We start from the raw sequence: 42,547 nt of genomic DNA on the forward strand, positions 1-42,547 counted from the left end.
AGACGCTCGACTGGGAAACCCCAGCCGAGCGTCTCGCTATGCTGCTCGCAGCCGCTAATTGATCATGCGTGTTGCGACGACCCCTAAAATTCACCTTCCGGCACGGGGCTTTTCCCTGCCACTTGCCGACCACTGAACATGTGTTTAGTCTACTGAACATGTGTTCAGACCTGACCGCTCAGGCCAAGATCCGCAACGCGGCCATCGCGCACTTCGCCCGTGACGGCTTCGACAGGACCAACCTGCGCGCCGTGGCGGCCACCGCCGGAGTGAGCCCCGCCCTGGTCATCCACCACTTCGGCAGCAAGGAGAAGCTCCGGAGCGCCTGCGACGAGCACGTCCTGGGCATCCTGGTCCGGCGGGCCGGCCGCGCCCGCCCGGGCGGCATGCAGGACCTCTTCCGCGAATACCTGTCCAACCCGGAGGAATACCGCCTCCAGGTGCGGTACATGCTGCGCGCGATCGAGGAGGACACACCCGCCGCGGCCACGTTCGTCGACACGCTGGTGGCGGAGTCCGAACAGGTCCTGCGGGCCGGGATCGCCGACGGCTCGATGCGGCCGTCCTGCGACGTACGGGCGCTGGCGGTGCTGACCGTGCTCAACAGCGTGGCCACGCTGACCATGCCGCCGTCCCTGGCGCGCGCGCTGGGCCACGAGCGGTTCGGCCCCGACGCGCTGCGCCGCCTCGCGCTGCCCACGCTGGAGCTCTACACCCATGGGCTGTTCACCGACGACGCCGCCCTCAAGGCGGCCCGGACCGCCCTGGACGACTCATCACGAGAAGAGGACTGACACGATGGCCATCCCCCTCCCCGACCTCACCCCGCTGGAGAACACGCTCTGGCTCACCCTGGCCGGCAAGGCGCTCGACTACCGGGCCGAGCACCCGATCCTGCGCGACCGGACGACCCACGACCTGGTCAGGAAGCTCGACTACGACACCGCGCAGTTCAAGCTCTCCGCCAGCCCCGTCGTGGGCATCGCCCACCGCTCCCTGGTCATGGACGACATCGTGCGCCGGTTCCTCGCCGCGAATCCCGACGCGGTCGGGCTCGACCTCGGCGCCGGGCTCGACACCCGCGTCCACCGCGTCGACCCGCCGGCCACCGTCGACTGGTACGACGTCGACCTGCCCGGCGTGGCCGAGGCCAGGCGCCTGCTGCTCCCGCAGCGCCCCCACGCCCACATCATCGGCCGCGACCTCAACGACCCCCGCTGGCTGGACGAGGTGCCCGGCGACCGTCCGGCCGTGATCGTCGCCGACGGCCTCATCGGGTTCCTGTCGAAGGAGGAGCTGGCCACCCTCCTCGACCGCCTCATCCGGCACTTCCCCGCGGGCGAGATCTGCTTCAACGGCTACACGAGGTTCCACGTGTGGGCGGCCAGGAAGTACGCCGGCACCCGGTCCGTCGCCCCCTTCCTGAAGTCGCCCGGATTCGACACGCCGCAGGACATCGAGCGCCTGGAGCCCCGGCTGAAGCTGGTGCGCGAGATCTTCCTGACCCGCGAGCCCGAGGTCGCCGGCTACCCGTGGACGACCCGGCTGGCGAGCCGCCTGACCTCCTGGAGCACCTCACTGTCCCGCAAGGGCACCGCCGTCCAGCACTACCGCTTCTGAGGGGCGGGCTCGGCCCGGCGGATCAGCCGTCTGCCCAGCCGCTGCGCCGGCGCCTCCACCCACCGCCACGTCAGCGCGCACAGACCGAGCAGCGCCGCGCACACCGCGACCAGGACCGTCAGACGTGCCGCCGGCGGCACGCCCGACGGCTCCGGCAGGAAGAACTCGACGCTCTCCAGCAGCAGCGGGTGCAGCAGGTAGATCGAGTACGACACCAGCCCCAGCCAGGTCAGACACGACGGCATCGCGCGGCGGCGCAGCGCCATCGCGGCGGCGAAGGTCAGCCAGGCCGCCACGGTCGCCACCTGCGTCCCGAGCTCGGCGCGCGCCGGCCACAACCCCGCCAGCGGGATCAGCGCCACCCAGACGAGGTGCCGGTGACCGAGCAGGCCGGCCTCGACGCGGTAGAGCACGGTGCCGGCGAACATGGTCGCCAGGATGAACAGCCCCTGCCACGGCCCGGGGTAGCTCTGGTTGACCGCCAGCAGCAGCAGGATCGTGCCCGCGACGGCCACGGCGCCCGCCTGCCGGACGCGCCGGCCGCCGCGCAACATCGCGGCCAGCCCGGCGGCCAGCACGGCGGTCACCACGACCACGACCGTGAGCATCCGGGCCGCGCCGCCCGCCGACAGCAGCGTCACGGGCAGCAGCCCGGCGCCGAGCACGGCGGCCGCCGCGAACCCGAGAGCGGCGGCCGTGCTGCGCCGGTGCACGCCGAGGGTGAACATCGCGGTCAGCAGGAGGTAGAAGGCCATCTCGTAGGACAGCGTCCACAGCACGTTGGCCACGTTCGGCGCGTACAGCAGGTTCTGCAGCATGCCGGCGTGTGCCAGGGTCATGGCCAAGGGCCGGGTGTCCCACCAGATGTGCAGGTCGTCCCAGCCGAGCGCCGCGAGCAGCAGCATGCCGGCCACGCACACGGTGAACAGCGGCCACAACCGGAAGAACCGCGAGATCCAGAAGGCCCGCACGCTGCCCCGGCGTTCCAGCGACGCGGGCACGATGTAGCCGCTGACCAGGAAGAACACCAGCACGCCGTACCAGCCGGGATCGAAGACGGCCTTGATCGGCGGCCGCGCCTCCGGCCAGAGCGGTTCGAGCGCGTGCTCGAGGACCACCACCATCGCGGCGAGCCCGCGCAGCGCGTCGAGCCAGGCGAGCCGCCCGGCGTGCGGCGAGGCCGTGCCTTCGACTGCGAGGGGAGCACGAAGCATCCGGACATCGTAGTGAGAAATACCTTTTACAGCTTTAAGATCGTCCAGGCCGCGGCGCGCGCCTGGCCGCGCCCGCCGGGGGTCACAACCCCGACATGGACGCGGCCAGGTATTGCCCGAGCTGCGGGATCCGCGCGTCGGACAGGCGGCTGGACGGGCCGGAGATGCCGGCCGCGCCGATCAGGGATCCGCGGATCCGCACCGGCACCGCGACGCACCGGACGCCGTCGAAGGTCTCGTCCCTGTCGACCGCGTAGCGAGCCTCGCGCGACTCCTCCACCCGGCGCCGCAACTCGATGGGTCCCCTGGCGGCGTTCTCCGTGCCGCCCGCGTAGGACAGGCGGGCCAGGTGGGTGTCGAGGGCCTCGGGATCGAGGGCCGACAGGTAGGCCTTCCCCAGCGCCGAGCAGTGCATCGGCCGGATCGTCCCTAACTGTTCGGAGACGGCCACCACGTGCCGGGTGGGGAAGAACGCGAGGTAGACCATCGTGTCCTTGGCCGGCACCGCCAGGATCGTCGCGTCGCCGCACTCGTCGCGGATCGAGGCCAGCACCGGGTCGATGATCTGGCTCCAGTCGGTCTCCGGCGCCTGGATGAGCCCGTAGAACTTGGCCGGGACGATCGTGTAGCGCTTGGTCGCCTCGTTGCGGGCCACGTACCCCGTGGCGACCAGCTCGGCGAGCAGCCGCAGGGCGGTGCTGCGGTTGACGTCGAGCTCGCGGGCGAGCTCGGCGGCGGTGAGCGGATCTGCGGAGAGGAGCTCCAGCGCCCGCAGCGCGCGCTGTATGGGAGAGGCGGTACGGCCGTCGGAGAGGTCGTTCGTACCGGGGCTCTGGTTCGTCGTCATGACAAGGATTGTCCGCCGTTCAGGCCGAAGAGGTGATCAACTGCTTCGCGGTTGGCCCTGAAGGATCTCTCGGCCTGGTCCTCCCAGCCGAAGACCTGCACGGTGAGGATGCCGTCGAACTCGACCGACTCCAGCGCCCCGCGCACCTCGGCCCAGTCGATCTCGCCGCGGCCGAGGTCGAAGTGCTGGTGGATCCGGCACGGGACGCCCGGCGGGTTGACGATGGTGCGGCCGGGCCGGAAGGTGTCGGCGACGTGGACGTGGTCGAACCAGCCGCGGGCGTACTCCACCTGCTCGGTGGTGCTGCCCTGGAGATGGTAGGCGTGCGGCACGCAGTGCAGGTAGCGCAGCCGCGGGCTGCCGATCTCCTTGAGCAGGTCCACGGCGCCGGCGGTGGTCTCGATGAAGTCCCACGGGTGCGGCTCGACGACGAGCTCGACGTCCTCGCGGTCGAGCACGGGAAGCAGGTCCTCGATCGAGCGCAGGAACGCCTTGCGGCAGGCGTCGGGCTGGTCCGGGTGGCCGGACAGCTCGGTGTTGATCCGCCGGCAGCCGAGCTCCACGGCGGCCGCGACGCCGTCCCGCCACCACGCGACGGCCTGCTTGCGGACGTCCTCGTCGGGGCTGGACCACGCCTGGATCACGGCGACCGAGACGATCTCGACGCCGGAGGCGTCCGCCGCGTCGCGGAAGCCGCGCAACTCCGCCGCCGAGGCGTGCATGGGGCCGAACGCCGGGATGAAGTCGTCACGGTTGCCCATCTCCAGATGGCGGTAACCGGCCTCGGCCGCCGCGCGGGCGGCGAGCTCGACCGGTCTGCCCTGGAGCATCGCCGGGTCAAGAGCGATCTTCATGCCACTTCTTCCTTCCAGACACTGTCAGGGACGATGACCGCCTTGCCGGGGACCTGCCGGGCGCGAAGCGCGTCGAGCGCGTCGTTCACCCCGGACAGCGGCCACCGGGCGGTCGGTGAGAGCCGGATCTTCCCGGCCGCGGCCAGCGCGACGATCGACTCCAGGTCCTCGCGGCGGCCCGACCGGATGCCCCGGATGTGGGCCTCCTTGCGCGCGACGACGGCGAAGTCCACGTCCGGGACGCGAGCGTACCCGGCCAGCAGGTACGTGCCGTGCGGGTTGAGTGCGTCCAGGCCCGGCGCCATGACGGCGGGCACGCCCGTGCAGTCGATGACGGCGTCGACGGGCACGCCGGCCTCCTCGACCGAGGCGACGACGTCGTGGCCGACGGCCTGGAGCGCCCGGCGGCGCAACGAGCCGGGCTCGACCACCTGGACGGGCACGCCGCGCACGCGCAGCAGCTCGGCGCACAGGTGACCGATGGGCCCCGCGCCGAGGACGAGCACCCGGCCCGGATCGCGCTCCAGCGCCACCCGGACGCTGTTGGCGGCGGTCGCCCCGCCGTCGACCAGCGAGGCGGCGTCCTCCCACGACAACCGCGACGGCACCTCGACGAGCTGGGCCGCCCGTACGCGCAGGTGGTCGGCGTAGCCGCCCCAGGCGCCGAGCACGCCGGTGATCGACACCAGCTCCGGGCACAGCCGCTCGTCGCCGGCCCGGCACGCCGCGCACGAGCCCTCGCCGGTGAACAGGGTGATGGTGGCCCGGCGGCCGAGCCACTCCTGGGCTCCGGCGCCGGCCGCCACGACGACCCCGACCGGCTCGTGGCCGAGCACGAAGGGCGTCTCGGGCCGGTAGGAGTGCCCGGCCAGGACGTGCAGGTCGGTGCCGCAGATGCCGCAGGCGTGCACACGCAGGACGACCTCGTCGTCGGTCCCGGGCACCGGACACGGCACGCGCGTGACCTCAAGCCGTTCGCTCGGGATCGAGGTGACCACGGCGGCCTGCATGGTCGCCGTGGCTGACGTTGCTCCCACTGGTCGCCTTCTTCCGGGGGGCAGGTTCGGTGTGCACAACAGCATCCACAAGTGTTGCGAGACATGCAACCCCTTGACGTCTCACGCAACACATTGTTCGCATCCACTGAGCAGTGAATTGCCAGGAAACATGCGGGTCACGGGGGTTGACATGCCTTGAATGTCCGCCATAGCGTCGGGCACCACTAACGTCCCTTGGTGCAACACAGTTCGTCTGACGCAACACCCCGCTACTGATCACAGCGAGAGGTCGAGCCCCCAACGGCCGCCCGCAGGTGCTCTTCGTCGCCGACCTTGTGGATCGAGACTTCAGGACGCGAGGAGTCACCGCCATCGAAATCCCTCCGAGAACCCCCGACCGGAGGCTTCATGGCTCATTTCAAGGAGGACAGGATGCTCCGACACCATCGCTCCGCACGAGCTCTGACCGCTGTCGCCACCGCCGCCGCCATCGGCGCCACAGGCTGCGCCGGCTCCACGATCACCACGAAGCCGGCCGCCGCGCCGACGGACGTGGGCACGTCGTGCGCCAAGTACGGCACCGTCAAGCTCACCGTCGGCATGTCGGAGGCCGGCGAGGCCATCGCCAACGGCTTCAAGGAGCAGGTGAAGTCCTTCCAGGCGGCCAACAAGAACGTGACGGTCGACCTGCAGATCAAGGACTGGGCCTCCTCCGCCAGCACCATCAAGCTGGTGATGTCCGGCAACAACCCGCCCGACGTCATGCAGGGCAACTCCGGCTGGGCCATCAACGGCGCCCTGTGGAAGGCGGGCCTGCTGCTGAACCTGGACCCGTACGCCAAGGCGTTCGGGTGGGCCGAGAAGTTCCCCGAATCGGCGCTGACGGTCAACAGGTTCACCGCCGACGGCAAGGCTTTGGGCGAGGGCAACCTCGTCGCCGTCCCGCCCGCCATCCAGTACGTCGGCGTGTTCTACAACAAGGCCGTCCTGGGCAAGCTCGGCATCGACCCGGCCACCCTCGACGACAAGGCGGCCTTCCTCCAGGCGCTGGACAAGGCCAAGGCGGCCGGCGTCACCCCCGTCCTGCTCGGCGACTCGGAGAAGTGGCCGGCGCTGCACAACCTGTCGCTGTTCAACGGCTGGTACGTCGCGCCCGACACGATCAACAACTGGGTCTACAACAAGCCCGGCAGCACCTACGACGACGACGGCCACCTGAAGGGCTCGACCGACTTCCGCACCTGGATGGAGAAGGGCTACTTCAACTCCGACGCGCTGGCGACCAGCTTCACCGACGCCACCAACCGCTTCGGCAAGGGACAGTCCGCCTTCTTCGTCACCGGCTCCTGGGCCCTCGGCGACGTCGGCAAGGCCCTGGGCGACGACGCCGGCTTCATGCTCTTCCCCGCCGGTGACAGCGGCAAGCACGCGGCCGTCGGCGGCTACAGCCTGCCCTTCAGCATCTCGGCCAAGACCAAGTACCCCGACTGCGCGGCGGCGTTCATCGACTACGTGACCGCCGGCGAGGAGGCCGTCGCGGCCCAGATCGCGGCCGGCCGTCCCTCGGCGACCAAGGCGGGCGTCAACGCCAGGATCGACGACCCGCTGCTCAAGCAGATGGTCGACGCCTACGAGCGGCTGTCCTCCGAGAACGGCCTGTTCACCTGGGAGGACTGGCCCACCCCGACGATGCTGACCTTCCAGGGCGCCGAGGCCCAGCGGCTGCTGTCGGGCGAGGTCACGCCCAAGCAGTACAACGAGTCGGTCCAGAAGAACTGGGCCGACTACATGAAGACCCGTTCCTGACCTGGCGGGCGGCGCACGAGACGCCCCCCGTCCCCCCTGTGAGAAAGGCCATTCGTGGACAAGGTAGTCATCACCGTAACCGTCGACTGTTCCATGTCGTATCCCGGCTTCAAGGGCATGCCGAGGATCGACGACGTGCCCGCCGTCGCCGGTGAGTACGTACGGGCGATCGACTCCGGCGCGTCGCTCGTCCACCACCACGGCGTGCACTACCTGGAGGACTCGATCCAGGAGGACGGCCGCCAGCTCTCCCGCACCGACTACGACGGCTGGGCCGACCTGACCGACCGCATCCGCGCCGAGCGCGACTCGATCATCCAGTTCGGCATCGCCAGCGCCCGGCTGGAGGAGAAGGTCGCGCTCATGAAGCTGCGCCCGGACATGATGTCCTACGCCTTCAACGTGCACGACGAGTACTTCCGGCCCGACCCGGCCTACCCCGCCAACGAGCAGTACGCCATCCACACCCGCCCCGAGCTGGAGGCGTTCTGCAAGGCGGCCAAGGAGCACGGCGTCAAGCCCGAGGTCGAGTCCTTCTACACCGGCGCGTTCTGGAACCTGGAGTTCATCCGCGACCAGGGCCTGCTCGACGACCCGGTCTGGACGACCCTGTTCCTGGGCTGGCCCGGCGGCGCGTGGACGCCCCCCACCGAGGACTCGCTGCTGTACCTGGTCAGGCACCTGCCGCCGCGGGTCAACTGGAACGTCAGCGTGATGAACCCGAAGATGCAGTGGCGCCTGCTGGCCATGGCCATGAGCCTGGGCGGCCACGTACGGGTCGGCTGGGAGGACAACCCGTACCTGCCGGACGGATCGCCGTCGCGCTCCAACGCCGAGCTCGTCGACGAGATCGTCAAGATCGCGCACCTCATGGGCCGCGAGGTGGCGACCCCCGACGAGGCCCGCGAGATCATCGGCCTGCCCGCGCGGCAGGGCGGTGCCCAGCCTGCGCCCGCGGCCGCGGCCGCGGGCCAGAGCGCCTAGGAATCCGTCAGGACACGCCGGCGCCCCGGTGCGGTGCGGGAGACCGCGCCGCACCGGGCGCGCCACGTAGGGAAGTGGATCGCACCATGGCCGTCACGGTCACCACAGACGCCGGCCCGGCGACGCCCGCCGGCAGGCGACCTCGCCGGGGAGTCCGGCGGGGCGAGGTCCGCGGGATGCCGTACCTGCTCATCCTGCCCGGATTCATCTTCTACGCGCTGTTCGTCCTCGTGCCCATCGCCGACACGGTCCGCCTGTCGTTCCTCGAATGGGACGGGCTCTCCCCGCAGACGTGGGTCGGGTTCGACAACTACCTCCAGGTGCTGACCGATCCGAACACCTGGACCTCGTTGCGGGTCTCGCTCGTCTTCGTCGTCTTCGGCTGCGTGCTGCCGGTGACGCTCGCCCTGCTGCTCGTCGGCATCATCGCGCGGACCAGGATCCACGGGCTGAGCTTCTTCCGGTTCGTGTTCTTCCTGCCGTACACGATCGCCCTGGCGGTCGTCGCGATCGCCTGGCGCTGGCTCTACTCGCTGGACGGCTCGCTCAACGCGATCATCGAGGCCGTCTTCGGTCCCGACCTGGTGCGGCCGTTCCTCGGCGACGCCGGCCTGGCGCTGCCCGCCCTGGGCATCGTCGCGTTGTGGGCGACGTTCGGCTTCGTCGTGGTCATGCTGCTGTCCGGCACGCAGCACATCCCGAAGGAGCTGTACGAGGCCGCGCGCATCGACGGCGCGGGGCCGGTGCGCGAGTTCTTCACCGTGACCCTGCCCGGGATCCGCCACGAGCTGCGCGTGTCGCTGGTGATGACCCTCACCCTGTCGCTGCGCATCTTCGACCTGCCCCTGATGGCGACGCAGGGCGGCCCCGGCTACGCCACCACCACGCCGTCGCTGATGATGTACCGCGACGTCTTCGTCAACGGGCAGATCGGTCCGGGAGCGGCCATCGCCGTGCTCCTCACCCTGGTCATCTTCATCGGCGTCGGCCTGGTCAACCGGCTCGTCAGATCGGAATAACACGATGGTCTCCCGCCGCAGCAACACCATGTCCTACGTGGTCCTGCTCCTGTTCGCGGCCTTCGCGATCTACCCCTTCATCTCCACGACGCTCGTCGCCTTCAACCCGCCGGACGCGTCCGTGAGCGGGCTGGCCTGGCCGAGCCGGTGGTCTCTGGACAGCTTCGTCAGCGCCTGGGACAACCCGGACGCCGGCATCGGGCGCTCGCTGCTCAACAGCGTCCTGCTGTCCGGGGTGGTGGTGAGCGTGTCGGTCTTCTTCTCGATCCTGACCGGCTACGCGTTCGGGACGATGCGGTTCCGCGGCTCGTCGCTGCTGTTCCCGCTGTTCGTCCTCGGGCTGATCGTGCCGTACGAGGCGACCGTCATCCCGCTCTACTACCAGTTCAGGGCCTTCGACCTCATCGACACCTACTGGTCGATGATGCTGCCGTGCATCGGCGGCTCGATGGCCTTCGGCACGTACTGGATGACGTCGTTCTTCAAGTCCTTCCCCCGCGAGCTGCTGGAGGCGGCGCGGACGGACGGGTCGAACCGGTGGCAGACGCTGTGGCGGGTGGTCGTGCCCACGGCCAGCTCGCCGATCTTCGCCCTGGCCACCATCCTGTTCATCTGGACCTGGAACAACCTGCTGCTCGCGGTCGTGATGATCTCCCAGCCCGAGCTGCGCATGGTGCCCGCCGCGCTCAACTTCTTCGTCGGCCTGCAGTACGGCAGCAACTACCAGATCACCTGCGCCGCCGCGATCATGGTCGCGCTGCCGGTGATGATCGTCTACTACCTCCTCCAGCGCCGGTACGGCGCCGACGTGCTCGCCGGCTCGCTCAAGGGCTGAGGCCCGCGGCGCCGGCCGCCACCAATCATTCATTCGCCACATCCTGTACAGGAGAATCACATGTCAGTGTCGAAGCCGGGTGTCGGCATCGCAGGTCTCGGGCTGATCTCGAAGACGCACGCGGCGGCCTACCAGCGCATGTCCGACGTGGTCGACCTGGTGGCCGGCTGCGACGTCGACCCCAGGGCGGCGTCGGCCTTCACCGCCGAGTTCGGCGCCAAGACCTACACCGACCTCCAGGACCTGATCGACGACCCGCGGGTCGACGTGGTGGACCTGATCCTCCCCCACCACCTGCACCACGACGCCGCGATGGCGGTGCTGGACGCCGGCAAGCACCTGATCCTGGAGAAGCCCGTCGCGCCGACGTACGAGCAGTCGGTGGCCATCCAGCGCCGGGCGGCCGAGGCCGGCGTGCACTTCATGGTCGCGGAGAACAGCCGTTACATCGCGGCCTACCAGGCCGTGCACCGGCTCCTGAGCGAGGGCGCCATCGGCGAGGTCATCCACGCCAGGACGTACCTGCGCTCCAACGAGAAGGCCCACCTGTCGATGCCCGGCTACTGGCGGACCCAGTACAAGCTCGGCGGCGGCCTGGTCATGGACACCGGCGCCCACTCGTTCTACCTGCTCAAGTGGCTGCTCGGCGAGTTCGAGGAGCTGACCGGCGTCTCCAGGAAGGTGTTCCCGCTCGACAACGAGATCGAGGACACCGCCGAGGTGTACGGCCGCATGCGCAGCGGCGCCCACTTCTCCTGCGGCTTCACCTCCGTGTCGGAGGTCCCCCACAGCGAGCGCCTGGAGCTCTACGGCACCGAAGGGGGCATCCTGGTGGACCAGATGTCCGACCCGGTGGTCAAGATCTTCCGCGGGCAGCACGACTACCAGGGCGAGGCGGTCACCGGCGTGCCCTTCGGCCCCGACGCCTGGCACCCCGGCGGCTGGCACTACGAGTCGGTGATCACCGAGGTCACCGACTACGTGCGCGCCCTGGTGGAGGGACGCCCGCCGCTGATCGACTCCGGCGACACCGTGTACGCCATGCGCGTCGTCGAGGCCGCCTACGAATCCATCCAGTCCGGGAAGACCGTCACCGTCCCGGCCGGCGCGCAGCTCTGATCCGCCCCGACAGCAGAATCTGGACCTCCCCATGAGACTCATGCGCATCGGCGCCGCCGGCGCCGAACGTCCGGTCGTCGCGATCGACGACGAGACCTACATCGACGTGTCCGACGTGGTCACCGACTTCGACGGAGCCTTCTTCGCCGCCGGACCGGACACGCTCGCCGCGACCGTCGCCGACCGGGTGGCCGCGGGCGCGGCCCGCCGCTTCGCCGGTGAACGCGTCGGCGCGCCGATCGCCCGTCCGCACCAGATCCTGTGCGTCGGCCTCAACTACGCCGACCACGCCGCCGAGTCGGGCCAGGAACCGCCGGCCGAGCCGATCGTGTTCACCAAGGCGCCGAACACGCTGGTCGGGCCCGACGACGACGTGCACATCCCGCGCGGCTCCTCGGCCACCGACTGGGAGGTGGAGCTCGGCGTCGTCATCGGCACCCGGGCCCACTACCTGCAGAGCGACGACGAGGCACGCGCCGCGATCGCCGGATACGTGCTCGTCAACGACGTCAGCGAGCGCGACTTCCAGCTGCGCCACGGCGGGCAGTGGGTCAAGGGCAAGTCGGCCCCGACGTTCAACCCGTGCGGTCCCTGGCTGGTCACGCCGGACGAGCTGGGCGAGGTGAACGACCTGGGCATGTGGCTCGACGTCAACGGGCAGCGCCGCCAGACCGGCTCGACGGCCCACATGTTGTTCGACCCCGTCTTCGTCGTGCGCTACCTGAGCCGGTTCATGGCGCTCGAACCCGGCGACCTGATCAACACCGGCACGCCCGCGGGCGTCGGCATGGGCTTCGACCCGCCGGTCTACCTGCGGCCGGGCGACCGGATGGAGCTCGGCATCGACGGCCTGGGCCGCCAGAGGCAGTCGGTCGTGGCCGCCCCCTGACCGGCCGGCGCGGCCCGCCCCCGCACCATCCGGGCGGGCCGCCCCGCACGGCGCGGGGCGGGGCGGGGCGGGGCGGCGCCTAGGAACGCCAGCCGGGCAACCGGTCGGTCTCGCAGCCGGCGTCCTCGATCGCCGCCACGATGAAACTCTCCTCGACCGGCCCCTCGGTGAGCACGCTCACCCGGCCGGCCGCCAGGTTCACGTCCACGCCCACCACCCCCGGGATCAGGGCCAGCTCCCGCTTCACCGCCTCCACGCACGTGGCACAGCTCCCGGTGTTCAGGTCGGGGATGCCATAGGTGACGAGGCTGTGGACAAGGGTGATCATAAAGTCCTCCGAAGTGCCGTACAGGGGTTGGGTATGGGGTCCGTTTCACCACGCCGTACCCTTTTCTGAGCTTGCCGCACGACGAGCGGCGACGACAGGGATGACGACTTCCCCTTCCCGCCATGGCGGGAAGCGGACAGGAGAGGTACGTGAGCGACGAGGCCACCGCCAGGCGGGTGTACACACGCATGCGCCGGCACCGGGAGTCGTTCGGCGCGGCCGCCGCCGGGCTGGGGCTGCGCGGCGCCGAGGTCGAGCGGACACGCGACCGGCTGACCAGGCTCGGCCTGCTCAACCCCGGTGCCGAGATCGCCGTCGACGCGATGGCGGCGCTGAGCCGCATGCTGCTCGGCGGCGAGGAGCTGCTCGGGATGCTCGCCGAGCAGCGGGCGGCTTCCAGGGAGCTCACCGAGCACTACCTGCGACTGGACGGCGACCCCCAGGACGCCCACGTCGAGTTCTTCCCCCGGTCCAACGTGGAGGCCCTGCGCGTGAAGCTGCGGGCGGCGACGGAACGGGCCCGCGAGGAGGTCATGGGCATGCACATGCCGCACGCCTGGGAGCCGGAACGGCTGCGGGACTCCCGCGCCGAGGACGTGCGCGCGGTGGCCCGCGGCGTGCGGGTGCGCATCATGCACGCCCAGAGCCAGCTGGCCCAGCCGGCGATGCGCGAGCACGTCCAGGGCATGCTGGAGGGCGGGGTCGAGGTGCGCACCATGCCGTTCGTCCCGGTACGGCTGATCATGCTGGACCGCGAGCTGGCCGTGGTCGAGGTGATGCCCGGCGACCTCATGGCGGGCGCGATGCTCATCGAGGGCCGCGGGCTGGTCGCCTCCTACGCCGCCCTGTTCGACTACTGCTGGATGACCGCCTCCGAACCGGGCGACGTCCCCAGGGCGGCCGACGGCGAAGAGCTCAACGAGCAGCAGCGCGCGGTGCTGCGCCTGCTGGCCACGGGCGCCAAGGACGACGCCATCGCCCGCGCCCTGGGCGTCTCGAACCGCACGGTGACCAGGGTCGTGGCCGAGCTGACCGCCCAGCTCGGCGCCGACAGCCGCTTCCAGGCAGGCGTCCGCGCCGCCAAGCTCGGCTGGATCTGAGCCGGGGAAGCCCCCGCCCGATCCGGGGACGACGGGTCCGGCACGCCGGTGACATTGGTCAATGTGATCACGCTGATCCCATTGATCACTTGGCCACCGGCGTGCCGGGGCACGGCCTGTACACTGCCGCTGTTCCTGGTTTTCGTGGCGCCCGGCACGGCCGGGCGACACCGTTCTCCTGGGGGGCGCACCTGCGCCGCCTGCGTGTACACCCGATTCACGGATGGCATGGGGCAGGTGGGATGACGACGGTCGGAGAACCGGATCGGGTCGTGCCCGAGCAGGGGCGGCCGTGGCCGCACGGCGCGGCGCGGCACTACCGTCGTGATCCGCTGGGGTTCGTGGAGCGGGCGGCGCGCGAGCGCGGGCCGGTGTTCCGCCTGCCCGACGACGCGTCGCTGTGCGTGGCCGACCCCGACCAGGCCCTGCGGATCCTGCACGACGAGGCGGGCGACTACGACGACGTGTCCGGTTTCTTCCACGTCGGCGGCGGGCTGCTCGGGCCGCGGGCGACGCAGGTGGCGATCGGCCGGGCGGCCCGCACGACGCTGCGCGCCCACGTGGCCGCCCGTCGCGAGCGGCTGCCCGCCGTCGTGGCGGAGCTGGGCGAGGTCAGCGAGTGGCCGTCGGCCGGGCGGGCCGCCGTGCACCGGTTCCTGGCCGACGCCCTGCTGCGGCCGGACAGCCCGCCCGCCCTGCGGGAGCTGATGGCGCACGTCGTGCGGCGCGAGGTGCTGATCCGTCCGGCCGGCCGGCTCGCACGGTTGTCGCGGCGCGCCCTGTGGGCCCGCGTGGTACGGACGATCGCCGCCGAGGCGCGCGCCCGGCGGGACGAGCCGGCGGACGAGGCGCGGCCCGGCGACCTGCTGGACGCCGTGCTGAGCGCAACCTCGCCCGAGACGCCCGCGGACCACGTGGCGCAGGTGTACCTGCTGCTCTTCCGCACCTCGGTCGCGCCGGTGGGCCATGCGGTGGCCTGGGCGCTGCTGTCGGCGGCGGCCCACGGCGTCGACCTGGCCGCCGTGCCGCCCGAGTCGGCCGTACGCGAGTCGCTGCGGCTGTGGCCGGTGGCCTGGCTGCTCGGCCGCCCGGTACGCCAGGCCCACGAGGTCGGCGGCGTGCCGCTGGAGCCGGGCGACAGCGTGTCCGTCTGCCCCTACCTGCTCCACCGCGACGAGCGGCACTGGCCGGGGGCCACCACGTTCCGGCCCGGCCGCTGGGACGGCCCCGAGCCGCGCGGGCCCTACCTGCCCTTCGGCGGCGGCCCGTTCACCTGCGCGGGAGCGGGCGTCGCCCAGGCGCTGGCCACCGACCTGCTCGCCGCCCTGACCGACGCCGCCCGCCTGGAGGTGCGCGGCGGCACCGGGCGGCCCCACGTCGAGGGCATCATCACGCCTCCGACCTTCCAGCTGCGCCGTACGGCGCGCCAGACCTGACCACCAGCGGTTCGTCGAGGAAGGAGGTGATCCCCCATGAGGAAGCTGCTGCGCCGCGTCACCGGCCGCCGGGTCAACCGGCAGGCCTGGTACATCTGGTAATCGAGTTCGAGCGACCGCGCCGGGCCGAGGGCCCGGCGCGGTCACCCGGCCCGCCGGCCGTTCAGGAGGCACGCATGTCGCATGTCGAGGAGACCCTGGCGGCCTACGAAGGCGTCGCCGCCCGCTACGACGAGCTGAACGCGCAGATGGACACCGAGGCGCTGGTGGACCGCTTCACCGAGGCGGTGGAGCGGCACGGCGACGGGGGGCGGCGGCTGCTGGACGCCGGTTGCGGCACCGGCCGCAGCAGCACGGCCTTCAAGAAACGCGGTTTCGACGTGACCGGCTACGACCTGTCCCCGGCGATGGTGGCGACCGCGCGGCGGCGGCCGGGTGCCGATGACATCCCTTTCCTGGTCGGATCACTCCTGCGGCCGCCGCCGGAGCTGTCCGGCTTCGACGTGGTCGCCTGCGTGGACGTGCCCCTGACGTACCTGACGAGCGCCGGCCAGTTGCGGCAGGCGCTGGCGGCGGCGCGCGACCGGCTGGCCGCGGGCGGGCTGGTGGTCTTCGACCTGAACACCATCGGCTACTACCGGCGCACGTTCGGCGTACCGGTGGTCGCCGACCGCGGTGACCGGTACGTGGCCTGGTTCGCGCACTCGCCGCGGATCGAGGCCGACGAGGTGGTGATCACCCAGTTCGACCTGTTCGAACGGGCCGGCGCGGGCTGGGAGCGGCTGTCGATGCGGCACGTGCAGCGCCACCACTCCGACCGCACGGTACGCCGGGCCGCGGAGCTGGCCGGGTTGCGCGTGGTGGCCGCCCACGGGCTGGTGGGCACCTCGGTGCGCGATCCGGCCGACGAGGAGGCCCACGACCGGATCCTGTACGTCGCCCGTTCCGCCTGAGGTTCGCTATATTCAGAATATGGTGAATCTACCGTCCGTCCTTTCCCTGCGGGGTTGCGACCTGCGTTACGCCGACAGCGGGGGTGGCGGCGTGCCGGTGGTGTTCTCGCACGGCGCCGGGGCCGACCACGTGATGTTCGACGCCCAGGCCCGGCACCTGCGGGCCCGGGGGTACCGCGTGGTCACCTGGGACCTGCGCGGCCACGGCCTCTCCCGCCCGGCCGGCGTGCGCTTCACCGCCGAGCAGGCGATCGCCGACCTGTGCGCGCTGGTCGAGCACCTGGCGCTGGACCGGCCGGTGCTCGTGGGGCAGTCCCTCGGCGGCAACCTCAGCCAGGCCGTCGTACGGCGGCATCCCGGCCTCGCCCGCGCCCTGGTCGTCATCGACGCCACGCCGAACACGGCGCCGTTGTCCTGGCGGGACCGCCTGCTGCTGCGGGCGGCCGCGCCGATGCTGACGATGATCCCCGCCGGCAGGCTGCCGCGGCTGATGGCCGACGCCTCCGCGACCACCCCGGCCGCCAGGGACGACGCCCGGCGGGCCTTCGGCCGGCTGCCGAAGAAGGAGTTCGTGCAGGTGTGGCGGGCCACCGTCGAGTTCCTCTCGCCCGACCCCGGCTACCGCACGCCGGTGCCCCTGTGCCTGATCCGCGGCGAGCGGGACACCACCGGCAACATCGCCTCGGCCATGCCCGGCTGGGCCCGCGCCGAAGGCGTCGAGGAGGTCGTCGTCCCCGGCGCGGGCCACATCGCCAACCAGGACGACCCGCAGGCGGTCAACGAGGCGATCGACGCGTTCCTGTGCACGCTCCCGGCGCCGGGGCAGGCGCGGCGATGAGCGCGCGGCACACGTTCGTCACCTCGGTGGGCGACCTGCTGGCCTCGTGGAACCTGCCGCACGCGACCGGGCGCGTCTACGGGCTGCTGCTCCTCACCGAGGAGCCGATCTCGCTCGACACCATCGCCGCCGAGCTGGAGCTGAGCAAGGGGGCGGTGAGCACCGCGGTACGGCAGCTCGACTCCTGGGGGCTGGCCAGGGTGATCCCGCAGCCCGGCAGCCGGCGGCTCCTGGTGGAGGCCACCGGGGGGATCGAGTCGCTGCTGGAGGCCAGCCAGGCGCGGGCCAGGACCCTGATCGCCGCCCTGCGCGAGGGCGAGGCCCTGGTGCACCCCGGGCCCGCGCAGGAGCGACTGCAGGACGTGATCGGGTTGTTCGCCGGTTATGTCGACGTCGGCGGCCAGATGCTGGCCCGACACCGGGAGCGACGCCCCGGCCCCGACACCGCCGGGTAGCGTCTGCCCCGCGTAGTCGATCAGGGGCTCGGCGGTGGGACTGCCGGACCGGGTTCGCACATGTCCGCCGCCCGGCAAATGTGATGTCCACCGCGAACCTGTTCGGGCCGCCCCCGTTCTGCCAGTAGGGGACCGCCGCCAGCGCCATTCCGAGCCAGAGGATCGAACGCGCTCTGAGCGCGAGGCGCTGACGGTTGGGGCCGAGGTCGCTGGTGACGACCCGGCCGCCGGTGTCATACCGTCACATCATGGACGAGCACCGCCAGAGCATCCCCGACGTTCTCCGCCCCGTACGGGAGGCCGCCGCGGCCCTGGGCGAAGACCTCACCGACCTGGGCGACGCGCTGCGGGCGTTGCGGCGGGTCGAGGTGGAGGTGGAACTGGCGACCGACCTGCTGATGCGGCAGTCCAACGCGAAGGCGAACCAGGCCCGTCAAGAGACATCCTGACCGGCCCGGCAGCGGCCATCGGCGCGTTCTCCCCACGCCTCCTGCCGGAACACCGGCGACGGCGCCGCTGCCTTCGCCCATCGACCTGCACTCCGTCGAGAGCGGCGCCGCGACTCTGAGTCGCAGGGAAAGATGATCCGCGACCCGGTGCGCACGTCCGGCGACGATGGCGGTGGAGCAGCACGTCAGGGCCGCCGCGGTCGCCCGGAGCTACCTGAACCTGCCCGCCCGCGCCGAGCGCGACATGGACGTCGAGTTCGTCACGCGAGACGAGATGGCGACCCGGCCGGCCCGGCGCATCATGGAACTGAGCGAACAGGCCGGGCACGAGATCCTCAGCATGCATCCGGTCACCGACTGGACGCCCGCGTCGCTGACCGAGGGCCTGGAGAGATCCGAGCGCGCGCTCGCCAGAGGGGTGCGGGTACGCGCCCCGCACGCAAGGACTCGGCGACCGCCCGCGCGCTGGGAGTCTCCATCCGGACGGTCACGCGGGTGGCGGGCGAAGTGAGCACACTGCTCGGCGCCACCAGCCGTTTTCAGGCAAGTGTCCGCGCGACCCGGCTGGGCCGGCTCGACTTGCGCAGCCGGGTCAGCCGGCCGAGGACACTGGCGCCGCGCGCGACCTGTCCAATACGTGTTGAACTGCGACTTCGCGTGGAGCTGTTCAGGTCTTCCCGCCGGCGAGAATGCCCCAAGGCGGGCAGTCGGAGCGTCCATCCGCGCCAGTTCACCCCACCTGGTCCCACGGAATGGCCTCGATGCGCTTGATGTGCTCCTCGCCCCACTCCCCGAGCGACGCCATCGCGGTGTTCAGTGAATGGCCGAACTCGGTGAGCGAGTACTCCACCTTCGGCGGGACCTGGTGATAGACCTCACGATGCAGCAGCCCGGTGGTCGCCATCTCCCGCAACTGCAGGATCAGCACCCGCTCGCTGATGCCGGGCACCGCGCGCCGCAACTCCCCGAAGCGTAGGGGACCATCCTGGAGCGCGAACAGGATCAGTCCCTTCCACTTGCCCCCCATGACGGCGATGGCAGCGTCGAGACCGCAGGTGAACGCGCGCTTCTTCGTCTCCTTCACCGGCCCATACTCACACTTAGGTCAGTACCCGGCAAAAATGTCGGTACTTGAGAGAGTGTACGTGCTCCGGCCAGCATGAACCAGGCGCGCACCAGACCACATCGGTCCCCAGGACAGCGCGCCTTCTCCTCATCTCTGTGGCTGGAGCATGCATATGACTGCCAAGAACATGACACCCGTGACCGTCATCGGACTGGGCTCGATGGGCACGGCACGGCACTGGCCGAGGCCTTCGTCAGGGCCGGACACCCGACCACCGTCTGGAACAGGACCGCCGCCAAGGCCGCGCCCCTCATCGCCATGGGAGCCGGACATGCAAAGGCCATCGAGGACGCGGTGACGGCAAGCCCCCTGGTCATCACCTGCCTGACCACCTTCGAGGACACCCGGCTGGCACTGCGCCCCGCCGCCGCCTCGCTGCATGGACGGGCCCTGGTCACCCTCAACAGCGGTTCCCCGGCCGGCGCCCGCGAGACGGCCGCCTGGGCCATCGGCCACGACGCCCGGTTCCTGGCCGGCGCGGTCAAGAACGTGCCCTCGGCCGTGGGAGCCCCGGACACCCTGCTGTACTACAGCGGCGACAAGGCGACCTTCGAGGAGTTCGAGACGACCCTGAAGGTGCTGGGCGGCGACACCGTCCGCCTCGGCGACGAGGCCGACCTGGCCGCCCTGTACGAGATGGCGGTGGGCGCCATGCTGCTGCCGGCTCTCGCCGGCTTCTTCCAGGGCGCCGCCGCGGTCCAGGCGCGCGGGCTGGAAGTGAACACGATCGTGCGCTTCGCCGGCAAGTGGTTGGACATGATCAAGTCCCTGCTGCCGATCTACGCCAGGGAGATCGACAGCGGCGACTACACCGACGCCGCCTCCTCCGTGAACCTGTTCCTCGCGGGAGCAGCCCACGACGAGGACCTGGCCAAGGAGACGAACGTCGACACGGCCTGGCTCGCCCCGCTGCATGCCCTGGTCAGGCGGGCGGCTGAGGCGGGTTACGGCGATCAGAGCATCTCGGCCCTGACCGAGGTGCTCAGAAAGCCGGCGCGACAGCCGTGAGCGGGCTCGACTCATCGGTAGGAGTCGACAAGCCGTGCCAGATGCCTGCCGGCGATCTCCAGCGGTGCCTCGCTCTGGGACACCTGCGGCGACAGCTCCGCGCCTTCCAGCATTTGATCACGCTGTGGGCGAGGTCGTCCGCCATGTCGCCGGCGATGCCGGAGCGGCTGAGCTTGTCGCGGACCAGCCGTGCGCCAATTCTCGTAGACGTCCTCCGCGGCCTGCTGGATCTCGGGCACCCGGCCCGCGCTCTCCAGCGCCGTGGTGGTGACGGGGCAACCGTCCAGCCAGCCGGACTCCCGCAGCCCTTGGCCAGGTCGCGGGTGCAGGCGACGATCCGGGTACGGCAGCCGCACCGGCTCACCGCCCTTGACGGCCTGCGTCCACGACCAGCGGGTGTTGGTGGCGAACATCCCCGGACGGATGAAGGTCCAGGACAGCCCTGATTCCTCCAGGGCCGACTCCACGACGCGATGGTCCCGCGCGATGGGATTGCGGCCGACGCCGGGCTGCACCACCGCCCCGGACGACAACAACACCACGTGCCGCACCCCGGCCGACCGGGCGGCCGTCACGAACCCCTCGATGCCCGCCGGTTTGGCATGGAGAAAGACCTGCGAGGCGCCCGCCAGCGCGGCGGGCAACGTCTCGGGCGCGTCCAGATCCGCCGCCACACGGGAGGCGTCAGGTGTCCTGCCCGTCAGCCGGACCGGCCCGCGGGAGGCGGTCAGACCTGCGGCGACATGGCGGCCGACGTTCCCCCGGGCGCCGAAGACGACAGTGGGCATGGGCGTGGGCCTCTCCTGATCATCGGTGAGCAGCGCGACGAGCAGCCCCTGCTTGCCGCCGAAGTAGTAGGAGATGAGCTGCTGGTTGACGCCGGCCCGCGCGGTGATGCCCGCCGTCCGGGCCCCGGAGTAGCCCTTGGCCCCGAACTCGGCGACGGACGCGGCGAGGATGCGCTCCCGCGTGCCGCTCGCTGCCTGCGCGCGCTCGTCCGGCCCCGACCCCTCTGATGAAGGCATGCGGCCCACCCCTACTCAATCAATTATTTGAATGAGCCCTGCCCGCTCAGCCGCTTGGCGGCGTACGCCTGCCGCCACTCCTCGGCCGCCTGCAGCATGGCCTGGCCGACGTGGTCGAAGAAGTCGCCGATGTCCTGCAGCCGGATCCCGGCGGGCGAGGTGGCTCCGAGCGTCGCCGCTCCGTGGCGGGCGACGTCGGCCAGCACCGTGTTCTGGCGGGCGCTGGCCGTCCAGCCGCGGAACCAGGCGTCGGCGTCGATGACGTAGCGGTCGCGTCGCCGGCGCGGGTCGCGTTCGCGCCGGATCAGCTCCTGCCGTTCGAGCTCGCCGATCGCCTTGGAGACCGAGGCGGGGCTGACCTGCAGCCTGCGGGTGAGCTCGGCCGCGGTGGCACTGCCGCTGTCGGTGAGGTAGAGGCTGGCCAGGACGCGGGCGGTCATCCGCGACAACCCGGTGTCGATCATGACCGCGGTGAACTCCTCCTCCAGACCGGTGACCGCCTTACGGTCACGCGACCCAGGGTCCGCCGGACGTCTGCGGGCGCGGTCGCGGGTGGCCTGGTGCGCCTGGTCGGCCTGGTAGCCGTCGGGGCCGCCGTTGCGGGCCACCTCTCGCGTGACGGTGGACAGCGGCCGGTTCAGCCGGGCGGCGATCTCGGTCTGGGTCAGCCCTTCGGCCAGCCCCTCGGCGATCTGCCGGCGGTCCTGCTGGGTCAGCCTGCCTCCGGGCATCGGCGGCACCTTCCTGGTCGTACGCACACGGACGGGTGCAGTCTTGCATTCGCTTCCATATCATTGCAACTTCGGCGACTTGCGTTCATCGGCACACCATTGCAAGTAGCGCTAAATACCTGATGAACAGGCACTTTTCGATTGACAGTTTTGCGAATGCAAGTTAGCTTTTCCGTTGTCGCGAACATCAAGTATCGCGCCGGCCCACCCCTCGGAAGGAACCGACATGACCGCGTCCCAGTCCGCGAAAGCAGCGCTGCTCACCGCCGCGACCCTGGCCGCCACGGCCCTGCCCGCCACCGCCTCCCCCGCTCCTGGGCATCCCGGGGTGCAGCAGGTGCTCGACCGGACGGTGGCCGCCAAGCTCGCGCCCGGCATGGTCGCCGACGTCCGCGACGGCCGCCGCTCCTGGTTCGGCTCGGCGGGCGTGTCCGACACCGAGACCGGGCGCGAGCGCCGGCAGAACGAGCGGTTCCGCATCGGCAGCGCCTCCAAGGCGTTCACCGCCACCGTGGTGCTCAAGCTCGCGGCCGAAGGGAGGCTGAGCCTCGACGACACCCTCGACAGGCACCTGCCCGGCCTGTTCGACGGCAGCGCCTACGAACCCGGCAAGATCACCGTCAGGCAGCTGCTCAACCAGACCAGCGGCATCTTCGCCTACACCGACGACGAGAAGTTCTTCAACACGGGCGGCGGCGCGGAGTGGTTCAAGCACCGCTTCGACACCTACACCCCCCAGCAGCTGGTGAAGATCGCCCTGGCCCACCCGCCCACCGGCGAGCCGGGCGGGCGTTTCAAGTACTCCAACACCAACTACATCCTGGCCGCGATGATCGTCGAGAAGGTGACGGGGCGGACGTTCGAACAGGAACTCAACCGGACCGTCATCCGCCCCCTGCGACTGAACGGCACCTCCCTGCCCGGCGCCGACCCCGGGATCCGGGGCCCGCACCCCGTGCACTACTCCATCCTGTTCTCCCGCGACCCCCAGCCCACCGTCCACGACGCCACCCGGATGAACCAGTCCTTCGCCTGGGCCGCCGGCGGCCTCATCTCCACCACCACCGACCTCAACCGGTTCTTCGCCGCCCTGTTCGGCGGGCGCGTCCTGCCGGGCGCGCAGTTGCGCGAGATGCTCACGACCGTCTCCACCGAGGGGGCGGGCTGGATCCCCGGCACCCGGTACGGCCTGGGCATTTTCGAACAGAAGCTGCCCTGTGGCACCAGCGTGTGGGGCAACGCCGGCGCCACGTACGGATCGTGGAGCTACAGCATGGGCACCCGCGACGGCAGGCACCGTTTGACCACCCAGGTCAACGGTGACTGGGCGCCCCTGAGCGTCTTCAACGACGCCCTGGCCGCGGAGTTCTGCCCCTCCCCCGCCGCTTATGGATCTTGAGACATTCGAACATATGGTAAAAAAGGGAGTTAGATCATGACCGAAATGCCAGCAGATTGAAGGATGCCTGTGCTCAGGAAGACCCTCACGGCCGCCGCGTTCACCCTCGTCGCCGCCACCTCCCTCATGGCGATCCCGACGGCCGCGAACGCGGACGTCTACTGCGGCTCCGGATACAAGGTCGTGCACCAGAGCGAGATGCACAACTACACCAAGGTCTGGGGGACGGTGTACCTGACCTACAACAGCAGCACCGGCAAGAACTGCGTGACGGTCGTCAAGAGCAACTACGTCGGCACCAGCACCTGGACCAACGTCACGCTCACCGTCCAGGGCGGTAGCAGCTACGGCGTGAGCGAGACCGTCAAGTACTACGGCGGCCCGGTCTACGCGAGCGCCAAGGGCGCCTGCGTGAAGTACTCGGCCGTCATCGAGGCGCCCAGCGGCGCCCGCGCCATCGGCGGACGCTCCACGTGGGGCAACTGCGGCTGACCCGAACGGAACCGATCCGTCCACGCGGAGCACGGCCGCCCGGAGCCCGAACACCGGACGGCCGTGCCGCCACAACACCGGGACCCGAAACTCCCGCAGCCGCCACAACACCAGGCCCCGGAACCCCCGCCCCCGCCACGAAGCCAGAGCCGGGAACTCCCGGCAGGACACAACGGCCGGACCCCTGCAAGGCCATTCACCCCCCAGCACCCGCCGCTCGCAGCGCCCCGCGCACCCACGGCGACACCTCTTCGAGCCCGCGCCACCTGCAGCCCGCCCGCCCCGACAGCGGGGCCACCGCGCCGCGGCACCTGGCCCTCCAAGCCGGCTCCGGCCCGGCCGCACCCACCAGCGGCCCCTGGCCACCGACGGCCCGGAAGCCCTCGCCCCAGGCGCCCCTCCCCCTCCGCGACGACCGCGCGATCAACGCGCCCAAGCCGAATGCCAGCGTTTGCATTTATAACGCGCGTGCAACTATTGTCGAAGCTTGCAAGAAGCAGTAGCAATAGTAAGAAGGGTCGCGCGATGCCTCTCGCACTCCTCGCCCTGGCCATCGGGGCCTTCGGGATCGGCACCACCGAGTTCGTGATCATGGGCCTGCTGCCCGAGATCGCCGGCGACTACGGTGTCTCCATCCCCACCGCCGGCCTGCTGGTCACCGGCTACGCGATCGGCGTGGTCATCGGCGCGCCGCTGATGACGGTGCTCGGCACCAGGATCAGCCGCAAGACGATGCTGCTCGTGCTGGTGGGCCTGTTCGTGGCCGGCAACCTGCTGTCCGCGCTGGCGCCCGGGTTCGGCGTGATGCTCGGCGGCCGGATCGTGGCCTCGATGGCCCACGGCGCGTTCTTCGGCATCGGCTCGGTGGCCGCCGCCGACCTGGTCGCCCCGCACAAGAAGGCCGGTGCCATCGCCACCATGTTCACCGGCCTGACCGTCGCGAACGTCGTGGGCGTGCCGCTGGGCACCTTCATCGGGCAGGCGGTGGGCTGGCGCACCACCTTCGCGATCGTCGCCGTGCTGGGCCTGGTCGGCCTGCTCGGCATCGCCGTGCTCGTGCCCGCCATACCCCGACCCGAAGGCACCCGCCTGCGCCCGGAGCTGACGGCGTTCCGCAACCCGCAGGTGCTGCTGGCGATGGCGATGACCGTGCTCGGCTTCGGCGGCGTCTTCGCCGCGATCACCTACGTCGCGCCGATGATGACGCAGGTGGCCGGCTACTCCGCCGACGCGGTCACCTGGCTGCTCGTGCTGTTCGGCGCCGGCATGTTCCTCGGCAACCTGCTCGGCGGCCGGTTCGCCGACCGCGCCCTGATGCCCCTGCTCTACACCACCCTCGGCGGCCTCGCGGTCGTGCTGGCGCTGTTCACCCTGACCGCGCACGACAAGGTCGCCGCGGCGGCGAGCATCTTCCTGGTCGGGGCGCTGGGCTTCGCCACCGTGCCGCCGCTGCAGAAGCGCGTCCTCGACCAGGCGCACGGCGCGCCGACGCTGGCCTCAGCGGTCAACATCGGCGCATTCAACCTCGGCAACGCGCTCGCGGCCTGGCTGGGCGGCCTCGTCATCGCCGCGGGCCTGGGCTACACCGCCCCGAACTGGGTCGGCGCCCTCCTCGCCGCCGCGGCCCTCGCGCTCGCCTTCTGGTCCGCCGCCCTGGAGCGCCGCGCGCCCGCGCGGGAACCGGCCGGCGCCGCCGTCCCGGTTCCCGCGCTCGTCCACGACTGACCGTCCTGGCTTCGCATCCGTCTCACCGTTGGAGAATCATCATGAACGCCACCACCCTCACCCCGCTGACCACCGCCGACGCCGAGGCCCTGGTCTCGGCCGCCCGCACCGCCGCCGCGACGACCGCGCCGTGCTGATCTCCGGCGAGACCAGCACCCGCAAGGCCTACACCACCCTCCAGCTGAACGCCCCGACCGTTCACCTGATCGGCTCGATCGGCCTCGGCGGCGGCGCCCCCGAGCAGGACCACGCCTTCGCCACCGCCGCACTGGAGGAACTCCCCCGCTGACCTCGCGGTTCGCGGGCGAGGTCAGCGCGCGGCCGGTACGCTCCTCGCCGCGACGGCCATCTCCGTCAGGACGTCGTCGACCGGTGTCGCCGCGACGCCGAGGATCTCGACCGTCGAGGACGCGTCGAGCACGTTGGGCCGGTCGTACAGGTACAACATCTCGGGGAACTCGGCCATGATCGAATCGGTGCGCCCGATCTCCGCCAGCTCGCGCAGGGACATGCGCGCCAGCCGCGGCGCGGGCGCCTGGGCGGCTTCGGCCAGGCGCCGGGCGAGCCCGCGTACCGGGAGCTCGCTGGTGGCGGGCACGTGCCAGGCCCGTCCCCAGGACGCCTCGTTCCCCGCGGCGGCGATGAGCGTGCGGGCCGTGTCGCCGGTGTAGGACCAGCTGTGGGGCGCGTCCAGATCACCCGGATAGGAGACGGGCGCGCCGGCCAGCACCTGCGCCCCGACCATGAGCGTGAACGGCGAGTACGCGCCGGCGCCGAGGAAGTCGGCGGCCCTGACCTCGGTCACCCGGACCAGGCCCGCCTCGTGAGCGGCGAGGGCGTCCAGCCACATCCGCGCCCGGACCTGGCCCTTACGGCTGGTCGGCGCCATCGGCGCCCCGTCGGCGACGGGCCCCTCGACCGGCCCGTACCCGTAGGTGTTGCCCAGCATGACGTAATCGGCACCGCTGCGCCCGGCGGCGGCCAGCAACGCGGCGGCCAGCGACGGCCACTCGGCCGGCCAGCGATCGTAGGGCGGCATCGCGCAGTTGAACAGGACGGTGGCGCCCTCGGCCAGCTCCGCCAGCCGGGCGGCGTCGCCGGCGTCGGCGGACACGCGTTCGATCCGGGGATGGACCGGGCCACTGCCGCTCCGGGTGACCAGGCGGACCTGCTGCCCGGACTCGGCCAGCAGCCGGGCGGCGGCCGATCCGGTGGCTCCGGCGCCGACGACGACATGAAAGGACACGATCTTCTCCAAACACAGGGGACAGTGACACCGGTTGTCCACCCTGTCCCGCCGGCGATCAGTACGATAGTGGCCCGAATGCCAAGTATCTGGAGGTTCGGGCCATGCACCGTGTGGCCGTCATCGCCGTCCCGCCGGCCACGACGTTCGACCTGTCCATCCCTGAGCTGGTGCTCGGCGAGATGACCGTGGACGGCCGGCCCGGCTACGACGTCCGGATCTGCACCGCCGAACCCGGTCCCGTCGTGACCGGCGGCAGTCTCCACGTCACCGTCACGCACGGACTGGAGATCGTCGAGGACGCCGACACCGTCATCGTCACCGGAACGGGCGCCCGCGACGACGTCGACCCCCGGGTCCTGCGGGCCTTGCGCCGGGCGGCGGAGGCCGGCAGGCGCGTCGCCTCGATCTGCACCGGCGCCTTCGTCCTGGCGCGAGCGGGGTTGCTGGAGGGCCGCCGCGCCACCACGTACTGGGCCAGGTCGGAGGAGTTCCGCCGCCGCTTCCCGTCCGTCGACCTGCGCCCCGACGTGCTCTACGTCGAGGACGGCAACATCTGGACCTCCGCCGGCCTGTCCGCCGGCATCGACCTGTGCCTGCACATGGTGCGCGGCGACTACGGCGCCGCCGCGGCCAACGCCGCGGCCCGGCTGGTCGTGGCCGCGCCGGTGCGTCCCGGCGGGCAGGCCCAGTTCATCGCCTCCCCGTTGCCGCCCGAGACCGGCCTCTCGCTCGCCGCCACCCGGGCATGGGCGCTGGAGCGGCTGCACGAGCCCCTCACCCGCGCCGACCTCGCCGCCCACGCCCGCACCAGCGTGCGCACGCTGACCCGCCGCTTCCATGCCGAGACCGGCCACAGCCCGCTGCAGTGGCTGCTCCACCAGCGGGTGGAACAGGCCAGGGAGCTGCTGGAGAGCACGGACCTGCCCATGGGCCAGGTGGCCCGGCTCAGCGGCCTGGTCACCACGGACTCGCTGCGCCAGCACATCTCCCACCGAACCGGCCTGTCGCCCACCGCCTACCGTGCGGCCTTCACCCGCGGAACCCCGTCCGGCGCGCCCGGCATATTGCACCAATCGATGCAAAACCGGTAGCGTGCTCGTCTGGCGAGGCCGAGATCGTTCGACGAGGACCGTGCCCTGGACACCGCGATGCGCACGTTCTGGGCGAACGGCTACGAGTCCACCTCCACCAGAGACCTGTGCGAGGCGCTCGGCCTCGACCGCAGCAGCGTGTACAACGCCTTCACCAACAAGCGCGAGCTGTTCAAGCACGCACTGACCCGCTACATGGACGCCACCACCGCCGACCAGCTGCGCATCCTCGACGATCACGAGCTCCCGGCCATCGAGCGCATCCGCGCGCTGTTCGCCAGGATCCTGCGGACGGAGGCGGAGAACCGGCGCGACGGCCACGGCCTCGGCTGCTTGACCGTCAACACCACGATGGAGCTCGCCGGCCGCGACCCGGAGATCGCCCTGATGCTCGCCCGCGACGCCGAGCGCCGGGCCGCCGGCCTGAGCGCGGTGATCAGGAGCGGGCAGCGCGACGGCGACATCGGCTCCACCCGCGACCCCGCCGAGCTCGCCCGATTCGTCAACGCCGTGATCGCCTCACCGGCGTCGCCTCCCAGGCGTTCTTCGGCGTCGCCATCTCGGTGGCCGTCCAGCTGAGCCGCCCGGAGGTGCGCGGCCGCGCCCTCGCCGTCGTCCTGAACGGCTTGATGCTCGGCACCCTGCTCGGGCTGCCGCTGTCCACCCTGATCGGCGGGCAGTTCGGCTGGCGCGCCGCCTTCTGGGCCGTCGGCGCCCTGACCGTCCTCGCCGCGCTCGCCACGACGGCGGGCGTTCCCGGCCTCGGACGCGCCGGCCGCGACGGCGACCTCAGGCAGGAGATGGCGGTCTTCAGGAACGGCCGGCTGTGGCTGGCGCTGTCGACCAGCACTCTCATCATCGGCGCGACGTTCGCCGCCCTCAGCTACCTCAGCCCGATCCTCACCCAGGTCACCGGGTTCACCCATGAACCCGGCGATGGCCGTACGCATCCAGCGCGCCGGCGACCCGGGGCCGCTGGTCAACACCGTCCACGCCTCCTTCATCACCCTGGGGGTGATCATCGACTCGTCGGCCGGCGGGCTGGTCATCGACGGCTTCGGGCTGCGTGCTCCCCTCTGGCTGGGCGCCGGGCCGGCCGTGCTCGGCGTGCTGTCCCTGCTGCCCGAGCTCGGCCGCCGTACCGCGGCACGGGTGTCGGCGCCGGGCCGCGTCGTCCCTTGTCCGACCTCGCCCGCGGGGCAGGAGCGTCCCTAGGAGAACCAGCTTCCGCCGAGCTCCTGGACGGCCTTGCTGCCCTTGGGCACCAGCACCGCCTCGCTCAGCACGTTGTTGACGCTCTTGGCGTCGTTGAGCAGCGCGAACAGGAAGAACATGCCGCCACTCGCCGTACGGAAGCCGAAGACCGAGCCGCGGCCGGCGAACCCGACGTACATCCCCTTGTTGACCGCGGGGAACGCCTTGCGGCTGTAGCTGTCCTTGGCCAGGCGGTAGCCGGAGTCGCCCTCCTTCTTCCTGTCCCCGTTCCAGAAGTTGCGGTACTCCTCGGCCACGGCGGCCGCCATCGCGTCGTCCATGTCCGTGACGTAGCCGTCGGCGTCGAGCAGCGGCTTGGGCATCCGCTGGCCCCAGTGCATCGGGGTCACGACGGCCAGCCGGAAGGACTGCCCGGGAGAGCGCAGGAACGCGAGCAGGTGCGGGCGGCTGTGGCCCTTGGTGTCCCGGTAGGTCGCCTTCGCGATGAACCAGTCCCCGGCCGGTGGCTGCCGCTCCGGCCTGGGCACATAGATCGTCGGGGTGCCGGTCGGGTTGATCGGCTTGTGCGCCGGCTTCCATCCGAAGCCCTCCCGGCTGCGTTCCAGGACGCCCTCGTACAGGGCCCCTTCGACGAACAGCGCGTCGAGCCGGGCGTTCGACCGCCACCACTTGCGCTTCTTGAGCGCCGCGTTGTACTGGGCCACCCACGTGCGCATGGCCGTCCGGGCCCGGGGGACGGTCAGGGCCTCCGCCGTCGCCGAGGGAGCGGGGGTGGCGCTCGCGGGCGGCGTGGCGTCCGGCGACGGAGACCGAGACGGAGACGGCGAGGTGGCAGGTGGGGCGGCGCGGCTCGGCGTCGGCGGGTCGGCGGGTCGATAGGGCAGTCCCGGGATCGCGCCGCAACCGGCCAGGCTCAGCACGAGAGCCACGATCAGCGGTATCGCGCGCACCGACAATCCCCCCAAGACAGCGCAAAGACCTGACAAACACGAACATATCGGATGCGATCTGCCGCGCCGGTATCCACGCAGCTCAACCGGCACGCGCGGACCGGCGTGCGAGGACCTGCACCCCGTGGACCGGCGGACAATACACTGCCGGTCATGCCACCCAGACGCAGGCGCAGCCCTGCGGAATCACGTGCCGAGCTGCTGGCCGCCGCGGCCGAGCTGATCAGGGAACGGGGTCCGGACAACGTCAGCCTGCGGCAGATCGCCGAGGCCGCCGGGGTCGCCCATGGGCTCGTGTCCCACTATTTCGGCACCTACGCCGCCCTGGTCCGGGAGGTGCTGCGGGCCGAGAACGACCGGATCGAAGCCCGCGTACGCGAGCGCATCCAGGCCGAGGACGGTGTCCCCACCGCGGCGGGAATGATGGGCGTGCTCTTCGACACCCTGGCCGACGAACGCTATCTGCGCCTGTTCGTCTGGACCGAGATGCACGCCGACTACCGGGGAGCCGCGCGGCCGGAGCTGGTGGAGCTGATCGACACGATGGAGGCCGGGATCCGGGCCGCGCTCGCGGGACGGCCCACGCCCAGCCGGTCGCGCATCGAGGCGGTGGTCCTGGTGGGCCTGTCGGCCGCGTACGGGTTCGCGATCGGCGGCCGGTCGTGGCTGGCGGGCCTGGGGCACGATCCCGACGACCCGGCCCGCGAGGCGGAGTTCCGCGTCCAGCTCACACGGATGATGGGCGCCCACATGGTGGAGGAGTCAGGGCTGGAGCCGGCCGGCTGATTTGTTCTCCACTTGGAGAATAGGATGGTCCCGTCACTTCGACCACACGGACAGGACCGCGCATGCCCGAGCACCCCGACCTCATCCCCGCCCGGCCGGTACGCCCCTCCGACGAGGACCGCGAGCGGGCGGCCCGGCGACTCCAGGAGGCCGCCGCCGCGGGCCGGATCGAGCTGGCCGAGCTGGACCAGCGGCTCGGCGAGATCTACACGGCCCGCACCCAGGGCGAACTCGCGCACGCGGGCCGCGACCTCCCCGAACCGGCCAGGACGGACTCACTGGTCGTCCGGGACGAGCCCCACTCGCGCTTCGCCTTCAGCGTGTTCGGCTGGTTCAGCCGCAAGGGCCGCTGGATCGCCCCGCGCGTGTTCACCTCCTTGTCGGTCTTCGGCGGCGGCGAGATCGACCTGCGCGACGCCCGCTTCGCCGGCCACGAGATCCGGGTGCGCGCCTTCGCCCTGTGGGGGTACACCGAGGTCGTCGTCCCCGACGACGTCGAGGTGGAGGTCAAGGGCTTCGGGCTGTTCGGCGCGTTCGACCGGAGCGCCGTCAACAGGAGGCAGGGCGCGCCGCGGGTCGTCGTCAGCGGCCTGGCCCTGTTCGGCGGCGTCGGAACGAAGACCAGGAAGCCCGCCACCAGGTGAACCGCCCCTCAGGTACGGGGGATCTCCACCTCGCGCACGGCCGACAGCGCGGCCGGCGGAAAGTCCGGCCACTCCGGCCCGTGGTGCCCCTCACCCTGGAGGTACTTGTCGGCGAACGCCTGGGCGGCGGCCAGGACGGGCGGGCCGACGACGAAGTCGACGTAGTGGTCGGCCACCCGGACCGTGTCGCCACCCGCCCCACCCGGACCCCCGGGCACGGCAGCTCGCCGCGCAGGACGGTGACCCGCTCCCGAAGAGTTCGGCCCGCACTCACACGACCGGATCGTACCGGCGGAGGGTGTCTCCTGGGGACGGCCGGCCGCCAGGCCGGCCAGGGGCTTGGGCCGCTCCTCGGACGTGCCGCCGGGGTTCTCCGGGCTCGGCGCCACCGCCGCACCGGATCTCCGCAGCCTGGTGTATGCCCAGGTCAGGAGGGGAGGAGGCAGGAAGCCGGGACGCTCGGGCCCGCTCGCGAACGCCACCACCCAAGAACGAAATCGGAGAACCTTCGATGCGCGCAACCCTGATGTACGGCGCCGGCGACGTGCGCATCGAGCAGGTGCCCGACCCGGCCGTCAAGCTGCCCACCGACGCACTGGTCCGCGTCACCGCGTCCTGCATCTGCGGCAGCGACCTGTGGCCCTACGGCTCGATGAAGCCGGAGGACGGCCCCGCCCGGATGGGGCACGAGTTCATCGGCGTCATCGAGGACATCGGCTCGCAGGTGACCACCCTCAACCGGGGCGACCTCGTCGTGGCCCCGTTCGCCATCTCCGACAACACCTGCCGGTTCTGCCGCGAGGGCCTGCACACCTCCTGCGCCAACCCGCAGGCCGGCTTCTGGGACGCCGAACCGGACGAGGGCGGCCAGGCCGAGGCGGTACGCGTCCCGCTCGCCGACGGCACCCTGGTCAAGCTGCCCGTCGAAGCCGACTCGGCCCTCATGCCGTCCCTGCTGACACTCGCGGACGTGCTCGGCACCGGCCACCACGCGGCCGTGGCCGGCGGCGTCGACCGGCGCACCCGCGTCACCGTCATCGGCGACGGCGCCGTCGGCCTGCTGGCCGTGCTGTCGGCCAGGCGCCTGGGCGCCGAGCAGATCATCCTCATGGGACGCCACCAGGCCCGCACCGACCTCGGCCGCGAGTTCGGCGCCACCGACGTCGTGGCCGCCCGCGGCGAGGAAGGCGTCGAGCAGGTACGCGACCTCACCGGCGGCGACGGCACCCACGTCGTCCTGGAAGCCGTCGGCAACATGCCCGCCTACCAGCAGGCACTCGGGGTCGTCCGGCCCGGTGGCGTCATCAGCCGCGTCGGCGTCCCGCAGTACGACGACGCGCCGATCGGCATGGGCAGCCTGTTCCGCCACAACCTGCGCCTGGCCGGCGGCCCGGCCCCGGTCCGGGCCTACATCGGGGAACTGATGCCGGACATCCTGAACGGCGCCATCGAACCCGGCAAGGTCTTCGACGTCACCACCGACCTCGACGGCGTCCCGGCCGGCTACCGGGACATGGCCGACCGCAAAAGCCTCAAAGTCCTCATCACGCTCTGACCCTGCGAAGCTCACCCCGAGGCGCCGGCCGGAACAGGCAGAGCCGCGATCGACGCCGGAACACCACCTGCGGGCGAAGCCGCTGCCAAGCGGGAGGAAGGAAACAACCCCGCGAGGGACGATCCTCAGCCCGCCGCCCCACCCCGCCCGCCCCTCCCCCGCGCACGGTCGCCATACTGCAGAAGGCGCACGGTGAAGAGCCCCCTGGTGGCCTGAGCACAGACCACCACGGCACCTCCCGCCGACCCGGTGCTCCGGAGCCGCCGTCGGCCCGGAGCACCCGCGCCCACGACATCCACGACGTCGGAAGGCCCTGATGACAGCCGACCAGCCCATCTGCTGCCCCACCTGCAAGGGAGTCCTCCCCGGCCGGCAGCGCAGCGACTACACGGCCGCCCGCGGACGCCTCGTCGTCGTCAACGGCTACTGCCAGGGCCACTGCCCGGCCCCCGAACAGCCGCCCCGCCTCCAGGCCCCCGCCGACCAAGACCGCCGGCAGCCGCTGAACGTACCGGCCCCGGCGCTCTGACCCCGGCACACGAGACCGGGCCGCCGCGGCTCAGTCGAGGATCTCCACATACCCGTCGGTCCCGTGCACGCGGATCCGCTGCCCGTCCCGGATCAGCCGGGTGGCCCCCTCCACCCCCACCACCGCCGGCAGCCCGTACTCCCGCGCGATCACCGCCCCGTGCGTCATCAGACCGCCGACCTCCGTCACCAGCCCGGCGATGCCCACGAACAACGGGGTCCAGCTCGGGTCCGTGAAGGCCGTGACCAGGATGTCGCCCGCCGCCAGATCGGCCCGCGCCATGTCCAGCACCACCCGGGCACGGCCCTCGACGGTCCCTCCCGACACCGCCAGACCGGCCAGCGCCCCCGGTGGCACGTCCTCACGCTGGTACCGGCCGGCGAGCACCTCGCCGTCCGACGTGAGCACCCGCGGCGGGCGCAGCGTCTCCTGCCAGCGGAAGTCCTCCCGGCGCCGCAGGACGAGCTCGCCGTCCGCCTCTCCCGTGCGCACGACCTCCTGCAGCTCCTGGAACCGCAGGAAGAAGACGTCCTCCCGCTCCCGCAACACGCCCGCCCGGACGAGACGATCGGCCTCCCGCCACAACGCCTGCTTGTAGGCCAGATAGCGGCAGACCATGCCGTACTTGGGAAACTCCCGATATCCCGCGAACGTGCGCACCCGGGCGATCATCCGCTCGGTCTCCTGCGCCTTCCGCTCCCCGTCGGGCAGGGCCCGCAGGCGCGCCAGCACTTCCCGCTCCTTGCGCAGGGCCTCCTGACGCCCCTGCTCGAAACGCCGCGCACCGGCACCCGCCTCGAAATTCCGGACATTGCCGAGAATCACCGGAACGAGCATGGCGGGCCGCTCACTCCAGCGCGTCCGGGTGATGTCGATCTCCCCCGCACAACGCATGCCGTACCGATCCAGGAAGCCCCGGACGGCCTCGCCCGCCTCCTGGCCGCCGGGCAGCTCGCCCAGCTCCTCCAGGAAAGCGTCGCCCTCCCGCTCCTCCGCCACCACCCGCTGCAGGAACGCCACCACCTCCGCGTGCGGACGGATCACGTCCGCCACGTCCAGCAGCGCCAGCCCCATCTCCGACGTGACGTTGTGCGGCACGGACTGCGTCAGCACATCGGCCGCGTTCCGCTCCCCCAGCCACGCCTCCAGGTGATCGTTCAGCCACCAGGCGGCCTCCATCCCGGCCATGATCGCCTGGAAGCTCCGCGGGCCGAACAGCAGCCGCCTCAGCTCCGCGATGTCAGCCAGGATGAACTCGAACAGCTCCGGCCCGGACAGCCCCTCGATCCTGCGCCGCAACGCGGCCACGGACTCCCGGCCGTCCCGGACGAGCTCGGCGACCAGCTCCGGATCGGTCTCGATCGGCGCGGGCGGAGCAGCGGCAGGCGCGACACCCGACTCCTCCTCCGGCACCGCGCGGATGAAGTCGCCACGATCCACCACCGTCTGCAACGCGTCCCGGATGAGCGGATCGGACTTCCCCAACGTCCCGATGAGATTCGCCCGGCCCGCCGCCGTCGCCAGGACCGGCGCCACGTCCACGAACAACCGCCCGCCCGCCTCCGCCATCGGCCGCGAGGTCGTCAGCTGCCAGAAGGACAACCCCAGCGGCTTCATCGCGTCGGTCATCATCTGCTGATGGCCCACGGAGACATAGACATGGTTGTCCTGGTCGTCGGCCACCGGAACCGGGAACAGCGTCGTGATCGGCCGGCTCTGGACGACGTGGAAGTCCTCACCGGCCAGACACCACTCGATGTCCTGCGGCCGGCCGAACCACGCCTCGATCTGCCGTCCCAACCGCACCAGACGGACCGCCTGCTCATCGGTCAGAGCCCGCCGGACCGACCGCTCGGCCTCGACCGGCCCCTCCTCGGTACCGCCCGCCGGCGACGCCCGCACCACCCGTGCCTTGGCCCCGACCGACACGTCCACGACCCGGTCGTCACGCACCGTGTAGGCGTCCCCCGCGACCACGCCCGAGACCAGCGCCTCACCCAGCCCCCACACCGCCTCCACGACGGCGGCCTTCCGGTTCGACGTCACCGGATCCGCCGTGAACAGCACCCCCGCCGCGTCCGCGAACACCATCCGCTGCACGACCACCGCCATCCGCACCCCACGGTGATCGAACCCGTTACGACGCCGATAGACCACCGCCCGCTCCGTGAACAGCGAGGCCCAGCACCGCCGCACGTGCCGAAGCACCTCCGCCGGCCCCACGACGTTCAGGTACGAGTCCTGCTGACCGGCGAAGGACGCCGTCGGCAGGTCCTCGGCCGTCGCACTCGAACGCACCGCGCAGGCGGCCTGCTCCCCGAGCCGGGCCAGCGACTCCCCGATCGCCGCCACCAGATCGCCGGGCACCGGCGCGCCCTCGATGGCGGCGCGGATCTCCGCGCTCAGCGCGCGGACCGCCGCACGGTCGTCCGGATCCACCTTCGACAGCAGGTCGAGCTGGGCGTCGAAGGACGGCACCGCGGACACGACCCGCTGGAAGGCGTCGGTCGTGACGCAGAAGCCGTCCGGCACGCGGATGCCGTCGATCCGCGAGAGCTCGCCCAGGGCGACGCCCTTACCGCCGACGTCCGCGAGATTCGCCGCGTTGATCTGCCCGAACTCCAGCACGTAACCCAATTCCGTCGCTCCATCCTTCGTCGGGGTTGGTTCGCAACGGGCAGTATGAACGACTTTTCGAGGTCTCATGAGGGGCGGGGATCCGCTATAAAGTGAAAGTGAGGGCATGCTCCCCCGGCATCGAGCCCGACCGCCGATGTCGAACGGTCTGTACGCCTCCGATGGCGGACCTGCTCTTTTGCCGGCGAAGATCAGATTTGTTCCCGGCCCTCGCCTTTACTTCGTAGATTATTAGTAGCGGTCGCCGGCCGCAGGGTCGACTACCGTGGCGACGTCTTCGAGTCCTGCCGGGAAGAGCATTCCAGTGGGCCCGAGCGCGGCCCTCACGACCATTCCACACCGCTTGGCAGGCCCACCGCGCCTCGGGAACACCCCCGCCACGAGAAGGTGCCGCGCCGGGACGCGACGGTGACGACGACGCCCCCAGCGCACGCAATCACCAGAAAGGCGCCAAGGTTACCCCCATCCGGGACGCTCCTCCCTCCACCATCACCTCGGGACATGAAAAACTAGCGCCCGGGATACGGAAACACGGCGCTCCCGAACCGCGAGTCGCAAATCCCCATATACCAGGAAATATCCCCAACTTCCCGGCGCTCCCCGCGCGCCACGGGTGCGGAAATCGCATGAGTTCTCCACTTTTGTCGCCCAGCGAGGCTTTCTGGCGAATTATTCCAAATGCGGGATTTTGCGTTTCCCTCGCCGCCAAAGACCTGGTCACCCGCGTGCCAGGTTCCGTTATAGAGTCTGCACCCGGACCCCGCCGAAGAAAGGTGACAGGCATGCAAGACGCGGCCATCGACCGAGTAAAGCTCATCTTCACCCTGTTCGACGCCGACGGCACCGGTTATCTTGAGGCCGAAGACTTCGACCGCATGGCCAACCGCGTATTGGCGGCTTCCCCTCGTTCCACAGAAGCCGCCAAGAGCGCGATCAGTGACGCTTTCCGTCGTTACTGGACGACTCTTGTCGAGGAACTCGATTTGGACAAAGACGGCCGCATCAGCTTCGACGAGTACAGCGCGTGCGTCCTTTCCCCCGAGCGCTTCGACGACGCGCTGACCGACTTCGCCGAGGCGCTGGCCGAACTGGGTGACCCCGACGGCGACGGCCTCATCCACCGCACCGATTTCATGGCGCTCATGACCGCCATCGGCTTCAAGCGGCGCAATGTCAACACTCTCTTCGACGCGTTCGGCCCCTCCCAGGACGACCAGGTCAAGGTCCCGGTCTGGGCCGAGGGCATCAAGGAGTACTACAGCCCCGAGAAGGCGGACATCGCGGGCGACCTCCTGCTCGGAGAGTCCAGCTGACGGCCGCCACGAGCCGGTGCGTCCGGCCTTCGACGACGAAAAGGGAGCAGTAGTGGAACCAGTCATCGGACTTGCCATCGGCCGGGGAACGGGCCCCGAGCTCGCGGCCGTCTTCGAGCGGGTGCTGGCCGGGATCGCCGACGCCTGTGGCACGAAGGTGGCCCTCACCCGCTCTGAGCGGATCTATCACTCCTACGTGTCCTTGAAGGCCGGCGCGGAGGCCGAGGAGATCCGCGAGAGCACGCGGCAGGACGCCGACCACTACACGCACTTCTGCCGTTCGCTGGCGGCCGCCGGGGTCCCTGCCGTCTTCCGTACGGCGATCAACGCCCAGTCGCTCTACCTGGTCCGCCAGCGCCTGCAGGCGGTGAAGATCGACGCCATCACCACGGCCGGGGCGTCGCTGCTGCTGGTCAGAGACCAGGCCCAGGGCTTCTACACCGGCGAGAACGTGCATCTTCCCGGCGCGCTCGTCCGCACGATGACCTTCACCAGGGAGATCACCGAGAAGGTCATCGCGCTGGCCGTGCGCCGGGCCCGGCAGGAGTGGCCCGACGGCCGCATCGACGAGATCGTCATGGCCTACAAGTTCCACCTGCTCGACGGGGCGCTCGACGAGTGGGTGGCCGAGAGCGCCGCGCGCCACGGCGTGCAGATCGGCCTGTTCCAGCCCGACACCGTGAACCGCAACCTCATCGAACGCGGGCCCCGCCCCCGCACGGTGATCATCGCGGGCAACGAGTGGGCCGACATCATGCACGTGGTGCTGCTCGACCGCTTCGGCTCCGAGCGGCAGGAGAACCGCTGCACCGAGAACGTCTACCTGCATCCCGACGCGTGCGGTCTGGTCGAGTACCAGACCGTGCACGGCTCCGCCGACGACCTGGCGGACACCGGGAGGGTCAATCCGGTGGCCACGGTCCGGGCCGCCGCGGCCATCGCCGAGCGGCACGCGGGGTGCGCCGGAGCGGTGCGGATGGTCGAACGCGCCCTGATGGCGCTCGACCGCCACGGCGTCGCCACCCCTGACGCCGGCGGACGACACTCCACCACCGGCGTGGTCGACGCCCTCCTCGACGCCCTGGAGCCCGTGGCCCGCCCGGTCCTGATGGCGGACTCATGACCGCCGAGCAGCCCGAGCCCTTCGAGGAACGTGCCATTCGGAGCAGCGGGGAACACCAGGAACCTGCCGGCCTGGCCGCCGAGGAGCACCAGTCCTCCAGCGAACGTGCGGCCCTGGTCGTCGTCGACCTGCAGAACGACTTCTGTACCGGCCCCACCGCCCGTGCCCGTTACGCCGGTGACCCCGCGGCTCTGGAAACGGCCGCGGCCAACACGGCCGAAGCCCTCGCATCGGCGCGAGCCCGCGGCATGGACGTGGTCTTCGTCCGGTTCGTCGGTGACGCCGAGCATCAGGGGCCGAGCTGGCGGCGACGCGACCTCGCCCAGGGCAAACCGCTCAAATGCCTTGAAGGCACCTGGGGCGCGCAGTTCCACAAGGTCGAGCCCGCGCCTGGGGAGCCGGTCTTCACCAAGTGGGCCTGCTTCGACGCCTTCCTCAGCGAGGGCTTCGAGCGGCACCTGCGCGGGCGCGGCATCGTCCGCCTGGTGTTCGCCGGCCTGTACACCGACGTCTGCGTGGACACCACCGCCCGCACCGCGTTCCAGAAGGGCTTCCACATCACGGTGCTGACCGACTGCACCGCCAGCCGCTACCTGCCCGACTCGGAGATCCTGCGCTTCATGGCCGCCCTCTACGGCGCCCATCTCACCTCCCACGACGTCCCAGGCTCGTGGATCCCGGAACAGGAGACCGCCGCGGTGTCAGCGGCCGGTCGACCGGCCCGAGAGGAGAGCACGTGCCGGACAACCGACAGCTCGAGATCGACAGCGGCGTCGGCCTGACCGCGCTCATGGTCGCCGCCGCGCGGGCGATCGAGACCCACCGCCCCGACTCGCTGGCCGCCGACCCCTACGCCGAACACTTCGTACGCGCCTCCGCCGCGTCGGCCGCCTGGCCGACCCGTCCACAGCACGTGCCCGGCGGCGACGCCAACCCTCTCTGGGGCAGGCTCGGGCGCTACTTCGGTCTGCGTACCCGGGTCCTCGACGACTTCCTGCTGCGCGCGGCCAAGGCGGGCATCCGGCAGGTCGTCCTGCTCGGCGCGGGGCTCGACACGCGGGCTCTGCGGCTCGGCTGGCCTCGGAGGCAGGTCGTGTACGAGATCGACCGGCCGGGTGTGCTGGCGTTCAAGGAGCACGTGCTCGCCTCGCTCGCCGTCGAACCGTCCGCCCCGGTACCGGTCGTCCCGGCGGCACGGCGCCGGGTGGTCGCGGCCGACGTGGGCGACGACTGGGCCGGCGCGCTGCTGAGCGCGGGCTTCGACGCGAACGCGCCGACCGCCTGGCTGGCCGAGGGGCTCCTGCTCTACCTGGATCCGGAGGTCGAACGGCGGCTCCAGCGGACCATCGACGTCCTGAGCGCCGAAGGCAGCGTCCTGGCGTTCGAGGCCAAGCTCGGGCTGGGATCGCCGGCGGTCCGCGCCAACCCGGTCTATGCGGCGACCAAGGCACAGATCGGCGTGGATCTGCTCGCGTTGTTCGACAGGAAGCCGCGTCCCGACTCCATCGGGCTGCTGAGGGGGCGGGGCTGGGCCACCACCGTCCGTACGCCCTTCGACTTCACCCTTCAGCACGGTCGAGGTCCCCTCCCCGAACCCGACGACGCCTTGGCCACCAACCGCTGGGTGTTCGCCGACAAACCACGACAGAGCCACGTGCTGGGCGTCTCCGTGCCGACGTTCCGCGACTGCTGACGGCCGGATCCGGCACAAGCCACGACCAGACGGCGATGCCCCGCCCATCAGGCGACCGCGGACGGCGGGGCGGCCGCGGAGGGTGGGGCGACGGCCGCGGACGGTGGGACGGCCGCGGACGGTGCGTGGGGACGGCGCATCGGGCGCGGCAGCCCAGGTCGCGGGGGCCGCGCCCGCCGGCGGACGGGCACGGTGGCCCAGGCTCTGCGGACAGAGACGGTGGGCGGATGGAGACGACGTCCCATGTGCGGCGGCCGGGACATGGCGGCGTGGGTTGGGGTGGGGGGCGGGACTTGGTGCTTGGTGTCCGCCGGGTGGGGCGATGGTTGGCGTGGTTTCAGGTGGTGGGTGTGTGTTCTCGTGCCGAGATCAGGATGTCCAGGATTGCGATGGTTTCGGCCCACGGCACCGGGTTGGGGCCGCCGCGCACCATGCTGAGGAACGCCTCCATCGTCCGGACGTATCCCAGGTTGTGGACCGGGTCGGGGCCGCTTTCGATCACGGCCGACTCGCTGCCGTGCCGACTGTGGAGGGTCACCGTGTAGGCGTTGTCGTCCGAGACGCCCAGGATCTCGACCGTTCCGACGGTCCCGTTCGCCCACTGCAGCGCCAGGACGGCGGCGTCCTCCGACCTGAGTGTCCGGTAGTGCCGTCTGGCTCCGGCCGCCCCGACCAGGCGCACGTCCGGGCCCAGCAGGGCGACCAGCGGCTCGACGCCGTGGATGCCCATGGTCACCATCGTCCCGCCACCCTCGCCGGGTGTGTCCTGCCAGGCGTTGTAGCCGTCGGCCCACTGGCCCACGTCGTGCCGGACCGTCGCCCGTACAGACAGCACGTCCTGTGCGTCGGCGCGGACCCCGGCGAAGGCGGGCGCGAAACGCAGCACCGAGCCCGACATCACCCGATCGTGCACCGGCAGCCGGCGCAGGGCGTCGAGCTGCTCCCTGGTCGCGGCGGCGGGCTTGTTCACGAAACACGGCACGCCGGTCTCCAGCACCCGTTCGAGCGCGGCGGGCACCTGCGGGTTGGGCAGCGTCAGCACGACGCCGTCCGGGTTCGCTGCCAGCAGCTCGTCGAGGGCGCCCGCCACCATCGCCTCGGGATGCTCCTCGGTGAAGCGCCGCAGCCGCTCGGCGTCGGGCTCCCAGACGGCCAGCTCGGCGTGGCGGGCGAGGGTGCGGGCGTCGGTGTACGGATGGCTGGTGGCGAGCCCCGCGAGCGCGATGCGCACAGCTTTCCTCCAAATGGGCGATATTTCGGGAAATGATCCACATCATGTCAGGGCCGCGGGAACCGCTCCGCCCCCCTCAGGGGGTGAACCCACTCCTGAACCTCAGGGGCGAACGCGGTCCTGGAGCACAAGGGCAGCCCCACTGCTGATGTCCAGAAGCGAAGCCTTTCCTACGGCATCAGGGCAACCCACTCCTGGCCCCAGGCGAACCCAGTCCTGGAGCGCCAGGACGCCCCCACTGCTGATGTCCAGAAGCGAGGCCATTTCTACGGCACCAGGGCAACCCACTCCTGGTCGCCAGGAGCCAGCCATTCCTGGAGCATGAGGGCAACCCGACTCCTGGTCCTCAGGAGCGAAGCTGCTCTCGGCCTCCGGTTCGGGAGCGGTCGGCCAGGGGGCGTACAGCCGGGCCGGGCCGTAGTTTGTGGTTTCCGGTCGCAGTCGGTGAGGGTACGCGAGCCCTGCTCGGCGTGGAGGGGCCGTCGTGGCCGGCCGTCCTGCTCTCCGGTCCGAGCATCATCGTCCTGAGCGAGGTGTTCGTGCCGCACAGGTCGGCCATGAGGAACCCGGTCGCCTGCCCCTGGCGGAAAACTCGGTGGACCTGGGGGGCCGGTCGCTGCGAGCATGGCCGGTGATGTACCGAGCGTAGGAACACGTCGATCACCGGCAGGGGGACGGCCCAGGAGCCGTCACCCCCTTGTCGGCAACTCTCTGACTCTTCCCTCAGACGATCGACGTGCGGGCGCCCGAGCGCGCCCGGAGAAGGGCTTTCCATGGACATCCATGAGTACGCCAGGTACGACGCCACCGGCCTCCGCGACCTGATCAGGACGGGCGAGGCCGGCGCCGGCGAGGTCGAGACGGCGGCCCGCCAGGCGCTGGCGCAGGTTGACGAACATGTGAACGGGCTGGCGCTGCCGGTGTTCTCGCCGGCGCTCGACCACGCAGCCGACGGCCCCTTCGCGGGGGTGCCGTTCCTCATCAAGGATCACGGGCCGGTGGCCGAAGGGGTGCCGTTCACGCTGGGAAGCCGGGCCTATCCCGGCGTCCTCGCCCGGCGCGACACCGACCTGATGGCGCGGTTCCGCGCCGCCGGCCTGGTCACGCTGGGCCTGACCACGGTGCCTGAGCTGTGCGTCAGCTTCACCACCGAGCCCGTGCGCTACGGGCCCGTACGCAACCCCTGGGACCTCGACCACGGCAGGCGCCCCGGTCTACGACCACGGCAGCACCTTCCTGATGTGGTTCGCCGGCGCCTGGGCCCCGCGGATCGACTCAGGA

Annotated in this window: 45 protein-coding genes and 1 pseudogene; 33 read left to right on the top strand and 13 right to left on the bottom strand. The window is 71.1% G+C overall.

Annotated features, from left to right (window positions below; all coding sequences use genetic code 11):
• The first annotated feature begins 158 nt into the window (after window positions 1-158).
• Together ABZ444_RS46085 and ABZ444_RS46090 are read left to right on the top strand one after the other, a co-directional pair.
• Window positions 159-794: a TetR family transcriptional regulator gene (locus ABZ444_RS46085; RefSeq protein WP_358010617.1), complete on the top strand. Its 636-nt coding sequence runs from the start codon at window positions 159-161 to the stop codon at window positions 792-794.
• A gap of 4 nt (window positions 795-798) precedes the next feature.
• A complete protein-coding gene (locus ABZ444_RS46090) occupies window positions 799-1,620 on the top strand; it encodes a class I SAM-dependent methyltransferase (protein ID WP_358010618.1) in 822 nt (273 codons plus the stop codon).
• Here the strand turns inward: ABZ444_RS46090 and ABZ444_RS46095 are convergent.
• From ABZ444_RS46095 to ABZ444_RS46110, 4 genes are all read right to left on the bottom strand, one after another.
• Window positions 1,608-2,834, bottom strand: a complete 1,227-nt coding sequence (locus tag ABZ444_RS46095; RefSeq protein WP_358010620.1) for an acyltransferase — start codon at window positions 2,832-2,834, stop codon at window positions 1,608-1,610. The two genes, ABZ444_RS46090 and ABZ444_RS46095, sit on opposite strands and share 13 nt — an antisense overlap.
• 82 nt (window positions 2,835-2,916) lie before the next feature.
• Entirely contained in the window at window positions 2,917-3,681 is a 765-nt protein-coding gene (locus ABZ444_RS46100; RefSeq protein WP_358010621.1) for an IclR family transcriptional regulator, read from the bottom strand.
• Complete coding sequence (locus ABZ444_RS46105) at window positions 3,678-4,535, bottom strand: sugar phosphate isomerase/epimerase family protein (protein WP_358010622.1); 858 nt, start codon at window positions 4,533-4,535, stop codon at window positions 3,678-3,680. The genes ABZ444_RS46100 and ABZ444_RS46105 overlap by 4 nt, the downstream gene beginning before the upstream one ends.
• Window positions 4,532-5,572: an alcohol dehydrogenase catalytic domain-containing protein gene (locus ABZ444_RS46110; RefSeq protein ID WP_358010623.1), complete on the bottom strand. Its 1,041-nt coding sequence runs from the start codon at window positions 5,570-5,572 to the stop codon at window positions 4,532-4,534. The genes ABZ444_RS46105 and ABZ444_RS46110 overlap by 4 nt, the downstream gene beginning before the upstream one ends.
• A gap of 393 nt (window positions 5,573-5,965) precedes the next feature.
• Between ABZ444_RS46110 and ABZ444_RS46115 the strand changes: the two genes are divergently transcribed.
• The 6 genes from ABZ444_RS46115 (at window position 5,966) to ABZ444_RS46140 (ending at window position 12,185) form a co-directional block, all read left to right on the top strand.
• The gene (locus ABZ444_RS46115) at window positions 5,966-7,339 is read left to right on the top strand and encodes an extracellular solute-binding protein (RefSeq protein WP_358010624.1); all 1,374 of its coding nucleotides are present in this window, start codon (window positions 5,966-5,968) and stop codon (window positions 7,337-7,339) included.
• Window positions 7,340-7,393: 54 nt separating this feature from the next.
• On the top strand, window positions 7,394-8,323 hold the full coding sequence (locus ABZ444_RS46120; RefSeq protein ID WP_358010625.1) for a 3-keto-5-aminohexanoate cleavage protein: 930 nt from the start codon (window positions 7,394-7,396) through the stop codon (window positions 8,321-8,323).
• An 86-nt stretch (window positions 8,324-8,409) separates the two neighbouring features.
• Window positions 8,410-9,342: a sugar ABC transporter permease gene (locus tag ABZ444_RS46125; RefSeq protein ID WP_358010626.1), complete on the top strand. Its 933-nt coding sequence runs from the start codon at window positions 8,410-8,412 to the stop codon at window positions 9,340-9,342.
• A 4-nt stretch (window positions 9,343-9,346) separates the two neighbouring features.
• A complete protein-coding gene (locus ABZ444_RS46130) occupies window positions 9,347-10,177 on the top strand; it encodes a carbohydrate ABC transporter permease (RefSeq protein WP_357978078.1) in 831 nt (276 codons plus the stop codon).
• 60 nt (window positions 10,178-10,237) lie between these two features.
• Window positions 10,238-11,296, top strand: a complete 1,059-nt coding sequence (locus ABZ444_RS46135) for a Gfo/Idh/MocA family oxidoreductase (RefSeq protein WP_358010627.1) — start codon at window positions 10,238-10,240, stop codon at window positions 11,294-11,296.
• A 31-nt stretch (window positions 11,297-11,327) separates the two neighbouring features.
• A complete protein-coding gene (locus ABZ444_RS46140; RefSeq protein WP_358010628.1) occupies window positions 11,328-12,185 on the top strand; it encodes a fumarylacetoacetate hydrolase family protein in 858 nt (285 codons plus the stop codon).
• Window positions 12,186-12,264: 79 nt separating this feature from the next.
• Here the strand turns inward: ABZ444_RS46140 and ABZ444_RS46145 are convergent, their stop codons facing one another.
• Window positions 12,265-12,513, bottom strand: a complete 249-nt coding sequence (locus ABZ444_RS46145; RefSeq protein ID WP_352360044.1) for a heavy metal-associated domain-containing protein — start codon at window positions 12,511-12,513, stop codon at window positions 12,265-12,267.
• A gap of 149 nt (window positions 12,514-12,662) precedes the next feature.
• Between ABZ444_RS46145 and ABZ444_RS46150 the strand changes: the two genes are divergently transcribed.
• From ABZ444_RS46150 to ABZ444_RS46180, 7 genes are all read left to right on the top strand, one after another.
• Window positions 12,663-13,613: a LuxR C-terminal-related transcriptional regulator gene (locus ABZ444_RS46150; RefSeq protein ID WP_358010630.1), complete on the top strand. Its 951-nt coding sequence runs from the start codon at window positions 12,663-12,665 to the stop codon at window positions 13,611-13,613.
• 242 nt (window positions 13,614-13,855) lie between these two features.
• The gene (locus ABZ444_RS46155; protein WP_358010631.1) at window positions 13,856-15,049 is read left to right on the top strand and encodes a cytochrome P450; all 1,194 of its coding nucleotides are present in this window, start codon (window positions 13,856-13,858) and stop codon (window positions 15,047-15,049) included.
• 176 nt (window positions 15,050-15,225) lie between these two features.
• Window positions 15,226-16,002, top strand: a complete 777-nt coding sequence (locus tag ABZ444_RS46160) for a methyltransferase domain-containing protein (protein WP_358010632.1) — start codon at window positions 15,226-15,228, stop codon at window positions 16,000-16,002.
• Between the two features lie 19 nt (window positions 16,003-16,021).
• Window positions 16,022-16,840 (top strand): alpha/beta hydrolase, encoded by an 819-nt coding sequence (locus ABZ444_RS46165; protein ID WP_358010633.1) that lies wholly within the window; start codon window positions 16,022-16,024, stop codon window positions 16,838-16,840.
• Window positions 16,837-17,295 (top strand): HTH domain-containing protein, encoded by a 459-nt coding sequence (locus ABZ444_RS46170; protein WP_358010635.1) that lies wholly within the window; start codon window positions 16,837-16,839, stop codon window positions 17,293-17,295. The genes ABZ444_RS46165 and ABZ444_RS46170 overlap by 4 nt, the downstream gene beginning before the upstream one ends.
• A 248-nt stretch (window positions 17,296-17,543) precedes the next feature.
• Window positions 17,544-17,744 (top strand): hypothetical protein, encoded by a 201-nt coding sequence (locus tag ABZ444_RS46175; RefSeq protein ID WP_358010636.1) that lies wholly within the window; start codon window positions 17,544-17,546, stop codon window positions 17,742-17,744.
• A gap of 166 nt (window positions 17,745-17,910) precedes the next feature.
• Window positions 17,911-18,255 carry a hypothetical protein gene (locus tag ABZ444_RS46180; protein WP_358010637.1) on the top strand — a complete coding sequence of 115 codons (345 nt, stop codon included), beginning with the start codon at window positions 17,911-17,913 and terminating at the stop codon, window positions 18,253-18,255.
• Between the two features lie 219 nt (window positions 18,256-18,474).
• On the opposite strand, the gene ABZ444_RS46185 is transcribed toward ABZ444_RS46180, so the two are convergent.
• Window positions 18,475-18,828, bottom strand: a complete 354-nt coding sequence (locus tag ABZ444_RS46185; protein WP_358010638.1) for a helix-turn-helix domain-containing protein — start codon at window positions 18,826-18,828, stop codon at window positions 18,475-18,477.
• 75 nt (window positions 18,829-18,903) lie between these two features.
• Between ABZ444_RS46185 and ABZ444_RS46190 the strand changes: the two genes are divergently transcribed.
• Complete coding sequence (locus tag ABZ444_RS46190; protein WP_358010639.1) at window positions 18,904-19,878, top strand: NAD(P)-binding domain-containing protein; 975 nt, start codon at window positions 18,904-18,906, stop codon at window positions 19,876-19,878.
• Window positions 19,879-19,889: 11 nt separating this feature from the next.
• On the opposite strand, the gene ABZ444_RS46195 is transcribed toward ABZ444_RS46190, so the two are convergent.
• Together ABZ444_RS46195 and ABZ444_RS46200 are read right to left on the bottom strand one after the other, a co-directional pair.
• Window positions 19,890-20,903: an NAD(P)H-binding protein gene (locus tag ABZ444_RS46195; RefSeq protein WP_358010641.1), complete on the bottom strand. Its 1,014-nt coding sequence runs from the start codon at window positions 20,901-20,903 to the stop codon at window positions 19,890-19,892.
• 23 nt (window positions 20,904-20,926) lie between these two features.
• A complete protein-coding gene (locus ABZ444_RS46200) occupies window positions 20,927-21,634 on the bottom strand; it encodes a MarR family transcriptional regulator (RefSeq protein ID WP_358010642.1) in 708 nt (235 codons plus the stop codon).
• A gap of 226 nt (window positions 21,635-21,860) precedes the next feature.
• Between ABZ444_RS46200 and ABZ444_RS46205 the strand changes: the two genes are divergently transcribed.
• The 4 genes from ABZ444_RS46205 (at window position 21,861) to ABZ444_RS46220 (ending at window position 25,539) form a co-directional block, all read left to right on the top strand.
• Complete coding sequence (locus ABZ444_RS46205; RefSeq protein ID WP_358010643.1) at window positions 21,861-23,033, top strand: serine hydrolase domain-containing protein; 1,173 nt, start codon at window positions 21,861-21,863, stop codon at window positions 23,031-23,033.
• 69 nt (window positions 23,034-23,102) lie between these two features.
• Complete coding sequence (locus tag ABZ444_RS46210) at window positions 23,103-23,525, top strand: spore-associated protein A (RefSeq protein WP_358010644.1); 423 nt, start codon at window positions 23,103-23,105, stop codon at window positions 23,523-23,525.
• Between the two features lie 525 nt (window positions 23,526-24,050).
• Window positions 24,051-25,250 carry an MFS transporter gene (locus ABZ444_RS46215; RefSeq protein WP_358010645.1) on the top strand — a complete coding sequence of 400 codons (1,200 nt, stop codon included), beginning with the start codon at window positions 24,051-24,053 and terminating at the stop codon, window positions 25,248-25,250.
• A gap of 130 nt (window positions 25,251-25,380) precedes the next feature.
• On the top strand, window positions 25,381-25,539 hold the full coding sequence (locus ABZ444_RS46220) for a hypothetical protein (RefSeq protein WP_358010646.1): 159 nt from the start codon (window positions 25,381-25,383) through the stop codon (window positions 25,537-25,539).
• A gap of 21 nt (window positions 25,540-25,560) precedes the next feature.
• On the opposite strand, the gene ABZ444_RS46225 is transcribed toward ABZ444_RS46220, so the two are convergent.
• Window positions 25,561-26,496, bottom strand: coding sequence for an NAD-dependent epimerase/dehydratase family protein (locus tag ABZ444_RS46225; RefSeq protein ID WP_358010647.1), 936 nt, complete (start codon window positions 26,494-26,496; stop codon window positions 25,561-25,563).
• 104 nt (window positions 26,497-26,600) lie between these two features.
• Here ABZ444_RS46225 and ABZ444_RS46230 point away from each other — a divergent pair, with 104 nt between their 5' ends.
• The 4 genes and pseudogenes from ABZ444_RS46230 (at window position 26,601) to ABZ444_RS46245 (ending at window position 28,805) form a co-directional block, all read left to right on the top strand.
• Window positions 26,601-27,590, top strand: coding sequence for a DJ-1/PfpI family protein (locus ABZ444_RS46230; RefSeq protein ID WP_358010648.1), 990 nt, complete (start codon window positions 26,601-26,603; stop codon window positions 27,588-27,590).
• A gap of 57 nt (window positions 27,591-27,647) precedes the next feature.
• Window positions 27,648-28,169 (top strand): TetR/AcrR family transcriptional regulator, encoded by a 522-nt coding sequence (locus ABZ444_RS46235; RefSeq protein WP_358010650.1) that lies wholly within the window; start codon window positions 27,648-27,650, stop codon window positions 28,167-28,169.
• Window positions 28,154-28,453 (top strand): annotated as a pseudogene (locus tag ABZ444_RS46240) (MFS transporter); the annotation flags it as partial. The gene ABZ444_RS46235 and the pseudogene ABZ444_RS46240, both read left to right, overlap by 16 nt.
• A gap of 61 nt (window positions 28,454-28,514) precedes the next feature.
• Entirely contained in the window at window positions 28,515-28,805 is a 291-nt protein-coding gene (locus ABZ444_RS46245; RefSeq protein WP_358010651.1) for a hypothetical protein, read from the top strand.
• Here ABZ444_RS46245 and ABZ444_RS46250 read toward each other — a convergent pair.
• Complete coding sequence (locus ABZ444_RS46250) at window positions 28,802-29,755, bottom strand: hypothetical protein (RefSeq protein ID WP_358010652.1); 954 nt, start codon at window positions 29,753-29,755, stop codon at window positions 28,802-28,804. The two genes, ABZ444_RS46245 and ABZ444_RS46250, sit on opposite strands and share 4 nt — an antisense overlap.
• Before the next feature lie 153 nt (window positions 29,756-29,908).
• Here ABZ444_RS46250 and ABZ444_RS46255 point away from each other — a divergent pair, with 153 nt between their 5' ends.
• Window positions 29,909-30,541, top strand: coding sequence for a TetR/AcrR family transcriptional regulator (locus ABZ444_RS46255; protein WP_358010653.1), 633 nt, complete (start codon window positions 29,909-29,911; stop codon window positions 30,539-30,541).
• 62 nt (window positions 30,542-30,603) lie between these two features.
• Window positions 30,604-31,185 carry a DUF1707 domain-containing protein gene (locus tag ABZ444_RS46260; RefSeq protein ID WP_358010654.1) on the top strand — a complete coding sequence of 194 codons (582 nt, stop codon included), beginning with the start codon at window positions 30,604-30,606 and terminating at the stop codon, window positions 31,183-31,185.
• Window positions 31,186-31,193: 8 nt separating this feature from the next.
• Here the strand turns inward: ABZ444_RS46260 and ABZ444_RS46265 are convergent, their stop codons facing one another.
• Window positions 31,194-31,403, bottom strand: a complete 210-nt coding sequence (locus tag ABZ444_RS46265) for a hypothetical protein (protein WP_358010655.1) — start codon at window positions 31,401-31,403, stop codon at window positions 31,194-31,196.
• 293 nt (window positions 31,404-31,696) lie between these two features.
• On the opposite strand from ABZ444_RS46265, the gene ABZ444_RS46270 reads away from it, so the two are divergent.
• Together ABZ444_RS46270 and ABZ444_RS46275 are read left to right on the top strand one after the other, a co-directional pair.
• Entirely contained in the window at window positions 31,697-32,740 is a 1,044-nt protein-coding gene (locus ABZ444_RS46270) for an alcohol dehydrogenase catalytic domain-containing protein (RefSeq protein WP_358010656.1), read from the top strand.
• 316 nt (window positions 32,741-33,056) lie between these two features.
• On the top strand, window positions 33,057-33,269 hold the full coding sequence (locus tag ABZ444_RS46275) for a hypothetical protein (protein WP_358010657.1): 213 nt from the start codon (window positions 33,057-33,059) through the stop codon (window positions 33,267-33,269).
• Window positions 33,270-33,299: 30 nt separating this feature from the next.
• On the opposite strand, the gene rph is transcribed toward ABZ444_RS46275, so the two are convergent.
• Window positions 33,300-35,897 carry a rifamycin-inactivating phosphotransferase gene (rph, locus tag ABZ444_RS46280; protein WP_358010666.1) on the bottom strand — a complete coding sequence of 866 codons (2,598 nt, stop codon included), beginning with the start codon at window positions 35,895-35,897 and terminating at the stop codon, window positions 33,300-33,302.
• Window positions 35,898-36,688: 791 nt separating this feature from the next.
• Here rph and ABZ444_RS46285 point away from each other — a divergent pair.
• From ABZ444_RS46285 to ABZ444_RS46300, 4 genes are read left to right on the top strand one after another with little or no spacing between them, the layout of a single operon-like run.
• Complete coding sequence (locus ABZ444_RS46285) at window positions 36,689-37,219, top strand: EF-hand domain-containing protein (RefSeq protein WP_358010658.1); 531 nt, start codon at window positions 36,689-36,691, stop codon at window positions 37,217-37,219.
• 52 nt (window positions 37,220-37,271) lie between these two features.
• Window positions 37,272-38,342: an isocitrate/isopropylmalate family dehydrogenase gene (locus tag ABZ444_RS46290; RefSeq protein WP_358010659.1), complete on the top strand. Its 1,071-nt coding sequence runs from the start codon at window positions 37,272-37,274 to the stop codon at window positions 38,340-38,342.
• Window positions 38,339-39,124, top strand: a complete 786-nt coding sequence (locus ABZ444_RS46295; protein ID WP_358010660.1) for an isochorismatase family cysteine hydrolase — start codon at window positions 38,339-38,341, stop codon at window positions 39,122-39,124. Before ABZ444_RS46290 ends, ABZ444_RS46295 begins: the two co-directional genes overlap by 4 nt.
• On the top strand, window positions 39,079-40,035 hold the full coding sequence (locus ABZ444_RS46300; protein WP_358010661.1) for an SAM-dependent methyltransferase: 957 nt from the start codon (window positions 39,079-39,081) through the stop codon (window positions 40,033-40,035). The genes ABZ444_RS46295 and ABZ444_RS46300 overlap by 46 nt, the downstream gene beginning before the upstream one ends.
• Before the next feature lie 337 nt (window positions 40,036-40,372).
• On the opposite strand, the gene ABZ444_RS46305 is transcribed toward ABZ444_RS46300, so the two are convergent.
• Window positions 40,373-41,266 (bottom strand): Gfo/Idh/MocA family oxidoreductase, encoded by an 894-nt coding sequence (locus ABZ444_RS46305; protein ID WP_358010662.1) that lies wholly within the window; start codon window positions 41,264-41,266, stop codon window positions 40,373-40,375.
• Window positions 41,267-42,039: 773 nt separating this feature from the next.
• Between ABZ444_RS46305 and ABZ444_RS46310 the strand changes: the two genes are divergently transcribed.
• A partial coding sequence (locus ABZ444_RS46310) for an amidase family protein (protein WP_358010664.1) occupies window positions 42,040-42,547 on the top strand: 508 nt, incomplete at its 3' end.

Origin of the sequence: Nonomuraea sp. NPDC005730, from assembly GCF_040630865.1 — a bacterium.
GTDB lineage: Bacteria > Actinomycetota > Actinomycetes > Streptosporangiales > Streptosporangiaceae > Nonomuraea.

What these genes read in the sequence shown, in the direction of transcription:
- ABZ444_RS46085 (WP_358010617.1), top strand. Translation starts at nt 159, where the DNA reads ATGTGTTCAGACCTGACCGCTCAGGCCAAGATCCGCAACGCGGCCATC.
- ABZ444_RS46090 (WP_358010618.1), top strand. Translation starts at nt 799, where the DNA reads ATGGCCATCCCCCTCCCCGACCTCACCCCGCTGGAGAACACGCTCTGG.
- ABZ444_RS46095 (WP_358010620.1), bottom strand. Translation starts at nt 2,834, where the DNA reads ATGCTTCGTGCTCCCCTCGCAGTCGAAGGCACGGCCTCGCCGCACGCC.
- ABZ444_RS46100 (WP_358010621.1), bottom strand. Translation starts at nt 3,681, where the DNA reads ATGACGACGAACCAGAGCCCCGGTACGAACGACCTCTCCGACGGCCGT.
- ABZ444_RS46105 (WP_358010622.1), bottom strand. Translation starts at nt 4,535, where the DNA reads ATGAAGATCGCTCTTGACCCGGCGATGCTCCAGGGCAGACCGGTCGAG.
- ABZ444_RS46115 (WP_358010624.1), top strand. Translation starts at nt 5,966, where the DNA reads ATGCTCCGACACCATCGCTCCGCACGAGCTCTGACCGCTGTCGCCACC.
- ABZ444_RS46125 (WP_358010626.1), top strand. Translation starts at nt 8,410, where the DNA reads ATGGCCGTCACGGTCACCACAGACGCCGGCCCGGCGACGCCCGCCGGC.
- ABZ444_RS46130 (WP_357978078.1), top strand. Translation starts at nt 9,347, where the DNA reads ATGGTCTCCCGCCGCAGCAACACCATGTCCTACGTGGTCCTGCTCCTG.
- ABZ444_RS46135 (WP_358010627.1), top strand. Translation starts at nt 10,238, where the DNA reads ATGTCAGTGTCGAAGCCGGGTGTCGGCATCGCAGGTCTCGGGCTGATC.
- ABZ444_RS46140 (WP_358010628.1), top strand. Translation starts at nt 11,328, where the DNA reads ATGAGACTCATGCGCATCGGCGCCGCCGGCGCCGAACGTCCGGTCGTC.
- ABZ444_RS46145 (WP_352360044.1), bottom strand. Translation starts at nt 12,513, where the DNA reads ATGATCACCCTTGTCCACAGCCTCGTCACCTATGGCATCCCCGACCTG.
- ABZ444_RS46155 (WP_358010631.1), top strand. Translation starts at nt 13,856, where the DNA reads ATGACGACGGTCGGAGAACCGGATCGGGTCGTGCCCGAGCAGGGGCGG.
- ABZ444_RS46160 (WP_358010632.1), top strand. Translation starts at nt 15,226, where the DNA reads ATGTCGCATGTCGAGGAGACCCTGGCGGCCTACGAAGGCGTCGCCGCC.
- ABZ444_RS46165 (WP_358010633.1), top strand. Translation starts at nt 16,022, where the DNA reads ATGGTGAATCTACCGTCCGTCCTTTCCCTGCGGGGTTGCGACCTGCGT.
- ABZ444_RS46170 (WP_358010635.1), top strand. Translation starts at nt 16,837, where the DNA reads ATGAGCGCGCGGCACACGTTCGTCACCTCGGTGGGCGACCTGCTGGCC.
- ABZ444_RS46175 (WP_358010636.1), top strand. Translation starts at nt 17,544, where the DNA reads ATGGACGAGCACCGCCAGAGCATCCCCGACGTTCTCCGCCCCGTACGG.
- ABZ444_RS46180 (WP_358010637.1), top strand. Translation starts at nt 17,911, where the DNA reads ATGGCGGTGGAGCAGCACGTCAGGGCCGCCGCGGTCGCCCGGAGCTAC.
- ABZ444_RS46190 (WP_358010639.1), top strand. Translation starts at nt 18,904, where the DNA reads ATGAACCAGGCGCGCACCAGACCACATCGGTCCCCAGGACAGCGCGCC.
- ABZ444_RS46195 (WP_358010641.1), bottom strand. Translation starts at nt 20,903, where the DNA reads ATGCCTTCATCAGAGGGGTCGGGGCCGGACGAGCGCGCGCAGGCAGCG.
- ABZ444_RS46200 (WP_358010642.1), bottom strand. Translation starts at nt 21,634, where the DNA reads ATGCCCGGAGGCAGGCTGACCCAGCAGGACCGCCGGCAGATCGCCGAG.
- ABZ444_RS46205 (WP_358010643.1), top strand. Translation starts at nt 21,861, where the DNA reads ATGACCGCGTCCCAGTCCGCGAAAGCAGCGCTGCTCACCGCCGCGACC.
- ABZ444_RS46215 (WP_358010645.1), top strand. Translation starts at nt 24,051, where the DNA reads ATGCCTCTCGCACTCCTCGCCCTGGCCATCGGGGCCTTCGGGATCGGC.
- ABZ444_RS46230 (WP_358010648.1), top strand. Translation starts at nt 26,601, where the DNA reads ATGCACCGTGTGGCCGTCATCGCCGTCCCGCCGGCCACGACGTTCGAC.
- ABZ444_RS46235 (WP_358010650.1), top strand. Translation starts at nt 27,648, where the DNA reads ATGCGCACGTTCTGGGCGAACGGCTACGAGTCCACCTCCACCAGAGAC.
- ABZ444_RS46245 (WP_358010651.1), top strand. Translation starts at nt 28,515, where the DNA reads ATGAACCCGGCGATGGCCGTACGCATCCAGCGCGCCGGCGACCCGGGG.
- ABZ444_RS46255 (WP_358010653.1), top strand. Translation starts at nt 29,909, where the DNA reads ATGCCACCCAGACGCAGGCGCAGCCCTGCGGAATCACGTGCCGAGCTG.
- ABZ444_RS46260 (WP_358010654.1), top strand. Translation starts at nt 30,604, where the DNA reads ATGCCCGAGCACCCCGACCTCATCCCCGCCCGGCCGGTACGCCCCTCC.
- ABZ444_RS46270 (WP_358010656.1), top strand. Translation starts at nt 31,697, where the DNA reads ATGCGCGCAACCCTGATGTACGGCGCCGGCGACGTGCGCATCGAGCAG.
- ABZ444_RS46275 (WP_358010657.1), top strand. Translation starts at nt 33,057, where the DNA reads ATGACAGCCGACCAGCCCATCTGCTGCCCCACCTGCAAGGGAGTCCTC.
- ABZ444_RS46285 (WP_358010658.1), top strand. Translation starts at nt 36,689, where the DNA reads ATGCAAGACGCGGCCATCGACCGAGTAAAGCTCATCTTCACCCTGTTC.
- ABZ444_RS46295 (WP_358010660.1), top strand. Translation starts at nt 38,339, where the DNA reads ATGACCGCCGAGCAGCCCGAGCCCTTCGAGGAACGTGCCATTCGGAGC.